The following is a 57,671-nucleotide window of genomic DNA, read 5'->3' on the forward strand; positions in this document are numbered from 1 at the left end:
TCCTACTCCTCTTGACGCTGTCCATGGTAGTTTTCATAGGCATTGGACTGTTTATTAAATCACTGCCCTTATTAAAAGACCAGAACCTATTCACCATCCTAAGCGGAAGCACCTGGTCTCCACTGAAAGGACAGTTTGGTTTCCTACCCTTTATCACCGGCACAGTATCGGTTACATTGATAGCCCTGGTTATCGCAGCCCCACTATGCCTCCTATCTTCGATTTACCTGGTTGAATATGCATCCGCTCTCTTAAAAAAAACAGTACTCCCTTTAATAAATGTACTGGCAGCTATCCCCCCCGTACTGTATGGCGTATGGGGAATTCTATTCGTCGTACCCCTGATATCAAACTATATAGGGCCTGTTTTTGGGAGCACGAACGCGGGGTACTCTATTCTCTCCGGTGGAATAGTACTCGCTGTTATGATATTTCCGATTATGATCAGCATCATGGTAGAAGTACTACAGACTATACCTCCGGATCTAAAAGCAGCATCACTATCACTCGGCGCTACACGATGGGAAACCATACAAAAAGTCATTTTAAAAAAAGCTCGCCCTGGAATAATCGCTGCCATAGTACTGGCAACATCACGTGCTTTTGGAGAAACAATAGCAGTACTCATGGTCTGCGGCAACATACCCCAAGTCCCAAAGTCTCTATTCGATGCCGGATATCCTATCCCCGCACTCATAGCCAACAACTTTGGAGAGATGATGTCCATACCACATTATGATGCTGCATTAATGTTCGCGGCTCTACTATTGCTGACGATCATCTTTCTATTCAATCTTATTTCGCGACTAATACTAAATAAACTGGAGGAAAAAGCATAATGTCAACCATTAAATCAAGACTGCGACGGGAAAAAATCGCAAAAATATTAATGCAACTCGCGGGTATAGGAATTACAGGTTCCCTTTTTCTAATTATAGGGATTATCCTTTTCAAAGGGCTCCCCCACCTCACCTGGGACATGATCAGCCAGACACCTCAAGGCGGTTTCTATATCGGTAAAGAAGGAGGGATACTCAATGCAATTTTGGGCTCCTTTTATCTAGCGGGCCTATCGACAATACTAGCCTGCTTAATAGGGCTACCTATCGCCATCTACCTCAATGCCTACGTCGATCAGACTTCTACCCTGTCCCGGGTATCAAAACTCTTGTTTGATATACTATTTGGCATACCATCAATTGTATATGGAGCCATTGCCTTCAGTATTATGATTACATTAGGAATCCGTGCTTCCCTATTGGGTGGTGTCATTACGATCACACTCCTCACCATCCCTATAGTGGTACGTACGCTGGATGAACTTTTAAAAACCATTCCTTTAGACCTCAAAAACACCACTACCTCATTGGGGGCTACACGATGGCAGACCGCCCAGATACTATTGAAGTATATCAAACCAGGGCTATTCACAGCCCTTCTACTCGCCTTTGGAAGAGCAATCGGAGATGTAGCAGGGGTATTGCTAACTACAGGGTTCAGCGATAATCTTCCCTTATATCTCGACGAACCAGCGGCAACATTGCCACTAGCCATTTTTTTTCAGCTTAGCAGCCCGATCCCCGAAGTACAGGGAAGAGCCTATGCCTCCGCGCTTATATTAACATTTATCATTCTAATCATTGTCATATGCACACATATACTAGCCTCGCGACAAAAGAAACACAGACTGTAACGCAGATGCAACTGCCACACATACAAATCAAGGATCTGAATGTACATATCGAAGGGAAACACATTCTTAAAAACATAAATTTAGCAATCCCCAATAACTCGATCACATCCATTATAGGACCGTCAGGTTGTGGAAAAACAACACTACTGAAAACACTGAATAGATTGATGGATGACAGCAAAAACGTAAAAATAAATGGCTCCGTACTGGTTAATGGGGAAGACATTTACGCTAAAGACGCCGAAGTCACACACATCAGAAAAAAAATGGGGTTACTCTCCCAACGCCCCTTCCCATTACCTATGTCTATTTTTGAAAATATCACCTATGGACCGCGCATACATGGTCAACGGGACAAAACAGTCTTAAAAGAAATTGTAGAAACCCAATTAAAAAACGTAGGACTATGGGAGGAGGTGAAAGACAGACTACACCATTCTGCGACGACACTGTCTATAGGCCAGCAGCAACGTCTTTGTCTAGCCCGTGGCCTAGCTGTGCAGCCTGAGATTATACTCGGTGACGAAAGCACCTCAGCCTTGGATCCTATATCTACACAGACTATCGAAAATCTATTGATAGACCTGAAAAGCGAATACACCATCGTATTAGTAACTCATATACTTCGTCAGGCACGAAGAGTCTCTGACTACATCATCTTTGTATACAATGGCGAAATAATAGAGTTTGGAAAAACAGAAGACATCCTCCTGAATCCTCAAAATGAGATCACCAAACAGTATGTCAAGGGATTTATAAGCTAAAAAAGGAGCGACCTAGACTGGTCGCTCCTTTTATATATCTTAGCTCTTAAGATAGCAATAGTAATCAATTAAATGACTCCAGCCTTGATAAGCTCCAATTCCATTTCTTTCTGTAACTTTTGTGCCTCTTCTCTAGCCCGCTCCGCAAAGTCCTTACCACTCGAAGCATAGATAATACCGCGGGTACTATTCACCAACAAACCACAATCTTTGTTCATCCCATACTGACATACATCTTGAAGCGATCCTCCCTGAGCTCCCACTCCGGGAACAAGTAAAAAATGATCTGGCGCATGCTCACGAATCTTCAAAAAAGCTTCCCCACGCGTAGCTCCCACCACATACATCAGATTCTCTACAGTACCCCAAGTATTGACTTTATCGATTACCTCTTCAAACAACTGCTTACCATCTGTATTGGAAAAATTCTGGAAATCCTTGCTTCCGGAATTGGAAGTCAGCGCAAGCACTATCGCCCATTTCCCTTCAAAATCTAAAAACGGCGTTACAGAATCCTTACCCATATAAGGTGCTATCGTAATCGAATCGAATCCCATCCCCGACACAGCCTCGTCAAAAAAAGCCTGCGCATACATATTAGATGTATTACCGATATCTCCACGTTTGGCATCTGCTATACTAAAACAGCTCTTGGGAATTGCTTGCCATGTTTTTTGCAAGGAATGCCAGCCACGAACACCATAACTTTCATAAAACGCAATATTAGGCTTATACGCAACACAGAGATCTTCAGTAGCTTCTATGATAGCTTTATTAAAAGCAAAAATAGGATCCTCTTCATCAAGAAGATGAGCCGGTATCTTAGTAATGTCCGTATCTAAACCAACACAAAGAAAAGATTGCTTCTCTTTAATCTGTTCTATTAACTCCTGTCTATTCATTTAACTTTTATTGATCAATAAGATTCTGCACGAATGCTTCAACCTCTTTAGTCGAGTAATCATACATACCTTCTTCTTTTGCAGCAATCTTCCCATTCTTATCCAATATCACAGTAGTAGGAATGGCTCCTCCCAACCAATTGGAAGGAATTTCACCGTTAGGATATACGATAGGTAGTTTCAATTTTTGGTCTGTTAAAAACTTCGCCGTCCCTTCTACATCTCCTTCAATCTCCACAATCAAAAACTCGATGTTATCGTTACCCTTAAATTTATCATACAATTTCTGGATTGACGGCATTTCTGCTCGACAAGGTGGGCACCATGTCGCCCAAAAATTGATAAACAGCACCTTACCTTTGAGCTGTTCCGTATCATAGACAATATTATCTGCACTAGAGAATGATGCTTTGTCACCGATGGAATCGGGATCACTCTCCTTATCACCGGCCTGGGCCTCAACAGGCTTTTCCAATTTTGGCTTAAAAAAACCGATTTTCATCAGCTGCTGCTGTATAAAAATTCGACTCGGCGACCATAGGACCAAGCCCATGAGCACCACGAAAACAATCCAACTGACAATATTTTTAATTTTCTTCTTTTCTGCCATCATTTCCAGAAATTAGGTGTCAAATTTTTCCAATTGCTTAAGTAAAGTAGCAAAATCCTTCGGATACTCCGCATCAAAAGCATAACTCTTTCCATCAATAGTAAAGGCTACACTTTTTGAATGAAGTGCAAAACGCTTCATTATTGGTAATTCTTCCTCATCTTTGGACATCGTAAAACCACGCTTTTTTATCTGCGATAGAAAAACAGGCTTACCCCGATACATCGAATCCCCTACGATAGCAGCATGTTGTGTTGCCAAATGTATACGGATCTGGTGCATCCGCCCTGTAATAGGCCGACATTCCACCAGTGTAAAATGTTTAAAATAACGTATACTGTTAAAAATCGTTTCTGCCTGCTTACCATTTGCCCGATCAATACTCACATTCTTATTTCCCTGGTTCAAGATAGGCAAATCAACGGTAAGGTTATCAAAAGTATGGGTCCCCTGTATAATAGCATGATACACTTTATTCACCCTTCTCTTTTCAAACTCAATAGAAACCAAACGATAAGTCTCTGGATTCTTTGCTATAAGAAGCACTCCAGAAGTATCCTTGTCCAATCGGTGACAAATCTGCGCATCACCATAATAACGTTTTGCTAAACGAAGGATGTTAACTTCTCCCCCCTCACGTTCATCTAAAGAAGCGACAAAAGGTGGTTTATTGATAACAATAAGATTATCATCTTCGTAAATGATAAGATCGTTGAATTTCGGAAATTTAAATAAACGGTTGTCGTTTTGAATCATAGTGCAAAAATATAAAAACTAGGCGACTATTTAGCAACATAAGGTTTTTACATTAATATGCAGACAGCACCTTTATTATTTATAATTTTGCAACAAAACAATTATATCATGTCCGTAAATAAAATCATTAAGCGCGTCACTACTTCTAGCATCAAGGAAATGAAACTTCGTGGCGAAAAAATAAGTATGCTGACTGGCTATGACTATACTATGGCGAAAGCTTTAGATGAATCAGGAGTAGACGTTATTCTAGTAGGCGACTCTGCAGCAAATGTGTTTGCCGGGTACGAAACCACTCTCCCAATTACGCTCGACAATATGATCTATCATACATCAGCGGTAGCCAGAGGATGCCAACGCGCACTCGTTTTAGCCGATCTTCCCTTTGGTGAGTATCAGGGATCGACTGACAAAGCATACGAAGCTGCAGTAAGAATGATGAAAGAATCAGGAGCACATGCACTTAAACTAGAAGGTGGTGAAGAAATAATTGATAACATCAAAAAAATAATAAACGCTGGTATCCCCGTATGTGGTCACCTCGGACTAACACCACAGTCCATCAATAAATTTGGAACATTTGGTGTCCGTGCAAAAGACGAGGCTGAAGCAGAAAAACTAAAAACCGATGCACTCGCTCTACAGGAAGCAGGCTGTTTTGCTATCGTACTAGAGAAAATACCAGCGCAACTGGCAGAAGAGGTTTCAAAATCCTTACACATCCCTACAATAGGTATCGGGGCCGGCAATGGTTGTGATGGACAAGTTTTGGTTGTTAATGATATGCTCGGAATGACTAAAGATTTTAAACCTAAATTTTTACGTCAATACCTCAACCTCTATCAAGAGATTACCAATGCAGCAGCACAATATGTAGCTGATGTCAAGGCGTTAGATTATCCAAATGAGAATGAACAGTATTAACCCATTATATTAAGACCATACTTTGGGAAAAATAATCATCATAGGTATTTTGCTGGCGGTGTTGATATACTTCACACTCCGCCGGCTTAATTTTTTCAACTTCAATAAACCATCGCAGCGAATAAACTCTTCCCGAGTTATTGAAGTCACAGCTCCAACACAGCTCCTAAAAAGAGGGTTAAAACGCACCTTATATACGGTAGGTTCTGGATTAGTACTATTGATTCTCATAGTAGCTCTAGCTGCAAAATTCAAGATTGCATTAATTATGCTACCTATAAGCATATACCTAATCGCTCAGTTCTTTGTACTCAATAATCACGTCAAAACAATACGGGACCAACAGATACATTATGACTCAGAAACCCAAGATGTACATATAGAATGGATTAATGGCAAATCTCTCGAATTCAACTTACTAAAAGATGTAACAGAACTAAAAGAAGTTCGTGCCGTACAAAAAAACAATGGTCTACATATGGGCTATTACCAACTTTTAATAAACACCAAGGTAATCTACCTACCATATCTTTTACAGGAAAACCCGGTCAATAAACCGTTTTTCGACAAGTTACAGCTGTTCAATAGGTCAATCGAGACCAAACTATTCCCTATTATCTAGGATCGTCCAATACCCAATCAAAAACACGTCATTGTTGCCAAAAAGCCTCTAGAAATCTCCTTGCTACACACCAGCTAAACACTACCTATAACGGACTTGAGCGGACTTTAACGGACTTATGGGGACTTGAGCGGACTTATCATACATGCCACAATCTTTTAACTAGCTGAAACCAGCGATTTTTCAAACGAAAACCCTAATAAAAAGACGTTCAATCATTTTTGGTACAAACGTTGCTATACTCTTTTTAATTATTTAAGATTAACCCTTATATGAAATATTCACGTAGCATAAGCCGCGCATACAGTTTTATGGTTTTCGCCATTGCGCTCACATTTTTTTATTCCTGTGACCGCAAGGCATCACCTCAAACAGTAGATAAGGAAAAAATAAAAGCCGATAGCATTGCTCAAGCAAAAAAAGCAGAAGAGGAAAAAGAGAGAATGCGTCCGCGGACGGCAGCGGACATTACACTCAGCAAAGAACTGATCTTCGAAAAATATACACTAGAAGACAAGTATAAGTATAAAGATACTTTTCGTGTATTTCAATGGGATAAAATTAAAGAAAAGTTGGCCTATATCGAAAACTTCCAACGGGAACACAACAATTATGGGTTAGTCGCAAACTACAAACATAAAAATGGAGAGGCTCCAACAGTAGCAAATTTCAAGCGAAATGCCTATAAAAGGGTGTCGGACACACTCGGAACGGAACGCTATCAGTCTGCCCCTCTTTATAAAATCGGTGAGACCAAAGTACCAACAATATACGGTCGGGATGGTTCACTCGTCAAATTGCTATCAAGCGACACCTTAAACATGGTCCGTATTAAAGGTCTTACGAACATCGAAGGCGAATGGGATATCCCAAAACGCTATATTAAAGCCATAGGGGATACAGCTTCCTTTAAACATATTGTCGTTGTAGACGTGACTAATCAAAACATATGTGCATTGGAACATAAAAACGACAGCTGGATTATACGAAGCATGAACCCCTCTACAACAGGAAGACACAATCCTCCCTATGGCATGGAGACACCTGTGGGCATTTATCTACTCCAAGAACAAAAACCAAAAATGTTCTATTATGCAGATGGAACGACCAATATAGCAGGTTATGCTCCTTGGGCAAGTCGGTTTACTAACGGAGCCTATATACACGGAGTCCCTACAAATGACCCCAAAGCGAAGATCATCGAATACAGCTGGACACTCGGCACGACGCCACGTTCGCATATGTGTGTAAGAAATGCCTCATCTCACGCGAAGTTCGTTTATGACTGGATAAAGCCGTTTTCATCGCTTGTAATTGTCATAGATTAATCCTATCGAAAAGAATTAACATTTCTTAACATTTTTATAACACATTGGTAACGACCTTTGTATGTGGAAGGAAAATGTGTGTATATGAAAAAGACAATAGCTATTATAGGATTGACATCACTGGCGGGATTTTACGCCATATTCAGCAAACCTAATCAACTTAAACCTGAAACTATCCCCACAGCGCAACAAGTGGACTCGCTACAAGAAAAAGAAGATGAGTCTTTCATCGCAAAACTGTACAAGGAAATAGCCTTAAAAGGCAAGCTTAAGTTTGAAGCATTCGAAATGGCCATGAAAGGCTATCAAAATATGTCCTTTAAAAATAAGGATATCATCACCGTAATCGACTTTTCGCTACCCTCTACGGAAAAACGTATGGCCGTAATTGATTTAAAAAACAAGAAAATACTTTTTCATACCATTGTATCTCACGGAAGAAACAGTGGAGAGAAGTATGCCACATCTTTTTCTAACAGTCATGGTTCCCACCAGAGTTCCCTTGGTTTTTACAAAACCGTAAATACCTATCAAGGAGGCAACGGGTACTCTTTAGTACTGGACGGACTGGAAAAAGGAATCAATGACCAGGCCAAACCTAGAGCCGTAGTGGTACACGGAGCTGATTACTGTAGCCAGTCAATAATCAATTCTACAGGCAGACTGGGACGCAGTTATGGATGCCCAGCTCTACCAAGGGATTTGGCTAAGCCGATCATAAATACAATTAAAGACGGGACAATGCTTTTTATTTATGCAGAAAATAAGACTTATTTAGCGCAATCAAAAGTATTGAAAGCAAAACCACCTACGTTAATCGCACAAAAAGAAACTGTAGAAGAAACACAAGCAGGTCAAGGGGTGATGAATTAGCCCTTCCTTGCTTTTCCATAACTAATTCGCTATTTTTAGACTCAAGCAACAAGAAAAAATGAAGCGAATACTTTCCATTGATGGCGGCGGAATACGGGGTATTATCCCTGGTATGCTGATAGTCGCCCTTGAGGACAGACTAAAAGAAATCAGTGGAAATCCCCAAACCCATATTTCCGAATACTTCGACTTTTTCTCAGGGACCAGTACCGGTGGCATATTAACATCGATTCTACTATTTCCCTCCGAACAAGATCCCTCTAAACCAAAATACTCTGCGAGAGAAGCTTTAGATATCTACCTCGAACACGGAGAAAGTATATTTTCAGCCAGCAAGTGGAGAAAATTCTTAAGCAAGTTTGGTTTAGTGAGTGAGATCTATAATGAAGAGGTTATCGAAAAAATACTCGCTGATTATTTTGGAGACACCAAGCTGAGTGAACTCATCAAACCCTGTATCATAACAGCATACAATATTGAGCTTCGCAAAAACCACCTTTTCAGACAACAAAAAGCCATAAGTCATGGTGACTCACGAGACTTTTACCTGCGAGACGTATGTAGGGCCACCTCCGCTGCACCAACCTTTTTTTCAGTGGCCGAGATATTCTCCCTCGCCAATACTCGTTACGTACTCGTCGATGGAGGACTATTCGCGCACAACCCTGCGATATCAGCCCTTATTGAAGTTTTAAAAAACTTTAATACTTTTAGCATAAACGACATACACATACTTTCACTAGGTACAGGAATCACAAAAAACGCCTACAATTACGAAGATTTCAAGAAAAAATGGGCCATCTCTATTGGCCCCGCTTTAGTGGATATTATGACCTCTAGCTCCTCAGAGAGTAATGATTATTTTATTAAACAACTATTTCGCTCTGTAAACCATGCAGGCAATTACATCCGCATAGAACCAAGCAACCTGTCCTCTATTGATCCTGGAATGGATGCCGCCAGTAAATCAAATATTCAAAAGATAGTAGCCCTATCCGATAAAGTGATCAGTGAAAACGAATTGGTCATCGACAAACTCGCGCATGAGCTCATACATGACAGAAAAGAAGTGGAACGGAGAAAAAAATCTGTTTGGAACTTCTTATATAAATAGAAAGTTACGTTATCCCATAAAACCGTACAGCATTTCGCCCCCAAAAATCAGCCTGCTCGACTTCGTCAAACCCTTCCACACATCTTTCTGCAATCGAAAGTACTTCTTCATATGTAGCCGCCACTAAGCTTTTCGGCCAATCTGACCCAAAACAAACGCGACGCTGTCCAAAACAAGATATAACATGTTTTACATAAGGCACACAATCATTAAAGGACCAATTCTCCCAACCAACCTGAGTGACAAGTCCTGAAATTTTACAGTATACATTGGGGAATACAGATAGGCTATCTATAAAAGATGCCCATGCATCAAATTCTCCTGCCACAATCGCTGGTTTAGCCATATGGTCCAACATAAATGCCTGTTCAGGGTTACTGGCCACACATTGTAATGTACTAGTATAATGTCGTGGATGTATTAACAGATCGTAGGTATAATGATGTTGTGTAAGCGCTCTAATTCCTCGCTGAATAGAATCTTGCATCAAAAAATCGACATCCATCTCTGCTTTCACATTATGCCGAAAGCCTTTCACAATTGGAATTCCGGAAAACTTCAAAAGCTGTTCCTCTATATCTTCTGCCCTTAGATCGATCCACCCGATGACGGCTTTGACCATCTTATAAGCATCTGCCAACTCGATCAGAAAATCGGTCTCTCTTAGAGACTGATGAGCTTGTACTAAAACTGCTCCATCTAAACGATGATCTTTAAGCGTCTTCGAAATGTCGTTGGGCAGAAAATTACGTTGGATTACCTTCATTTCTTCAGTAATCCAAGTATCCGTCAACGGATCAAATAACCAAAAATGTTGGTGGGCATCTATACGCATATCTTACTTTATAAAAAACACTTCATATTACACTATTTCAACACTTACTCCTGCCAAGCGACAACATCTTGTCTTTGCTCCCCTAAATATTCAGCCCCAAGCTCAATTACATCCCCTGCTTTTAGATAAATCGGAGGATTAAACCCCAAGCCTACACCTGCCGGCGTTCCAGTCGAAATTACATCTCCGGGCAGTAAAGTCATAAACTGGGAAACATAGGCCACGACATGTTCCACCGAGAAAATCAAGTTTTTTGTGTTTCCTTCTTGGCACTTCTTACCATTGACTTTTAACCACAACCGAAGATTATTGATATCGGGAATTTCTTCTTTCGTAGTTAACACTGGCCCCATAGGAGCAAAAGTATCACAGCCTTTTCCTTTGTCCCAAGTTCCGCCTCGCTCCAACTGAAAATCACGCTCCGAGATATCATTATGTAATACATAACCTGCTACATAGTCCAATGCTTCAGATTCTTTCACGTAGGTAGCTTTCTTTCCGATCACAATACCAAACTCAACTTCCCAATCTGTTTTTACGGAATTTTTAGGAATAATAACATTATCATTTGGGCCAATAAGTGCCGTTGTAGATTTCATGAATATAATAGGTTCTGCAGGAATATTTGCTCCGGTTTCCTCCGCATGATCCCTATAATTTAACCCAATACAAACAATTTTGGAAGGACGGGCAAAAGGCACAGCGATACGGCTATCTTTTGGTATTTCAATAAGTTGCTCTAGGTTATCCTTCACGAATTGAGCCAACCTCGCTAGCCCATTTTCTTCGAAAAACCGCTCATCATAGTCACTTCCAAAAGCAGTAGTATCATAATTTACACCATCAATCTGAACACCTATCTTCTCTCTACCGAATGTACCGTAACGTATTAATTTCATACTGTTTTTAATTAAAGTGTAAAGATTCTAAAACACCGCTAAGGAAGATATAAAAATTTCCATCCGTGCGATGCCATGTTAATATCCCAACAAATTACTGAACATAATTGAAATAAAACACCAACAAATTTACCATTTAAGAACACTATCTTACCATAATTAACACCAACGAACAATACATCTACTAATACTTTCAACCAACGGTAGAAAAGTATTAGTAGATGTATTATATAATAGGTTTAATTTATATTTTTCAAAACAGAAAGTCAAGTCTTATCTACTCAAGGAAAAAGGTAAATCTTCTAGATCAACACCCCGCTTCTTATTCGGCACACTGTCCATGGAAAAAACAATTTTCCCTCCCCTAGTTAGACTACTATGATAAAGATAGTTTTTGGTAGATATTTTCCCATTGACCGTCATCGATTTAATATACCGATTCGTCAGACTATTGTTCTCCGAATGGATATGCAGTTTCTTCCCATTATCGAAATGCAATGTCACCTTATCAAAAAGTGGCGAACCAACAATATATTCATCGGTAGCTGGAGTTACCGGATAGAAGCCCAACGCAGAAAACACATACCAAGCCGAAGTCTGTCCGTTATCCTCATCTCCACAATATCCGTCCGGATTAGAGGTGTACATCCTATTCATCGTCTCCCTCACCCAATACTGTGATTTCCAAGGAGCTCCAACGTAATTATACACATAAGGCATATGTTGTATCGGCTGGTTACCGTGTGCATACTGTCCCATATTAGCAATCTGCATCTCCCTGATTTCATGAATTGGAAAACCATAATAGGAATCATCAAAAATAGGGGGTAATATAAAAACAGAGTCCAACTTTGCTTCCAAAGCTTTATGTCCACCTGATAACCGAGCTAACCCTTCAAAATCCTGGAAAACAGACCAACTGTAATGCCAACTATTACCTTCCGTAAAGGCATCTCCCCATTTGAAAGGATTGAAAGGACGTTGAAAATTACCATCCTGATTCTTTCCGCGCATCAACCCAGATTCAGGATCGAAAAGATGTTTGTAGTTAAAAGATCGCTTCTTATAAAAATCAATCTCTTCTTTCCCCTTATTTAGCGATTTCGCCAATTGGTAAATCGAAAAATCATCGTAAGCATACTCCAAACTACGTGCTACATTTTCATGAATCTTTACATCATAAGGAACATAGCCCAACGTATTGTAGTAATCTGCACCTGCACGCCCCACAGCAGTGATAGGCCCTGCATGCATCGAACCTTTCTTTACCGCTTCAAATAGTACCTCTATATCTTTGGAACGCACTCCTTTTATCCAAGCATCTGCCACCACTGAAGCGGAATTATTACCGACCATAATATCACGATAACCTGGACTAGCCCATTCTGGCAACCAACCTCCTTCACGGTATGCATTTGCAAGCCCTTCCTGCATCTTTAGACTCATCTCAGGATACATCAGGTTAAGAAAAGGAAATAAAGCTCTGAAAGTATCCCAAAAACCTGTATCTGTAAACAGGTAACCGGGTAATACCTCTCCATTATACGGGGAATAATGCATCACTTTACCTGTGGCATCATACTCGTAGAACATTCTTGGAAAAAGCAAAGAGCGATATAGACAAGAATAAAAAGTCCGTATCTGATCGATTGTCCCTCCCTCTATCTCTAGCTTTCCTAATTCCTTATTCCACACCGAAGCTCCTTTTTCAACAGCTTGATCAAAGCTAAGTCCATCCAATTCTTTCAGATTCAGACTAGCCTGATCATGTGAAATAAAAGAAGACGCCACCTTAACCAAAACCTGATCTGCCCTACCCTTAGCCTGCAAACCGATGATAGCACCGACATGCTCCGCTTTAACTTTAATCCGCCCATTTTGTAAAACAGAATCTGCAAATGTAGAGATATTAGTAAACGAACGGTCGAATTCTAGGACAAAGTAATTTTTGAAATTATCCGGTACTCCACCACTGTTTTTCGTAGAGTAGCCAATAATCTTTCGCTGGTCCGGTATGACCTCCACAAAAGAGCCTTTGTCAAAAGCATCGACCAATATAAATGCAGAATCCGTCTTGGGAAAGGTAAATCGGAAATAAGCGGCACGAGCTGTAGGAGTAATTTCCACCTGTGTATCGTAATCGGCTAAATACACCGAATAATAATGAGGCTTTGCGACTTCAGCTTTATGAGAAAAATAACTTGCCCTTTTATTTTCATCAAAAGTAGGCTTTCCTACCATAGCCATAAGGCTAAATTGCCCGTAATCATTCATCCAAGGTGAAGGTTGATGTGTCTGCTTAAATCCTCTGATTTTTTCAGCAGTATAGGTATACATCCATCCATCTCCCATTTTCCCTGTCTGAGGACTCCAAAAGTTCATTCCCCAAGGCATTGCAATTGCTGGATAGGTGTTACCACTGGAAAGAAAATAGGTAGATTGTGTACCGACCAAAGTACTTACGTACTCAAGAGGAGCTCCAGTTTTAACAATTTTTTGGCTAAAACTACTTTGGATAAATAGTAAAAGAAATATCGATAATACAAAATTCAGTTTCATGCTGGTTATATTTTGAAAACATAAATATCTAAAAATATTCCAACAAAGCAAAGTGCTAAATTATTTTAGCAACACTAAAAAGCTAAAATTATCTTTCCATTGAAGGCACGGCTTTCCATCAATTCATGAGCATAACCAGCATCTTTGTAAGAAAAGACCTCCGCAATAGGAGTCTTGTAAGTCCCTGTCTCTATCAATGGAAGCACGTTCTGGCATATGGCTTCTGTTAATTGCCTCTTAAATTCAAGTGATCGATTACGTAGGGTACTACCCGTTAAATGGATACGCTTATGCATCATCTTAATCAAATTCAACTCTACTTTAGCCCCCTGCATCGCATTGATAATAATAAGCCTCCCTTCTTCTGACAATAGATTAACATTCTTTTCAAAATAGCTACCACCAATACTGTCCAAAATGACATCTATACCAATTCCACTCCATACATCTTCGAAATCACACTCTTTATAATTAACAATATGGGATGCACCCAGCTCTTGCACGAAAGATATTTTTTCTGATGAGCCAACAGTAGTAAAAACGTCCGCTCCTAAAAGATTAGCCAACTGAATTGCCGTACTTCCGATTCCACCAGCACCACCATGAATTAAAAAACGTTCGCCTTTGATTAATCTTCCTCGTTCAAAAACATTATGCCATACCGTAAAAAGTGTTTCTGGCATCCCTGCGGCTTCAATAAAAGATAAATTATCAGGCAGCACAATACAAAGTCTAAAATCAACAGCCACATATTGCGCATAGCCTCCCCCTGCGATCAATGCCATCACCCTATCTCCTATTCTAATTCCGCAACAAGCACTTCCCACTTTAACAATTATGCCTGCAACTTCTAGTCCAGGAATATCTGCAACAACACCAGTTGGAGCAGGATAATTCCCTTTACGTTGGAACACATCCGGTCTATTCACACCTGCAGCTCTAACTTCGACCAAGACTTCGTAATCCCCAATCGTCGGAATCATCCTTTTCCGTACCTGCAACACATCGGGTCCACCACTTTTAGTTATAACAACAGCATCCATCATCGTTTTTTAGGAAATTTTTGTAAGCGGACATTAAGTGAAAGCATGAAATAACGCCCTAATCTACTATTTTTTGCTTCATACACATCATTACCAATATATTCAGAAACAATACCCATAGTTTTATTTTGGTCAAACAAATCATAGCCTTGTAATCTTAATAAAGCAGATTTATTCCGAAAAAAAGTCAACTCTACAAAACCATTCATTATTGTCTGATTTTTATTCATAAAATCATTGGCATATCCATTGTTATAACGTTGGGACATCTCTAGGCCTAATGACAGATTATCATTTAAATATCCTCGGGCTCCTAATCCCCAGAACATCGTTTCCACATTGATATTTGTTCTGAATGGGATATCATAACGCGTATTATTCCACATATAATTGGCATTGAAAACGGATTCAATGTAATCACTCCACAGATACTTCAATTGTAAGGATTGGTTCATTACCAATTGTTTGGTCGTACGCTTTTTCTCATCGATAAAGGAAAGATTATTAAAGTAATCTGTATTTCCTGTTAAATCCAATTGAAAATCGTCATTAATAAAAGGTGTATTGAACATATAATACCACCTACAATCATAGTAACCTGTAGTATTCTTAAATGTCGTCTCTTGAATAGTGGAGTTAACACTGGAGCGCTTATCACTTACAATTTTGTTAAGTATAAAATTATAAGCAAAGTTAGTCTCAAAGTACTGCATACTCGATGTAAAGCTTTTCCTCAAAGTTGTTGCAATTCGGTGAGCAGATTCGGCCTTTAATTCTGGATTTCCGATAATTACATTTCGAGAATTAGTATTATCCACGACAGGGGCTATTTGACTAAAAGAAGGTTGATTATTTTTGCCTTTATAGTCCATTTGCCAATCCATCTCCTTCGAAAATCGATAAATAATCTTTGCCGTTGGCATTAGATTGATATTATCATACCTATAAACCATAGTATCATTCGTCAACTTCCCTTCCATATAAAGCGGTTGGACGGCAAAACCGGCAATCATTTTAAATTTCTTATTGGGTTCGTACTGATAGGTTATTCCCGTCTTATTATTCTTGAAAAAGTAGTCATAATCAACAGTTAAAGAATCTACGTATCTTTGCTCCAAAGACGGTAATTGATCTTTAACTAGTCTAACTGCCTCAATTCGTGTGACGTCAAACTCATAGCTAAACTCAAACAAGCTATGCTCTAAAAACGGCTCTACATATGACAAGGAGGCTCTGGTTGAGTTGGTATAGTTATTTTGCTCGATGAACTGATCTTTACGAAAGCCTTTCACAACCTCCCTATCGGTCTCATCATATTCTTCAAAGACACTCTCCCGCTTCTCCACATTATTTGAATTAAGAACAGCATGACCGACCAACTTACGGCCATTCTTCTTAAAAGCTTTAGAATAAGTAGCCTCTAGATCTCCATTTGGACTAATTTGATCAGCAAGATCTCGATATACTCCCTGGTTTTTTGTACTCGAATTAGTCAATCTAGTCAATTTATTATTAGCTCCTCGAAGCTTATTGAATGTTAGATTTCCATCAATTTTCAAGAGATCGGAATTAACAAACTTAGTATCGAACCCGAATTTCAGTTTATGACTTTGATCTACATTATTTATCTTATACGATTCTTCGCGTTCAATTTTATTACCGATATATGTCGATGTCAATTTGGATATACCTTCTGTTTCATTCTTTTGTCGTACAAAACTGTAACTAGCATTAAAAGTTGTATTCTTTCGCCATCGGTCGGAAAAGTTAATTCCTGCCGAACTGACCTCATTAAGTCCATCAATAGGATCAGCATAATCTCCAATATCAAGTGAATTTCGATTACGATTTCCACCTTCTGGGTTGCCAAAACTAAAAAGATTCGTATTCGTATTGTTAAACGACCCTAAAATAGAAAGCTCCCTTCCATCATCAAATTTATTAGCGCCAAAGCTACCTAAATAGCGGGAGTTAGTTCCTCCTCCACCAGTTACCTGTCCAAAGTAAATCTTCTTATGATCATCTTTCAAAGTGATATTAAGAATTTTCTCTGGATCACCTTGTTTAACCCCTGTTTCCTCCTCTTTATCCCCATAAAAATCAATGGCCTGAACATTTTTTATAAAGTCAACCGGCAAATTTCGGGTTGCTGTCAATAAATCACCACCAAAAAACACCTTATTATCTACCTTAACTTTTTTTATAGGTTGCCCATTGAAAGTGACCGACCCGTCCCTACCCACTTGGAAACCAGGAAGACTTTTCAACGCATCTTCCAACAATGAATTCTCCCGAAACTTGTACGCATTGAAATTAAATTGAACAGTATCTCCATTTACAACAACGGGAATAACTTTCAAAATATTGACATCAGCTATTTCAACAGAGAATGGTTCGAGATGAGTGGCAGGAGCTTCTATTTTCCCTTCATTACCAGGCATAAAAAAAGATCTATTATCACTTTTATAACCCAACATAGAGTAGCTAAGAGATACACGTCGTCCTTTAAAATTGGAAAAAGAGAAATGACCCAAAAAATCAGTCATTTGATTCAATGTGTCTGATTCACTAGTCAACTTTACACTAGCAGACTTTAAAGGATTTCCCTGTACATCGAGTACACGACCATATATACTGTATTGGGCTAAAACAGGATTTACTAGTATTTGACAAGCAAATACAATAAAAACAACTCCTATTTTACACCATGAGAACTTCACGAATCGGCTTGCAAAATCTAATTAGTTCAATATACTAAAATATTGCTATCCAAAAAAAAGATAGAAAAGTTTATACTATAAAACGATAAATATTGGTTTATCGTATATAGAAAAAGGCTATCTGAATAGATAGCCTTTTTCTATATGTCTCATCAAAAAGATTACTCGCCGTCATAAGCTACTTTAACCAAGTGCTTATCAATTTCCCAACGACCAGTACCTTCTTCGCCAATAACATCAAACAATTCAAGGATACGTCTAGCTACATACTCTTCTTCTACTTGCTCCGCTAAGAACCATTGTAAGAAATTGAAAGTAACATAGTCTTTCGCTTTCATACATTTGTCAGCCATATTATTAAACTGCTCTGTAACGAACATTTCTTGCTCCAAAGTTTGCTCAAAAACTCCACGGAATGATTCAAAATCAACAGGGATATTTGTAATCTCAGGAGAGATCGCTCTGCCACCACGATCATTGATATAGTTAAAAAGCTTTAACATGTGCTCACGCTCCTCATCCGACTGCTTTGCAAAGAACTTAGAAGAATTGTCTAAGCCCTGGTCATCACACCAAGCTGACATAGCCAAGTATAATGCGGATGAATGAGCTTCAATTTTTACTTGGGCGTTTAATATATTTTCTATCTCTTCGGCTAGTGATGATCTTAATTTTAATAAATCTTTCATATCGTTATTTTTTATTTTTTACACTTTATTTAAACAAAACAAATGACAGTAATCCTTTGTTTTGTTAATACAAAGATAAAGGCTAGGCAAACGATATCGATAAAAAATATGCAATACAAATTCAGTCTAAATTACAACCTAAAAAAGATAAGTTGTTTAGAATCAATATGATTTAAAATAATTACACTTAGATTGCTAATACAGCGTCGCGTCTTAAGATAGAGCGAATCTGACCATTTAATTCAAGCATGAATTTCGCACCGGCCAATAAATCTCGCAAGTTAAGGACATCTTCTACGGAGAGTAGAAAACAGCGTTCTGTACGAAAAGGCATAATTAATTCAAAATCAAAAGAGCGGGAGGAGTTATTCAGCATAGCTTCAATATCAATTTGATCAACACTTCGCTTGAATACAAAAAAATCGCTGACCTTAAACGCCGTAGTGTTACCTTGAAATTCTAACCAATAACAGTTTTTTCGACTGCACTGATAAACCGCCCCCTGTGAGGTTGTAAACACCTCTTCTACACTCGCTAATGGACAAATCATTTCTTACTACCTTATTTTGTTTAGACCGCTATTTTTAAATGATGAGCAAATATAAACTTAATCAAGAATTAATCCAAATAAAACAAAAGATAGCGAAACATAAAAAAAAGGCAGCTTAATCATTAAGCCGCCTTATTATACATTCTGTGAGATTCACTCCCAATTAAAATTCTTCTTCTTCTGTGGAGATTATCTCTTTATGATTACTAGCATTCGTTCTAGTTTTCGTTTTATGCTTATTAATCTGACGTCTCAAAGACTCTACCGCGATATCCGTCGCTTCCTCAAAACTTTTTGCTTGTGCTTTTGCAAAAAGCTGACTACCTGGAATATTAAACTTCAATTCTACCACCTTATTCTCTTCGCCTTCTACATTTTCCAAACGAAGATAACATACTCCTTCAATGATATTGTCCAAATACTGCTCCAATTTGCCAGTTTTCCTTTTGATAAAGTCTACCAATTTTTGATCTGCATCGAATTTGATTGATTGCACGTTAATGTTCATTTTTCCTCCTTTTTTAAGCCTTTGGATGTGCTTGTTTGTAAATTGATTTTAACCGCTCCGCCGAATTGTGCGTATACACCTGAGTGGCCGCCAATCCAGCATGACCTAGTAACTCTTTGATTGCATTGAGGTCCGCACCATTGTCTAATAAAGATGTAGCAAAGCTATGCCGAAGTACATGTGGGCTTCTTTTTTTCTGTGAAGTAATCATACTTAGATATTTTTTCACTACTCTATAAATCAACAGTCGATACGCTCTCTTTCCTTCTTTAGTAACGACTAAATATTCGGAAATGTTTTCTAAATTTTGAAGTTTTTTCTTTTCTAAATACTCTTTTAGTTCTTCGATTAAGGTTAAATGTAGTGGAACAAAACGTTCCTTATTCCTTTTCCCTAATATAAGGATTTTTTTATTGTAAAAGTCAATATCACTCTCTTTTATTTGTAAAAGTTCAGAAAGCCGAATACCTGTTCCAAAAAGCAGTTCCATAATAATAAAATCACGCAATGACTCAAAGTCATCCACCACTGCATCCATATGATCCAGCAATTGATTCATCTTATCCTTCTCCACCACAACCGGTAATTTCTTAGGTGTCTTCAACGCTTGGATCAGACGCACTGGATTTTTCTCCACCAATTGCTCCCGCTGCAAGAACTTATAAAAAGAACGTAAAGTAGAAATTGCCCGATTGACAGAGCTTGCTTCTTTGCCCTTCTCCCGTAGTAAAGAAAAGTAATACCGCATCAGTTTATGATCGACCTCCTCAAAAGGTGTATTTTCAGCTTCTAAAAAGTCTAAAAATCCCTTCACCTCCATTTCATACGCTTTTATCGTATGTGGTGAATAACGTTTCTCAAACGTCAAAAAACTAATAAACCGATCTTTAAACATAGTATTCTAGTACCCCTCTCCTACCCAAACTTAAGTAAAATGATTTGTATTCGCCAACATCAGATCAGAAAAAACAAATCGCTGGAAATCTATATCATTTCTTTAAAATTATATAACACCTGGGCTAACATTAACCCGAAATTAGTGTTATCATTATTATAAGAACATTATATACCGATATCTATTATGCATAAACACACCTATTATATCAGTGGCATGACCTGTGATGGTTGCCGTACACAAATAGAAAACAAGCTCCATGAAATACCTGGCATAAATGCTCGTATCTCATTAGAAGAAGGAAAAGCAGAAATAGAGAGCGAAGGCCACTTGGAGCTTGCTACACTTCAAGAGAAAATCAACGAAATAGGCAGTAGCTATCAAATCCATGAGCATGCACACAGTCACCATCAGAATCCCCCAAAACAAGTCAATGATTCGCCAAGTGGACAATACATCTGTCCAATGTTTTGTGAGGGGCATGACAAGATATATACCGAAAAAGGTCGCTGTCCTGTATGTAACATGTTCTTACAACCAACAGAACAGGTCCACCAGACACCTGTACCTCAACAGCACGCCAAATCACCAGAAAGTGATAAGTCTAATGCGGGGAAATATTACTGTCCTATGCATTGTGAAGGTGACAAAATATATGATAAAGCTGGCACATGTCCGGTATGCTGTATGAATCTCGAAAAAATCCCTGAGACAAACCTGAAGGTCACATTCAGCTGCCCGATGCATCCGGAAGTCCAACAGGATACACCGGGTGCCTGTCCTATCTGTGGTATGGACCTCGTCCCTAACCAGCAAACAGAAGCTGAAGATGACGCCTATCAAGACTGGAAAAAAAAGCTAATAATCAGCACCATCTTTACCTTACCGGTTTTCATTCTCTCTATGGGTGATATGCTTCCAGGAAAACCGGTAAGCCAACTGATTCCGGCCCATATCAACGGTTGGATACAATTCGTTCTTACTTTACCCGTTATCTTTTATACAGGCTGGACTTTCTTTCAACGAGGCTGGACATCTTTCAGAACATGGAACCTCAATATGTTCAGTCTTATTGCCCTGGGTACTGCAGCAGCTTTTATTTTCAGTATAGTCGCTTTACTATTCCCTCAGGTTCTCCCAGCAGAGATGCTTGAGCACAACGCCCATCCACATCTATACTTTGAATCTGTGGTTGTAATCATCACGCTGGTCATACTGGGGCAACTTATGGAAGCTAAAGCACATTCCAAAACCAATTCGGCTATCAAGGCGCTCGTCAAACTCACCCCTGCAGAAGCGATATGGCTACATGATGGTAATGAACAGCGGATAGCAGTGACAGACATACACAAAGGTTATATGTTACGCGTGCGTCCAGGCGACAAAGTACCTATAGATGGCATTATTACAGAGGGAAGTTCTTCTGTAGACGAATCCATGATCACAGGGGAATCTATTCCTGTAGAGAAAAACAAGGGCGACAATGTTATTGGAGGAACTATAAACGGCAATCAGAGCTTCGTCATGCAGGCAACCCACATTGGATCCGAGACGCTATTATCCCAAATCATACAACTGGTCAACGATGCCAGCCGAAGTCAGGCCCCTATACAAAAACTAACTGATCGAATATCACGAATATTTGTTCCTATTGTCATACTCATAGCCATAGCCACCTTCATCATTTGGCTACTCAGCGGAGTAGAAGATAGTCTAGCCTATGCCATCACCAATGCGCTTGCAATCCTTATCGTAGCCTGTCCTTGTGCGCTAGGTCTGGCCACGCCCATGTCCGTCATGGTGAGTATAGGTAAAGGGGCAAAAAACGGAATATTGGTAAAAAAAGCCGAAGCTCTCGAACAACTTCGTAAAATAGACTACCTTATTCTCGACAAGACAGGTACTATCACAGAAGGTAAACCCGAGGTAACCACTTATGAAGGAGTGGACAATATCGATGCTAACAATATCCTCCAGATAGCAGCATCAATCAACAAACAAAGCTCCCACCCATTGGCAGAAGCCATGGTCAATAAAGCGGCAGAGAATTCCATCTCCCTATCAACGATTGAAGATTTCCTCAACATCACTGGAAAAGGAGTTGCTGCCCGTATCGGATACCGTCATGCATACTTAGGTAATGAAGCCCTACTCCACGACAATCACATCAGTATTCCAACCTCTATAAAAGATAAGGTGAATCAATTACAAGCCAGTGGATCCAGCGTCTCTTATTTAGCTATAGACCAACAGTATGCCGGCTTTATTGCCGTAAAAGATAAAATAAAGGTCAATGCCAAAGAAATCATATCCCATGTACAGAGCCTCGGTATTCAGGTTGTGATGCTCACAGGCGACAATGAGTTGACAGCACAAGCTGTAGCCAATGAAACAGGGATAAACTCTTTCAGGGCCAAACTCCTTCCCCAGGACAAGTTAAATGAAATCAACAGATTGCAAGGAGAAGGTAAAATCGTAGCAATGACAGGTGACGGAATTAATGATGCCCCAGCTTTGACACAAGCCGATGTAGGTATCGCCATGGGATCAGGAACTGATGTTGCCATACAAAGCTCAGATATCACACTCTTAAAAGGTGAGTTGACAGGTGTTTCCAAAGCTATAGACCTAAGCCGGATGATGATGCGCAATATCAAAGAGAATCTACTCTTTGCCTTTTTATATAATGTAATCGGAATACCGATAGCAGCGGGACTATTATTCCCATCTTTTGGCATATTGATGTCACCAATGATTGCTGCTGCAGCTATGAGTTTAAGCTCAGTATCAGTAATACTGAACTCCTTGCGTCTCAATCTCAAAAAACTATAAGCAACTTTGAAGCTTCACCTCTTGTCGTTAACTTATGACATCAACGACAAGAGGTCAGGCCTCAATATGGATCCGGCCCATGCCTCAAAACAGCACCCCTCCCATCGCCAATGAAACCGTTAGCGTATTTAGTTCCAAAAAAACTATCCCGAAATAAAATACATATTGGGATTCTCCAACAAAACTGACTATTTTTACCACAGATTATAGATAATCTACTATTTTATTACAAATCGTTGCATTACACAAATCATTGCAACGTTGCATATATACCAATAAATAGTACATATGTAATTTGAACATTTCATGTAACCATTAAAAGACAAACCGATCCATCAACTGAAGGATCACGAAATAAATGCGAAGCATTCATGAGTTCCATTAAGAAAACAATTAAATGCACGAAATAATTATATATCTATGAAATTTGGACAGGTAGCAGATCCTTCGACGATTGACTTCACAATACCCCAAACACCGCAACAATCCCTTGATCTATTACAAAAAAGCAAACAGGATCAGCCCTTGGAAGTATATGTAGGCTGTGCCAAATGGAATAAAAATGACCTTAAGGGGTTCTATCCCCGTGGCACAAAGGATGAATTAGCCTATTATTCTACGCAATTCAACGCTATTGAATTGAATGCTACATTCTACAACTCGCCTTCCAAAAGTCAGGTAGAAACCTGGAAGAACAAAACTCCGGAAGAGTTTAAATTTTTTCCTAAGATCCCACAGTCCATCAGTCATTTCGGAAGATTGTTAAATACAGACGAAAAGGTGAATGCCTTTGTAGATTCTACTGTACTATTTGAGGAGAAGTTAGGTATGGCTTTTCTTCAATTAATCGACAATTTCAAACCAAAGGATTTTGACCGACTAGAATCTTTTTTAAGGAATTTCCCAAAAGGATATCCGTTAGCTGTTGAGGTCCGCAATGAAGAATGGTTCTCCCCGTCCGTAGCCGAACGCTTTTATGCCCTGTTAGAAGAAACAAACAAGACCAATATCATTGTCGATACAGCAGGAAGAAGAGACATGATGCACATGCGTTTTACCACACCGACTGCTTTTATCCGCTATGTAGGTGCCAACCATCCATCAGATTATACGAGACTGGACGAATGGGTCAAAACAATAGTACAATGGAAAGAGGCTGGCTTGCAACAGCTTTACTTTTTCATCCATCAAAACATAGAAGTAGAGTCTCCCTTACTAGCAGCACATTTTATAGAAAAGCTGAACAAAGCGATCGGCACCAATCTGAATATCCCCCAAAAACCTGGAGACGTCTCAAATAATACTGCACCTACATTATTCTAACATGCACCTAGAAGGTATTCATCACATCGCTATCATTGTAAGCGACTATACACGTTCAAAGGAGTTTTACACCCAATTGCTAGGACTGGAGATTCTTAATGAAGTCTATAGAAAAGAGCGGGATTCATATAAGCTGGATCTCGCTATTGGCAATCATTACGTTATTGAGCTTTTTTCATTTCCAACTTATGTACCCCGTCCATCCTACCCGGAGGCACTTGGCCTACGTCACCTTGCCTTTGCAGTAGATAATATTGAACAATGGATAGACAAGTTGCAAAACAACAAAATACCAGTAGAACCAATCCGTATAGACGAATACTCCGGTAAAAAATTCACCTTTTTTCAAGATCCCGATGGGCTCCCCTTAGAGCTGTACGAATATCAATAGAAAAAACGCCTAAAGGCCACAAACCTTTTCCAGATAATGCTTATCAATACCAAAATAAGCTTTAGTGCTTTGGAGTTTATTTAAGATTTCTTGCTTCTTTGATGACGAAATTTCTTTTTTCTCTGCAACGATCATCACATTTTTAGGAGTATGTGCATCAGAGATAAATTGCATTACCTTAGTCTGATAACCATAATACTCCAGGATTAATGCTCGTATACTATCGGTTAACATCTCGGCGTGTCTTTCTAAAAAAACACCATGCCTGATCATAAAATCAAGATCATTCTTTTTCTTTACCCGTTCAAGTTCCCTTCGCACTTGTTTATGACAGCAGGGAGCTACCACGATAAGCTTTGCATTGTACTGTATTCCCTTAAATATCGCATCATCTGTCGCCGTATCACACGCGTGTAGAGCAATCAAAATATCTAGTTCATCGTTAGACGCATAAGCATCGATGGTTCCCTGTGAAAAATGCAACGAGTCGAACCCTGTATCCTTAGCAATTCCATTACATAATTCAACCAAATCCTGTCTATACTCGATACCTTCAACGCTACTTTTTTTCTTTAATTCATTCGTTAAGTAATCGTATAATGCAAAGGTCAAGTATCCCTTACCCGCTCCCATATCCACTACCTTTAGTACATGATCGGACGGTAGCGTATTTAAAGACGAACTGAGAAGCTCAATATAATGGTTAATCTGCTTCCATTTATCCTGAGCAGCTTTATACACTTCTCCCTTTTCATCAGTCAGACGTAGGGCATGAAGGTAACCTTTGGTAGACTCACCTATTTTCCGTTGCTTTTGTACATCATGACTTCGCTCTTCTGGTTTCTTAGCTGTTGGCTTCTCCTTCCGTTCCGCCCATACACCTTTCTTATTTTGTTGGCAAATGAAGTTAGCCTCTACAGTAAATAAAGTAACGACTTTAAACTCTCCAGCATTTAAAAAATCTACTATACGTTGTATCCCTTCTTTGATAGTATAATTTTTGGTAATATCCCTAGTCTTATACCTAAAGGTAAATGACAAATTGATTTCCCGCTTTATAGACACTATCTTAACATAAACCTGTTTCAACTCCTTTTCAGGGCCATGATAATCTCCCAATGACAACTTTATAAAATGATCTTGTTCTATACAGTTATTTAGCTTTTCGAAAAAAGAAGATAGTACCATATTGCAAATTCTGATTTTAGGCAACAAAGATACGAAATCCATTATAGGTCCCCCTACTTAATATCCAACGTTCCTTCAATATTTAGATCTTTAACAGAAATTTCATCCGTGATATTCGTCAATCCGGAGCATTTTATTTAAGTTTGGAATAGACTCAGATTTACTATGCAGAACCCAGAAATTGAAGCCGTATTCTTTGACATCGACGGCACTTTACTAAGTTTCAAAACACACGAAGTATCTCCATCCACAGAAGAAGCCCTTGCACAGCTTCAGGCCAAAGGAATCAAAATCATACTATCTACAGGACGATCTATCAATAGTATAGATCACGTTAGATACTTAGATTTTGACGGTTATATCACTTTCAATGGAGGCTACTGTGTATCTAAAGAAGGTCATATTCTCTTCAAAAAATCTATTGATTCAAAGGATATCGAAAGTCTCCTAAAACATGCAAAAGAGAAACCTCTAAGTTTTTCATTCATGTCTGAGAAAGAAGTGACTATACATGATGTTACCCCAGAGATTGCAGGTATGTATGCCCATCTTAACCTTCCTGTACCTCCACTAGTAGATATGGATAATGTAAATACGGACGAAATACTACAGACCAATATTTTCCTAGGACCAGATGAAGAGGAACAGTTTATGCAAGAAATAATGCCCAACTCCATAGCTTCACGCTGGACTCCTCTATTTGCGGACGTGAATCCTAAAGGACAGAGTAAAAAAGTAGGTATAGATATTTTTTGTAAACATTACGGAATAGACATTACCAAGACCATGGCCTTTGGAGACGGAGGAAACGACATCACTATGCTTCAACATGTAGGCATAGGAGTCGCTATGGGAAATGCCAATCCAGAAGTAAAAGAAATAGCAGATTACATCACAGACGATGTTGATAGTGACGGTATTTGGAATGCTTTAAAGCATTTTAACGTATTATAATCCATAAAAAAAGGTAAAGTGAAAACTTTACCTTTTTTTATTAAATAGCTTATTAGCTTCATTTCAGCAATTGATACAAAGCATGTATCCCGTAATCACTCAATTTTATTTCGGCATTAAAGCTATTGGATACTTCTCCTCCTCTTCCACTTATTTCCACTTTTTCAACTCTGTCAAATTGAGATAACCAGGACAGATGTCTTTGAGCGGCCGCATTACGTGTATAAGATAAAAGAAAAGCATGATCTGTTGACAGATAAGGAAATTCATTTTTTCCATTCGCATCGGTACTTAGTCCGATCTGTTTACCTTCTATCCGCTTATAGAATTTATAGAACATTTTCTCTGGAAGATAGCTTGCCAAATGGGGCGATGCATTAAATGTAAATAAAATATTAGGTACGGCTTCCTCCCTTATTTCTTTTTTCTCTATCGGATTAAAATTCTCATCGTAATCGTATGCAATGATGCTATCCGTCTGTAGCACATCATCGGCCCGCCATTGTATATCCATATAACCACCATAGTAGTTTTTTAAGGTATCAACGGGGATATTATAGCGTTGCAATCGGCCTTCATACCGATCCAGAAAAGGTCGGATATCCGCTTGACAATATACATTTAACACATTAGACGGAGGCAACTCCCGTACGTTAGCCTGTAGTGGCAATCGTAAAATATCATTAGACAAAGACCAATTTGCAGTTATCATTCCCTTCTTAAAGGACAGATTTGCGCCCGCATCATTTGCCTTTTGCTTCCATTCGATATCCGCAGTATTTTCAAAACTAAAGTCCGTTAGTGTTTTAATCGGCACCATTGCAGTAGTTCGCCCTTCCCAAATTTTCAACATTGCCTCTTTCTTTTCCTTCTTATCAAAGCTAAGAGCTACTAAGACATTTTTGGAATCACCAAGAAGTACTACTCTATTATCTTTTCCATTAATCCACCAAAAATCATTTTCTTTTTCTACCCCGATGCTGTCGATACTGAGCTCGGCCTGCACAAAAGCCTGTAACTGTTCTTGATTCTCGACATTAAGCCATGCATACCAGGTCTCCTCCTCATCTTTCAACGCAAACATATACACGTTAGCTGGAATTGATATCCCTAGGTTACGGCTCGATTTACTATCACTTGTCGTATCGGTACTATCCCCACCAAAATAAGTCCCAGGATTTGAAACCGCGTTCCACGCAATATCTGTTAGTATTTTATCTACCGCGACCTTAGTCACATATTCACTGTCTTGATGTACCAAGCCTCCCTTCGAACGAGACTCTCGTACCGCCAAGAATAGATAGAGGCCTATTGCGATTACCGCAATAAGCCCCACTACTATAAATACTATCTTTTTCAATAGCTTCATTATTCTTTTAGTTTCAATGACCAACGATCCAAAACATCAAACAAAAATGCTAATGCGTTACCATTTCTATTCGGAAATTCCACAGCAATTTCTCCTGTCACTTTATTTCCTTTGACCCCTGTAGAAGTCATATAGAAATCACCGTACTGTTGTAATTCAGCAACGGTTTCCTCTATAGAACGCTCAACAGGAATATCCAACTCCTCCAATAAAACAGGTATACGTTTTGTATTGAACAATAAACTCAAATTATTTTTCTTAGCCATTGCTACATAAGGAGCATGTCCTTTTCCAGAGTAATGATTTGATTTTATCATCTCCATTTTAGCCATGTCATTACCAATAAATACCATCCCCTGCTTGATCAATAAATAAACAGTAATACCAGATCCCTTATTTTCCTTAACCTCGTAGATACCATCATGATCAACCAATTCATTCTCCTGTACACCGATCTGGATTATCTTTTCGAAAATACGTGTGTCATCCGAAGAAAACATCCATAAAAACTGAGGAATAGTCTCCGTTTTAGTTTTCTCTACCTCTGTATAGTTGTAATCGTCATCGTATTCATAATCAGTATACGTTACGTCTACCTTAGTCACGCCATTTAGTACAAAGAGGTTATCTCCTTTTATAACCTTTGCAATCGCTTTTTGATCCAAAGCAATGTCAAACAACATCGCTCCCAAGCTAACCATGTTAGAATATCTCGGCATAAACGAACCATAATAACTTTCCATAATTTTCGGAAGGTTCTTTAAGTAGGCTTCCGTATTCACATTAAAAGAGAAAAAGCCCAACACATCTTTATCCAAAAAAGGATAGAACTTTGGATTTAGCTTCTTATTATAGATTTCCTTGTAGTAAGAAGCCATCTCTTTGTCCAATGTTGCAGATCCAACGAATTTCAGCTTATTACCATCGACAACAATACTAGCATCGATTCCGTCAATACCATAGTCAAACTTGGGCTTCACGCCGAACAACTCGCTAAGTGCCTCCTCAGGATAAAGATACTTGTAATAAGAAAACACATCTGTAGCATGGATATGTGCGATTGTATTGGCACTCAACTTTGGTAATTTTTTAGCATCAAATGACTTATACCCACCGGCCAACATAAGTTCCATCTCCGCATTGACCCATTGTTTCACCAAATCATTTTTAATCGAATCGTTATGTCTCGTAATACTATCATAGCGATTATAATAATCATCGGAATATTCGTCCTGTGCTAAAATAGAATCGACGATCGCATACTCGTCTTCATCTGTTGTATCTACCGGTGCAAGAATTGGCGGTGCTGCCAATTCATATTCTTCTTCTTCCTCACTGACCGCTGTGGCCGCACGCGCGGCATCCGCTGCAGCTGAGTCCGCGGCAGCGTCAAAATCATAGGCATCCCAAGTCGTCGCTGCCGAATCCACAACAGCTTCTGCATACTCTGCTTCATATGCATCGTACGCATTTGCGATCAAACCATAGCGATTGATAACATCCTCTTTTCTGAAATAATAGTCCATAGCTAGGCCACCTAACACATATACCGTATTCTCATCCCAGCTAAGACGTAGAGACCGATCAGCAGAATAGATTGTAGGAAGAGAATTCACAATCTCTACTTTCTTATGTTTTGGGATAATAGATTCAAACTGACTTTTGTTAGACAATGGGATCAGAGCGCCAATATACTGTACACTATCTGTACTACGCACATAAGCATAAGCTTTAGCTTTAAGGTCGACTCCCAGCTCTTCTATCTTTGAAGGTCTCAGTTTACTATCGCTGTTCATTTTATCAAAAAGCCCCAAGCGGGTCAATGTAAGGTTCAGATCAGCGATATTCAAATGATCAAATACAGCTTTATTATTGAAAGATACGACCACTTTAGCGTCGTGGGGTACTTTTCGGATTAAATCTTGTGCATTTGATGTTAAAGTCATCAATATGCCCAATGCTAGTGCAGCAAATTTGTGTAGATACATATTTAAATTATAAAATTTTAAACTTTTTATTTTAACGATATTTGGTTTGACAAGCTAACATTCCCGTTCACAAGGTCTAATACCCCAACCCGCATCATGACAGCTTTTTTATTATCCGATATTTTTCCAACTTTATTATCCTGTTTTAGGACATTATCCTGAAATCTATAGATACTAGTAAAATAAGCATCGGAAAATGATTTCTGGTTCTCCGGTTTCAATTTGGCTAACCCTTTCTTTGCTTCATCACTGTAGGTATAGCTTCGCGCAAAGACCTTTGTTTTTGCATCATACGAATAACTAGAATAACTCGAGACTTTAGCTTTAAAATGTGTAGACAAAGTCTTCGTGAAAGCATTCAATGCCCCTACATTGGTAAAGTCACACGATAGAGTACCTATAAAGTTATTGAAATCCAGACTATGCTGTACATTAGAAATCCCTGGTGTTTGTCTCAAAAGCTTCACAACGTCATTTAACTCCGTCTGTATCTCTGATTTTGAAGGCACTTTCACGCCATCAACTTTGTCAAGCTTCATTAAAGAAGCAACTTTCACCTTGCTCTTACTCAAATTGACAGTTGCTTTTATACTACCTGAACCATTTGATTTTAGATTTACATCTTCTACCACATCAAAACAACTTGTCAAACTAAGGGTAGTGATAAAAACAAGTAGACCAACAAACCATCGATGCATTTTAACAACTTGATTAACCATATATAATTTTCAAATTTCCCAATGTCACAAAGGTAACAAGTACCTTCAAAAAATAATGAATGCATAAGTACAAAAGCTATTCCAAATCATATTCTAAAGCAAAAAAAGTACAATATTCACTGTTTTCGGGGATAATACAACTGCCACTAACGCTGCTATTTGGCACCATCTACTGTCAATCGCATAGTAAATATTACATAAAGTTAATTTGTTCCTAACCACATTCTTCTTAGCTTCGCATATTATAATTTAATGCTATGCGCACTTTCAAAACACTATCTTTAGTTATAGTAACTGCATGGACATTAGCCGGTTGTAGAACTACCTACGTCCCAAGAGTAAGCGAACCGACTACATATTCCATAAACTCATCCCTACCGGAGGACAGTACTATTATTCAATACTACACTCCTTTTAAAATACAGATGGATCAGGAAATGAATAGACAAATTGGTTATTCAACACATTTTCTAAATAAAAGTAGAGCTGATGCAGAAAGTCTTGCAGGCAACTTCTTCGCTGATGCACTACTTGCCATGGGCAAAAACATAGATCCTGATGCACAGATGGCTATTGCCACCAAGGGGGGAATCCGCTCAGAAGTAAAACAAGGTCCCATCACCGTAGGTTCCATGTTCGAGCTTATGCCTTTTGAGAACACAGTCACTATACTGGAACTATCGGCCCAAGACATTACAGTCCTTGCCGATTTTATAGCCAAAACTGGAGGTCAACCTATAGCAGGCTTCACCTTAAAAATTAAGGGAGACAAAGCCTCAGACATCCGTATTAATGGCAAAGAAATTGAACCCCAGCAATCATACAAACTGGTTACCTATGATTATCTGGCCAATGGAGGAGATTATATAGAAGGAATTACAAGCCCCATCCACCGGACAAATAGCAGTTTGCGCGTTCGTGAAGGGTTAATACAGTATGTAGAAAAAATAACTAAAGAAGGTAAGAACATAAACACCGAGCTAGATGGAAGAGTTACAGTCATTAAATAGAAGATTATTTCTAAAAAAAGCGGCCACTTTAGGTCTTTTAGCTTCTCTAGCCCCTTTCGATAGTTTTGCTAAAAGTTCGTCGAAATCAAAAGATGTTAAAATAACCATATTACATAGTAATGATGTACATAGTCGTATTGAACCATTTCCTATGGACGGCTCAAGAATGCAAGGCCTAGGCGGGGTCGCACGCCGTAGTACTTTGATTCAAAAAATAAGAGCTGAAGAGAAGAATGTACTGTTGTTTGATGCAGGTGACATGTTTCAGGGCACCCCCTATTTCAATTTATTCGATGGACAAGTTGAACTAGAGTTGATGTCAAAACTGAAATATGATGCTGGGACATTCGGCAACCATGAGTTTGATAATGGCCTCCAAGGTATTTTAAAACACTTTGATAAAGCTAACTTCCCCTTCATCACCTCCAATTATGATTTTTCCGAAACTATTCTTGCAGGAAAGACCAAAGAATATCTCTTATTTGAGAGAGATGGCGTAAAAATCGGCGTATTTGCACTTGGAGTCAATGTAGAAGGACTGGTTGATCCCAATGGCTATAAAGGCATGAAATATCTTGATCCTATGGAAGTAACCAATCGCATTGTTCCTAAGTTAAAAAAAGACCTTAAGTGCGATCTGGTAATATGTCTTTCCCACATGGGCTATTCGTACAAAGAAGATACCATCTCTGATTTAAAACTTGCAGCCAATAGCAGGGATATCGATTTAATCATAGGTGGACATACCCATACATTTTTAGAAAAGCCTACAGAGGTTAAGAATCTCGACGGCAAAATCACATTGGTAAATCAAGTTGGTTTTGGAGGGGCAAGCTTTGGACGAATTGATTTTATCCTTAACCCTAAGACAAAACGCAAACAGATATTACTAAGCAGTAATTACACAATTGACAAAAGTTTAGAACAATCACTTGCCTAGATTTTCATAACAACATTGAAAGCCCTCGTACGTCTCTATATAAACTCTTATAAAGGATTATCTCCTGCGGCCTGGCTACTGGCCTTGGTAATGCTCATCAACCGTACCGGTTCTATGGTTATTCCATTTTTAGGGATATACATGTCGTCAGAACTCAATTTTTCCAAAACGCAGATTGGCTTGGTGTTGGGCTGTTTTGGACTCGGCTCAGTAGCGGGTTCTTGGCTTGGGGGCTGGCTTACCGATAAATTTGGTAACTTCAAGGTACAGACCTGGAGTCTTATTCTTGTAATTCCACTATTTCTCATACTACCTCTTTTTCGGACTTTTGAGACTTTAGCAGTAATGATCTTTATACTGACACTCGTAGCGGACACTTTCAGGCCTGCCAACTCCGTGTCAGTAGCGCGATATGCTAAACCGGAGAACATCACCCGAGCCTACTCTTTAAACCGTATGGCTGTCAATCTGGGCTTCTCCATAGGCCCTGCCTTAGGTGGTTTCTTGGCAACTTTTTCCTACAACTGGATTTTCTACGGCAACGCTATTGCCGCCAGTATTGCGGCCATTGTCTTTATGTACTTTTTCAGGAACAAAAAAGGAAATAGCAAATACAGTCACCCTCAGCCCCAAGAAGCTCCAACAAACAGCAGTACACCAGAGAAAAATGCCTACCGAGATGGTTTATTTATAGGATTCAATATTTTCTGTTTTCTCTTCTCTATGGCATTTTTTCAGTTGATAACTACCCTACCTCTATTCTACAGGGATGTCCATCATCTCGATGCCAGTCAGATTGGTCTACTACTGGGATTCAGTGGCTTTGTTATCGTTCTATTCGAAATGGTTTTGATACACCTTATCGAAAACCGTATGACGGTCAGACAGATTATGCTGATCGGTACAGCTATTGCGGCGGCCTCTTACTACATGCTCAACTTTGATTTTGGAATGATATGGCTATTCCTCGCCATGTTGGTGCTTTCTACCGGCGAAATGCTTACCCTGCCCTATACCGCCACTATTTCGATACAACGGGCTGGGAAAAACAATCAGGGCGCGTATATGGGTTTTAATTCCCTGGCATTTGCTGCAGCCAATATTTTCTCCCCATATCTAGGTACTTATATTGCGGAACACTTTGGCTACAACATATTATGGACAACTACAGGGACCACCTTATTAGCGGTAAGCATAGCATTCTATTGGATTATTTCCAAGATGAAAGCAAACTAACCTACATTTCGTTCATAAGGCACACGAGTTAGGATAGAACGTCCCAATGTTATCTCATCAACATATTCCAATTCTCCACCAAAGGCAATACCACGAGCAATCGTACTTACCTCTACATCGAACTCACGAAGCTTACGATACAGATAGAATATAGTCGTATCACCTTCCATCGTTGCACTGAGAGCCAATATAACTTCTTTCACCTCTCCTTTACGCATGCGTTCCAAAAGACCTTCTATTTTTAAATCAGAAGGTCCTATACCATCCATTGGCGATATCAATCCACCCAAAACATGGTACACCCCTTGGTATTGATTTGTATTTTCAATAGCCATTACATCCCGAGTATCTTCTACCACACATATCGTAGACTTGTCCCGCTTTATCGACCGGCAGATTTCACAGGTAGGCTCATCAGAAATATTATAACATTCCTGACAATATTGGATTTTTTCCTTCAACTGGTCAATAGCTTGGGTAAATCGGCCTACCTCTTGATCCGACTGTTTCAACAGGTGCAATACCAAACGTAATGCTGTCTTGTTGCCGATTCCAGGCAGGCGACCAAACTCTTCGACTGCATGCTGCAATAATTTGGAGGAGAAATTCATTACACAAAAGTAAAAAGTAATTTCCTATTTTCAGCATTGACGAACTCTTTTCAATTCGAGTATTGCATACTCTTTCCTGTTTCGCTATATTGTGGCATATTGTTCACGATATCATAAGTATATATGACAGGAGAGACTAGAATCAGAAATTCATTTGCCAATAAGACATGGCAAGAAATAAAAGTGAAAGACTCATGGCAGATTTTCAAAATTATGTCTGAGTTTGTAGATGGTTTTGAAAAACTGGCCAAGATAGGTCCTTGTGTATCTATATTTGGTTCGGCACGCACACCCGAAACACACCATTACTATGAAATGGCTGTAGAAATAGCAAAACTGCTCGCTGAAAAAGGCTACGGTGTAATCTCTGGTGGAGGCCCTGGCATCATGGAAGCTGCTAATAAAGGTGCTTATCTAGCCGGTGGTAAATCAGTAGGTTTGAATATTGAGCTGCCATTCGAGCAATTTCATAACAAATACATCGACAGGGACAAGATCATGGAGTTCAACTACTTCTTCGTCCGTAAAGTAATGTTTATGAAATACTCGCAAGGATATATTGTCATGCCTGGAGGATTCGGTACCATGGACGAGTTGTTTGAAGCAATAACACTCATCCAGACTGGAAAAATTGCTCGATTCCCTATTATTTTAGTAGGATCAGACTATTGGGGAGGATTAATAGAATGGGTAGAAAAAACAATGCTCTCCAATGCTTATATCGCCTCAGAAGATCTAAAATTATTCCGTTTGGTAGATACTGCAGAAGAAGCTGTGGAACATATCTTCCGCTTCTATGACAAATATCTGTTGAAACCGAATTTTTAGAAACTAAAAAAGCCACCAATACGGTGGCTTTTCCATTATATCAAGTTGAATGACTAATTAAAGATATATCGGACACCAAATTGTCCTTGCCATCTAGATGCTATTGATGATACAGTATATGGCTGATTATCTTTTGGAGCTGCAAAATTGAATCCTTTTTCATTACTGTTGTAAGAAACTAGTTGATAAGCTCCATTACTCACAGAATAACTACGCCCCCAATCTTTATTCAACAAATTTCCTACATTAAAAATGTCAAATGTCAGCTGCAATCTGTTTTTCGAACCATTAAAGACGCCACCGATATCTTGCGCGATACGCAAATCAAACTGATGTTCCCATGGCATGAAAGCACCATTACGCTCAGCATACTGTCCTCTTCTTGTTTTCAAATATTCATCTCCCTCGATGAAAGCATTGTAAGCTTCCCATTGTTGTTGAGGTGTAGCAATAACTTTTTTATCCTTGTCTTTTAAATCAACAAATTTGATTTCGTTGGCATTATTGGGCACATACAATAAATCGTTACCATTTGCTCCATCCCCATTGAGATCTCCATTGTAAAGATAGGTGAACGCTCCTCCAGATCTACCCGCATAAAACAAGTTGATTGATGTGCCAAACATTTTGTCCTTACCATAACTGATACTATACCCTAAGTTACCAACAATACGGTGCCTTAAATCAAAATTAGAATTAGATAATGATGGATTATTGGGATCGTCAACAATCTGCACAAACTGCCAGTTCGAACGGGCTGTACTACTAGAACCGTCGTTAACAGCTTTTGAATGTCCATATGTATAAGCAACCATAGCATTAAAACCACTATTAAAGCTTTTCTGCAACTGACCTGTCAGACTATACGTATATCCCTTATTCGTGTTATCTATTAAAATAACGTTAGTAAAATCCTTGCTATTAACACGCTTACCTCCATAATTAGGTCTTAAGTCAACTCCTCCTGACAGATCTTTGTCAATTGTTCCATTGGCACCAGCGATATTAATATCAGAGTATACAATATTATTAATTGTCTTTGAATAGATACCTTCAACTGTTGCCAAAATACCATAAGGAAGCTTGAAATCACCAGCAAGATTAAAACGTCCGACCTGAGGTATTTTAAAATCTTCACTAACTAAGTTAACCTCAGCTCGCGTAGACCCCGCCCCCATATTTTTTTGGTTTTCTATAATAGGATCAAAACCATTCCCTCCATTGATGTCATTCCCTCTAGCAAACACTGTCCCAAAATCAACACCGTTGTTGCTAAACTGATTCGATAACCACACAAATGGTACTCGTCCAGTAAATATGCCCGCGCCACCTCGGATCACAATAGAGCGATCTCCTTGTACATCATAATTAAAACCAATACGAGGAGAGAATAACAGTTTACCACTTGGAGTACGGTCGGTGCGATAGCCAGGGAAAGACTCCTCAATTTTTTCGTTACGCAATGGCTTATCATTGAAAACTGGAACATCTACACGTAAACCGTAAGTAAACTTTAAATTAGAATTCAATAATGATTCCCCTTGAGCATAAAACCCTAATTGAGCTGCATTAAATTTTGCTTCGGGTTGAATGCCATCGTCATTTAATGCATAAGTTACTTCAACCTGATTTGGCTTGTTATTTATATAATCTTGCACAGAATTGAATTGCCAATACCCATTCGCGTTATTAATAAACAAATTTCTGAATTTGAAAAACTCATTATGCGTACCAAAAGTAAAAGTATGATTTCCAACATTCCATTTAAAATTATTGGTAAATTCAAACACATTTTGGTCTAAACTATTAGCCGTTGAACTCCTTTGTGAGCCAAAATCGACAGAGTTACCAGAAATATTATCTATGTTTCGGATAGTAATCTGAGGGAACAAACTTCCTGAAATATCACGACTATCTTTTACAGAGGTATAACCTACAATTAGATTATTAGAAAACCTACTATTAAAATTACTTCTTAACTCTGCAACAAAACCATGTTGTTTGTTAGAGAACTTATACGCATTATTACCAAAACGTAAATAAGAAGAGCCTCGTCCTATATTATCGTCAAAAGCATCAATGAAATTATATCGCACCGCAAGCTGATGTTTATCTGAAATATTATAATCAATTTTGGCAAAAATCTTATTGTTTTCTGTTCGGGCGTCCATAGGACCATAAGAACCTACGTCATATCCGTATTTATCTAACGTATGTTTCGCTATAAGATCAGCTGTTTCTACAGAAATAGCAGCGCCTGGTTCTCCCGCCGCATAAGATAATGGAGCTGTACGCCGTCCCATCTCTCCATTTAGGAAGAAAAACAATTTATCTTTTATAATTGGTCCTCCAACACGAAAACCAAACTGATTGTCTGTAAATTTATCAGACTTCTGTCTAGTTAACACGTCCTTACCTATAGTATTTTGATTTCTCCCGAAAAAGTATACCGATCCTTCTACCGTATTCGTTCCTGATCGTGTAACAGCATTGACACCACCACCAGTGAAGTTACCAAATGTCACATCATAAGGTGCTAATACAACCTGAATCTCCTGAATTGCATCAAGTGATATAGGTTGTGTACTAGCTTGTCCTCCGGGTGTACCAGAGCCTGCTAAACCAAATACATCATTATTAACGGCACCATCAATGGTAATGTTATTATAACGATTATTTGCTCCTCCAAAAGAGTTACCATTAGCTTGAGGTGTTAACCTGGTAAAATCCTGGAGACTACGACTAAGAGTAGGCATAGTTTCCAACTGACGTTTAGACACTGTAGTAGATGCTCCTGTTTTCGTTCCTCTCATCACAGTAGCATTAACCATAACTTCTTCTAAGGCAGTTGATGAAGCTCCGAATATAGGATTCAGCACAAAAGGCTGCCCCAATTGAAGATATACATCTTCATAAACTATCGGACTCTGTCCAACATAAGTGATCTCTACACGGTAGGGACCGCCAACCCGCATATTAGCAAGATTAAAGCGTCCTGCTGAGTTAGCAGAACCAGAATAAGCTGTTCCCGAGGGCATGTGGACAGCTTTAATAGTTGCACCAACAGTCACCTGCCCTGAGGACCCCGTTACGACCCCACTGATGCTACTTGTTGTTACTTGGGCTTGGATAGTACCATAGCTGGCCAAAACCAAAGCGAAAAAAAGTAAAGATTTTTTCATATTACTTATTAGATAGTTAAATCGACAACAAAACTAACAACACAAATAACAATTAAAACCTATTAACAAAACCTTAATACACAGGTAATCAAGAGATAACAAGACCAATAAAATTCTTTCAATAAAAAGTTGCTTTTCTTTCAATTTTTATATTTTATGAATCAAAGAACACCTTTCAAAGTTTATATTTTTAAAAACCAGCTATATTTTTTTCAAAAAATCAAAATACACTGCGTTTGTAGCTGAAATGCCACAATGTAACTTATCGACTAGACTTACCATGCCCTTTAGTAAAAAAACTGATGCTACTTATGCAAACTTTAATAAAAACCACATATATCTTGTATATGATTTATTTTCAAAGTTTTATTAAAAAAACTATCTTTGCGCCATATTTATAAGTTAATCTAATAATGCAAAAAAAATCCACCTTCTTGTATGCTACCTTAGCATGCATGCTCACTGGTAATATTGCTTTAGCCCAACAAGTAATAACCGGTAAAATCACGGACGGGAAACACCCTATCGCAGGCGCAACCATTTTAGTTTCCGGGAGTAAAATTGGAACTTCGTCAGATGCGAATGGCAATTTCACTTTAAAAACGGAGCAGAACACTGGACAGTTGGAGATCAAATACATTGGTCACACAACACAATCACTCAATTTTTCGAACAATGCCACTATTGGAACAATCATCCTTATTCCGACTGCAGATCAATCTCTTGATGAAATCGTTATCGTCGGAAAGGGTGTGATCGACATCGCGGAAGGCAGACAAACTCCAATTGCTGTATCGACTATCCGCCAACAAGAAATTGAAGAAAAGGTCGGAGCACAAGACATCACTGCCGTGTTGGCCAATACACCATCTGTTTATATTACAAGTCAAGCCCGCGGCTTTGGAGAATCATCCATGACTACGCGTGGTTTTGACCAGTCTAATACTGCATTCTTATTAAATGGTCAACCCATCAACGGTATGGACAACGGTCGTGTTTATTGGTCTAACTGGAACGGTTTAAGTGACATCGCATCGGTGGTACAGATCCAGCGTGGATTAGGTTCCTCCAAGTTAGCCATCTCATCTGTCGGCGGTACAACAAACTTTGTGACCAAATCCACAGACATGAGAGAAGGCGGATTCTTCAAGCGTTCGGTAGCTAACGATATGTATCGTAAATCTACTTTAGCGTATAATACAGGACTATTAAAAAGTGGGTTTGCAGTATCCGTAATGTTCACAGATTGGCGAGGTGACGGGTACATGGATAAAACAGAAGGAGCAGGTCAAAACTATTTCTTATCTGTAGGATACAAGGTCAATGAGAAGCACAATTTAAATCTAATGGTAACAGGTGCCCCACAATGGCATAATACCGGATATACCTCTAAATTAAGTAACTTTTTAAAAGAAGGACGTAAATACAACGATAACATACAAACTTTAAATGGTATCGAAATGAATCCACGTAAGAACTTCTACCATAAGCCCGTTTCTAATTTTAACTGGGATTGGAAAATCTCTGACAAATCATCTTTAGCTACAGTAGTATACGCTTCTATGGCAAGAGGTGGAGGTCAATCTTACCAGAAAGTGGACAAAACATATCTAGACCCTCTTTTAGTTGCAGATGTAAACAATCATCAATGGTATGGTATCGTTTCTAACTACAACCGTCAGCTAAACGAAAATCTGAACTTCAACTTTGGTTTTGACTTACGCGATTACAAAGGTGAGCATTATAGACAAGCTACCGATTTATTGGGAAAATCCAGTATTAAGCATCAAGGGAATGTGAACCTTCCCGGTGCTACGGAAACAAGCCATATCTACACCACTAATCCTTGGAAAACATGGGGGGATCGTCCCAAAAATGCAGAAGATCGTCTAGGCTGGGATTATAATCAGATTGTACGCTATGGAGGAGTATTTGGACAAATTGAGTATGCTAAAAATGGTTTTACTGCATTCTTCCAAGGTTCTGCTTCTCAGCAGCATAATGTTCGTAAAGATTATTACACCTATAAACCAGGAGAAGAAAAGTCGGACGATGTTAATAATTTTGGCTACAACGTAAAAGGAGGAGTGAGCTACACATTGAACCAACATACGTTATTTGGTAATGCCGGTATTTATTCAAGACAGCCTTACCAGAACAACATCTTCATGAATTACAGGAATGACATCAATGAATATGCTGAAAACGAAGAAATCATTGGTCTAGAATTGGGTTATAAGTTTACCTCAAAATACTTCGAAGCCAACCTAAATGCCTACCGTACGACCTGGGACAATCGTGTGACAGGAAGTACAGGTACAGCCAGTGATAAAGACGTCAAAGAATTCAACCCTAATAACGATCCTAACGGATTACAAAAAGGGGATTACACATACCTCTCTAACTATGGCGTAAAACAAATACACCAAGGTCTAGAACTAGACTTTGTATTGCATCCTTTTAAAGACTTCCAATTAAAAGGGTTTGGATCGTTGGGCGATTGGAAATATGACGGCAACGCAGTTACCATTGTACGCAACGAGAGTCGTGAAGAGCTGGGACGCAGAAATCGTGATTTGAGCAATGTACATGTAGGTGACGCTGCACAGACTTCGTATGGTGCAGGGGTTAAATACAGCTTCCTTAAAGGATTATCTGTGGATGCGGATTACAGAAGGTTTGAAAGACTATATGGCGCATTACCAAAAGACAAACCGACACTAAAACTACCTGATTATGATTTAGTAGACGCGGGTATTTCCTATAAACTACAAATCAGTCACAAGAATACACTAAGCTTACGTGCTAATATCAATAATTTATTCAATAAATTATATATTACAGACGCTACTTCTAATGCAGATGCAACAGCTACATCAGAATACTGGAACGGTATAGAGACGTCCAACTATGTATTGATGGGATGGGGCCGTACTTGGAATGGATCAATTAAAATGACTTTCTAATCATTTTCAATAACGTAAGAAGGGAGGGGATCTAGATCAGATTCCTCCTTCTTACGATATATTACTGAAGGAATCCACATACTGCAGAGAGATAATCTTTTCATTCATCATACGAACGCGCTGTCGACGACTGGAAATATCATATACAACAGTCAATTTTTCTCCATTCTTTTCAATTCCCTTACGTATTGCATCGACTCCCTGGTCTATCAAAAATCTCTCGAACTCGTATAGGCGCCCGACCCTATTATCAATAAAAGTCACATAAATCGTCCTAGAAAAGTACACATTGGACAAGAACGTTTCCATCTTCTGGAATAACGAAAGAACGACCACCATCAGCACAGCTAGAGAAATACCCAATATAAACTGGCCAAACCCCACCAACATTCCTACCGCAGCCACAGTCCATATTACTGCTGCTGTAGTCAATCCCTGAACGGAAAATTTACCTCTAAAAATCACGCCAGCTCCCAAGAATCCAATTCCTGTAACGATATTCGCAGCAATTCGATCATCTGAAAGATTTCCTAAACGAGACGCCATAGTAAATATTGTGGCACCTAGACAAATCAAGATCACCGTTCGGAATCCAGCAGACTTATTTCTATACTCTCGCTCCATCCCCACAATAGAACCACATAGAAGAGACACCAAAACCGTTTGTAAATTCTCATTGGAGAAAAAAACTTCTAACATAACGCTCGAAAAATAAAATTCACTACTATTTATATAGGTCCTATTCAAGCACCGCTACACGTGTCTGGAAAGTTATCCATAAACAGATAAAAAAACAAGAAGATTATTGTGCCTTATCAAACTAAAGTTTACATTTATAACAACTTTAATATCGAACCTTATGATCTTACAAGGACGTCTACCCAAAATGACAGGAATTGTGCTTACCCTCTTATTATTAAATTCTTGCGCATCCTATAATTATTCTTCTTTTTCGTCCCAATTGAGACACAGTAACTGTAACCAACAAAATGTATACAATTATCACGCAAGCGATCTCCCAATCCCACTGCATCAGTTAAAAATAGACACGATATTAAGTTCTAAGATATCAAAGAAAAGTCTGAACATAGCGAATGCAATAGGCATCTTAGATCAACTGACTCAATACACTCACGCTAAAAACAGTGTAAAAACCGCATCCGTCGAACACAAATTAGACATGATGAGTCTGAGGCTTGATATCTTTCAGAAAATAAACAACGCATCCCTTATCGTATCTGCAGTTTCTTCAGAACTAGACTGCGAAGAAGAACGAACCAGCCAAATCGCAAATTTTTTGGAAGGCAAGCAAAGTGATCTAGAGTCTAAACTTACCATTAGCGCCATCGTTATAGGGGCCAGTGGAGCCATTGCTACGGGAGGAACTATCAGTAATGAACGTGTGAGCAATACTATTGGCATCGGGACAGGTATTGCCGAGGCTTCTATTGGTCTATTTATGTTGTTCAATAAACGTAAAATAGAGTTCTATCATGAGAGAAATGCATTAAGAGACGTATGGTTCGGGAGCGAGACATCCACCAACTTCCCTCCTTTTATCTGGTACTATCTAAACTATGCTGATCCCAACGAAGCGGATACCAAATCAGTCAGAAAACAGATTATCGAAAAGTGGAAAAATTTCGGACAAATAGACGAAGAAGATGAAGAGCTGGTACTGGATAAACTCTATTTTGGTAAAGGTGGCAGATACAAAGCCGAAGAACTCAATAACCGTGCAGATATGTATGACCAAGTCGAATCACACATCAACTTACTCAAACAAGAGCTTATGGCCTTATCGCTAGAGATCGAAAAAATTTAATAGGATTAACTGATCCGCCTAATGTAATAATTCTGTCGAAAAATATCAGAAATCTTAAATCTTAATCGTTAATTAACACGGATATTGGTAATATTGAGTATAATTAAAACTAAAAACTCATGAAACTAGTTAAAACAGCATTATTTGCAGCGGCATTATTTTCCGCACAGTTTACATTCGCACAGTTTAAGCAGACCCCTTTACCATATGGATATAATGCATTCGAAAATGCGATTGATGCCAAAACTATGGAGATACACTACGCTAAACACGCAGCTGCTTATACGGCTAATCTGAACAAAGCGATTACAGGAACTGCTGCTGAAAAAGGAAGTATTGAGCAACTGTTATCAAAAATATCAGGACAAAGTGCAGCAGTCAGAAATAATGGTGGTGGTCACTACAACCATGAGCTTTTTTGGACGATCCTGACTCCAGAGAAAAACACAAAACCTTCAGATAAATTAGCAAAAGCTATCAACGAAACTTTCGGTTCTGTAGATGCTATGAAAGAAAAAGTAAATGCTGCCGGAGCTTCCCGTTTCGGCTCAGGCTGGGCTTGGCTATCTGTTGACAAAAATGGTAAGTTGTTCGTTAGTTCGACACCTAACCAAGACAACCCATTAATGGATGTGGTTGAAGAAAAAGGAACACCAATCTTGGGTCTTGACGTTTGGGAACATGCCTATTACCTAAAATATCAGAACAAACGTCCTGACTATTTAGCAGCTATCTGGAGCATCATCAACTGGAAAGAAGTAAGCAACAGATACGAACAAGCATTAAAGAAATAACAACTCATAAAAATAAAATAAGCATCCCTAGGGATGCTTATTTTATTTTTACAATGCTTTAAATTCCTTACATAGCAAGAAGAGATATGCTGCCGACCAGACTATCCCCTATAATGTCAACATCAGCAATATGGAATTAGGATTAGAAATCTGGTATTTATAAATGACATGAGTACGATTTTCCCTATAAGCTATACACATTTTATTTTCAACAGTTTTAACCGACAACTGAAGTTCCTCGACTACAAGCTTATACGATTTTGAGCATCCTTACAACATTGGTATATCACTCTGCATTTCCCAGGTAATGCATCTACAGCCTCATTATATAAGAGTGAAATTCTTCCATACTAACGTATTCCTAAGCATAGGCAGGATTCAGCTCCTCTGTTATCCATACTTCCTCCCTAATCAACCTATTATTCTGAGCGCGTAATATATTAAGCGTTCTATTTCGTAAAGATTTATAAAGATAGGTCTTAATATGGAAAATATTCAGTGAAGTCCGGTCTTTCCATAATTTGACGAAAATATCTTGAAGACAATCTTCAATTAGTCCAGTATCTCGTGTGTAATATCCTAAAAAACGACACGAGTCATCTAAGCAGAGATTACGGTCTCCCTCTACCAACTATTCATTAAGAAAAAACTCTTTCAGAATGGATTGCCATTACACCAAAGCTTCTATTGTCTTTTCCAAATCTTCGAGATCAAAAGGCTTTGGCAAATAAGCTTCGGCTCCAGCTTGCGCCGCTAAGGATGCGATATCACTATTTGCAGAACAATAGACTACTGGTATTTCCTTGAATTTGGCATTGCTTTTCACTAACTTTGTCGCTTCAATCCCCCCTATATCGGGAATCCAATTGTCCATAATAATAACATCAGGCATCGCTTCCTCCAAACGTTCTATAATATCATGGGATGTTTCAGAAATCTCAACAATATAACCAGAAGACTCCAAGACAATAGAGAAGATACTTAGGATCGTCTTATCATCGTCAAAAATCATTACTTTTTTAGCCATACGTAGATCAAAATAAGACTTTATAATTTATCGTTCAATTTATTTATGTAGCATGCCATATCTTTTGGAGCCAATACATGTTCAATTTTCAATTTATTCAAGGCCTGTCTCGGCATAAAATCAACTTCTGCTGTACTTGGATCCTGCACACAGATCGTTCCTCCATATTGGGCGATATGTGCCAACCCCTCCACTCCATCACTATTAGCCCCAGACAACAAAAGTCCGACCGTATTTTCTCCAAAAACTTGCGCCGCAGAGTAAAAGGCTACATCTATAGAAGGCCTAGAAAAATTCACCTTTTCCGAAACATCCAAGGACATACATCCATCTTTTTCAAACAACAGATGGTAATCTGCTGGTGCTAGATAAGCTTTACCTTTTTCCAAAAACATCTTATCTACAACCTCCAACACCGGTACTTTACTATATGCATTTAACAACGTACTTAATGTACTTTCGGGATGGGCCTTGCGATGCAGCACAATCACTATGCTCGACAAAGAGTCTGGGTTAAGATAAGGCAAAACTTCTATCAAAACATGGATACTTCCTGCCGACCCACCTATTACCACAACTTTCGTTCCGTTGAACATAACATTTAATGCTTTCTCCATATTTTTTCACCCTCCACTTGCCGGTAGTGTCCTTCGATAGCTGAAAAACGGAGTGTTTCTTTTGTTCCTAACGCTAGATAACCTAGGTTATGAAGACTCTCGTCAAATACTTTGAATACCCGTTCCTGTAAATCTTTATCAAAATAAATCAATACATTTCGGCATAGAATTAACTGAAACTCGTTGAAGGATGTGTCAGAAACCAAATTATGCGTTGAAAAAATCATCCTCTCGCTCAGTGTAGAGTCAAACCTTGCATAATCATATCCCGTGATATAATAGCTTGAAAAATCCTTACTACCACCGGAGCGTATATAGTTTTCCGAATAGGCTTTCATATGGTTCAAAGGAAATATACCTGTCACAGCTTTTTCAAGCACTGTAGGATTAATATCCGTTGCATACATGAGAGACTTGTGATAGAGATTAGCTTCTTTCAACAATATCGCGATAGAATAAGCTTCTTCTCCTGTAGAACAACCTGCAATCCAAATACGAATCAACGGATAGGTTCCCAACCGAGGCATTACCTCTTGTCTCAATACCTTATAAAAACTTGGATCGCGAAACATTTCAGTAACATTCACCGTAATCTCTTCAACAAAGTGTTGCAGATAAGAAGCATCATTGACTACCCGATAGCGGAGTTCAGCAAAGCTAGAAAACCGATCGACTAAACAGATCCTGTTCAATCTCCGTTTCAAAGATGCTCTGCTATACTGCCTAAAATCATACCCATAAATTGTCGCCACGTCATTTAGCAATAGCGTAATCTCCTCGTCCTTCAGTATATCCGGTTCTAACATCACACCCACTGTTTTACCACTTCCATAAGGATATCCACTTGAATAGGCTTCGATATATAATCGTTTGCACCTGCCTTAATACATTTCTCTCTATCACCGGCCATTGCCTGAGCGGTAACAGCGACTATGGGGATATCCTTTGTATTTTCATTTTTTCTAATCAGTCGGATAGTTTCATAGCCATCCATTTCAGGCATCATCATATCCATTAATACCAAACCGACCTGTTTATCACCAAAAAGTAACTCCAATGCTTCCTTACCACTTTGACAAGTAATAACTTTATAGCCTTTCGCTTTAAGAGTCAATGCTAATGCAAAAATATTACGTGCATCATCATCGACTATCATTATCAGGTTTTTGATTTCCATCTTCTAAAAATCATACTTTAGATTCATATAACCATACTCGCAATAAAGACAATAATTGGTCCTTATCTACAGGCTTTGAAATGTAATCCGACGCACCAGCCTGAATACATTTCTCCCGATCTCCCACCATAGCTTTTGCCGTGACCGCTATTATTGGCAAACGGGAAAATTTTGGTATACTTCTTATTTCCCTTGTTGTCGCATAACCGTCCATTTCAGGCATCATCATATCCATCAATACTACCGAAATCTTCGGATTCTCCTTTACAATTTCCAATGCTTCCTTGCCATTAGTCGCAGAAAGCACCTCCATCTGATAAGGCTCTAATGTCTTTGTCAAAGAAAATATATTACGGACATCGTCATCAGCAACTAATACAGTCTTCCCTATTAAAACCTCACTTAAAGATCCTAGTTTATTCACTTTCTTTTTATCTACATATCCACTATTTTCTTCAACCAAATGCAAAAATAATCCAACCTCATCTAAAATACGTTGAAACGAATGTGCCGTTTTTACGACGATAGAATCTGCAAATTGTTTAATTTTCAACTCTTCAATCTGCGACAATTGTTTACCTGTAAATATTATAATAGGAAGATTCTCTAGTCCCTTATTAGACTTAATTGCTTCTAAGGTCTGATAGCCGATTTCATCAGGTACTCCCATATCTAAGATTACACAATTCACATCTTCCGACTGGAGTGCATCCACCGTATCAGACACATTCTCTTTGATTTCAGTCTGTATATTGAAATTACTCAAAAAATAAGAAAGCGCAGTCGCATGTTTTGCATTCTCTTCGACGATAAGCACCTTCTTCGGATTATGCGTCAAGGCATCCTCAATACGCTCAAAAATACGCCCCATTTCCTCTATCGCTATAGGTTTATTGATAAAGTCAATCGCTCCTTTCATCAAGCTTTCCCGCTTCATTTTAAGAGAGGACATCATATGTACGGGGATATGTCTGGTCTTCGGATTATTTTTAAGATCATCCATCACCTGCCAACCATCCTTCACAGGTAACTGTATATCTAATAACACCGCCAACGGTTGATACCTCTCCGCAAACTCCATTACTAAATCTCCTCTAACCAACACAATACCTTTATATTTTTGTTTCCGTGTATACTTTAAGAGCGCCTTTGCAAAATGAGTATCATCTTCAACTATTAAGATCAACTTATCTCCCTGTTGAATATCCGCCCTATCATCAGCGACATCCTCAGGAATTTCTATCATCTGATACGATGGTTGTATCTCAAGCGTAGTTTCCACATCTACTACCGACGGCTTCGTTTCTACCCTAGGCGTAACCGATATCTGTTCGGCGACTGCAACTCTATCCATAGGTATTGCAATTGTGAATGTACTTCCCTCATTAAGCTGACTCTGTAGATCAATATACCCTCCGAGCAGACGCATAATCTCCCGACTAATTGATAGTCCTAAGCCAGTACCTCCAAATTTTCTTCTTGTTGATCCATCAGCTTGTTGAAAAGCCTCGAAGATCAGTTTTTGATTTTCATCGCTAATACCTATCCCAGAATCCTTTACCGAAAAACGCACGAAATTCGTATCCTTATCACATCGACTAATACAAAGACTCACCTCTCCCTCCATCGTAAACTTAATAGCATTAGACAGGAGATTACGAAGCACCTGTTCCAATCTCAGCTTATCAGTTTCAATAAAATCAGGGACAGACTCATCGATATTTACGTTAAATGCTATACCTTTTTCCTTAACTATAGGTAAGAACAATCCTTCTAGTTCTCTACAAATTGTGGATAAACTGACCTCTTCATATTCCAACTTCATCTTACCCGCCTCAATCTTAGAAAGGTCAAGAATCTCATCAATCAATGTGAGCAGCCCCGTACCAGAACTCTGAATCACATTAGCCGATTCTACCTGTTCATCAGTTAGATTGTCTTCCACATTTTCTGCTAGCAAACGGGAAAGCAAAAGAATAGAGTTTAAAGGTGTGCGCAATTCGTGAGACATATTCGCTAGAAACTCTGATTTATATTTAGTCGTCAAGGCCAATTCTTCTGCCTTTTTTTGAATTTCCAAATTACGGCTCGCAATCATGTCATTTCTTTCCTCCAACTGCTTCGATCGTTCCTCAAGTTCTTGGTTACTCTGTAATAGTTCTTCTTGTTGCACACGCAGTTCCTCTTCAGAAGCCTGAAGTTTTTGAGCCTGTGCCTCTAGTTCTGTATTAAGATTCTCCAGTTCACTATGTTGGGTCTGGAGCTCTTCCGATTGTGCTTGTGTTTCTTCCAACAGACTTTGTATATAACTCCTACCCTTTGCTGCTAAAAGCTCTAGAGCGACAATCCTAGCAGCTTCTTCCAAAAAAGAAATATCCAATACTTCAAATCTGTCCATAGCTCCCAGCTCTACCACCCCATAACACTGTCCATCTAATACAAGAGGCAGCCATAAAACGTGTTTCAATTTTAATTGTCCATTCGTAAAACTAACGACGAAGCCTGTTTCATCTATGTTTTCCAACAACTTGACACGTTTATCTAGAAACACCTGCCCTATGGCCCCCTCTCCTAGATCATAGGCTTCGCGCATTTGTCCTTCTAGACCATAGTAACTTCGTAGTACCAGTTTTTCCTTATCTAATAGATAAAGCGCCCCGTTAATGCACTCGGCATAATTGATCAGGTGGGCTAACACATCCTCTGCGATCAGTTTATCATTCTTATTACCTCCTAGCACATCATTCAATAATGCCAATCCCGTTTGCTTCCACTCGTTATCATGTATTTCAGCAAATGATTTTTCTAGGGAAGCTGTCATCCGATTCAATGAATTAGCTAGATTACCAAGATCATCTTCGCTTGAATCTGTAACACGTACCGAATAATCTCCCGCCGATACCTTCTTTGCGACCTGCTCAATCATCCTCACACGAGCACGCATATCACTTTCCTTCTTCGAAAGGATTGCCTGCAACTTTTCTCGTTTTTTAAACTCTCCACGAATCTGCACATAAAAGAATACTGTTACTCCCAGTGACAATATAGCAGCTATGACAATAAAAATTGAGGTTATCTGAGAAGATTCATCCAAGTCTGCATTTTGCGTATTTAATACCACCCTTTCCTTGTCAAGAAAGCGGTTGATCAAATTACGGCAACTATCCATATACACTTTACCTTCTACCAGCTGCTCGGTACTTACTGCTTTTCCTTCCTTTTTTTCTCTTTCCCACTTCTCCAAAATCCCCATTCGCGTCTCTACCAGCAGAGATAGGCTATCCACCAGATTTGTCTGCTCTACGTTTTCCTTCACCAAAGCCCGAGTTTCTCGAAAGGATTCTGGCAAAGATACTTGGCTTTTAAAAAATGGTTCTAAAAAAGCTTCGTTATTGGTGAGGTAAAATCCGCGCTGTCCCGTTTCCGCATTTTGAAGGTCAATAAGAATATGGTTTACTGCTTCGATCAATTGTTGTGTACGTACAACTTGCTTTCGATTATCGATTTGCTTTTTTATACTTATATAAGATGCTATGGAGCTCGCAAGAAGTATCAATAAAGATAAACCAAAACCAAATTGCAGCTTTCTAATGACTTGTTTAGGCATCATTGATTAATTTAATGGTATGCTAAAATAAAATGTAGTTCCTTTCCCTTCCTCACTCTCTACCCCATAAGTTCCGTGGTGCTGTTTAATTATCTCCGCACATATATACAATCCTATTCCCAATCCTTGAAACTTAACTGAAGACTCTTCTACTCGATAAAATTTAGAAAAGACATACTCCTGCTTATTCTTTGGAATCCCTATTCCAAAATCTTTCACTTTAATAAATGCCTGACCATCATTTATCCCCGTCTGAACGATTACTTTTTCAGAACCAGGAGAATATTTAATCGCATTGGTAAGAAAATTGATCAACACTTGTTCAATACGGATAGCATCAGCATTCACTTCAACACTTAACGGCTCACCTTCACGTTCTATTACCATATCCAGATGCTCGTGGGTATGTAAAATGGTATCTATAGCATTCCCAATGAGATTTTCTAAATCGAATGAGACAAAGTTCACCTTTAACTTTCCATTCTCTATTTTTGAAATATCCAGGAGATCTGCGATGAGACTTTCCAATTTGATTACCTGGTCCTGAGCACGATGAATATATGTTGAAACATTTCCTTCTTGCTTAACCAGTCGCTCTAGTAGCTGTATATAAGCCTTAATACTCGTTAATGGAGTTTTAAGCTCATGACTAGCAATACTTAAAAATTCATCTTTTTTATTCTCTACCTGTTTTTGATCTTCAATATCAGTAAAAGTTCCTACCCAACTACTTACCATGTCTCCTTCTTTCAGTGGAATAATCCGTAACAAGTGAAAATGATAGGTCTTATCAATAACATTTCTTATACGGATTTCAGCCTCAAAAGGTTCTCCCGATTCAATATGCGTTTCAAAAAGAATATTAATGAGTGTATCTTCAGGATGAACTTCCGGAAAGTCAACGGGTGATTTAGAATATTTAAACCAGTTTTCGTTAACAAAAGTAATTTGTCCATTCGAATCCACAGTAAATGCTATTTGTGGAATTGTTTCCAGGACCATATGTAGAAAATCTACTTTAATCTTTAATTCTTCCTGCGCTTGTTTTCTGCTTTCTACTTCTTGCTGCAGTCTCTTTTTCACTTCATTGAGTGCCAGTGTCTGTTCGTATAATCGATAAAAAGTTTTCACTTTAAGCATCAAGATATCGGGATCTACAGGCTTCGTTATATAATCTATACCGCCAGAGGCATACCCTTTAGTTATAAATTTCTTATCCGTATTAACAGCAGATAAGAAAATAATCGGTATTTCTTTAGTTTTACTATAGCCTGCCAATGTCTCTGCTACTTCAAAACCATCCATTCCAGGCATCTGCACATCCAATATAATGAGCGCATAATCCTTTTTAAGAACATTCTTTAGCGCTTCCTCTCCGGACAATGCAGTATCTACTTGAAAACCTTTAGATTCCAACAAACTCCGAAGCGAAAATATATTCTCAGGCTTGTCATCTACAATCAAAATCATGGATAAACAATTAGTTGTTTTTTCAATTAATGGCCATATATCTTCATTTTCTAGGTGACCACTACCAAAATAAATAAAAAAAACAGAAAAAAGGATACTACTCCCCCTTTATGAGATATTTTCGAGGATAAAACTCTGCCTGTTAAACTCCACATGCTCATTCACCTTCTTAGTCAACAACAGCTTTCCAATAGGTGATTGTGGGGATATTACATATACATTAGGATAAGTAGAAAGCTTTCCAATACTTACCGCAACAAAATACCAATTCTGCTTATCCGTCCTTATTAAACTCCCCAATGAGACAACCGGAGTTGATTTCGTCTGTGTAATCCGTTCTAAGATGTTCAGGTCTTCCTTTGCTAAAGTCAATTGTTGTTGAAACCGGTTTAAATCCTGTTGAATCATCTCTCTTCCTGTTTCGTATTTATCACCAGCACTACTTTTTGTATCTTCTCTTAACGAATTGTCTGCCGACTCTATTGCCAACGTTGTCTCCTTTATTCTATTGTGGACAAATTCAAAACAAGCCTGTAATATCTCTTCTTTGTTCATAAGTATAGCACTCGTATAAAATAATAAACGCCCGTTTCTACCGGGCGTTTACATACGTATTAATTCTTAAAATTTAGTTTTTCAAAGCTTCTTTCAAATTTTTCGCCTTTTTATCAGCTTCATTGGCTACATCTTTTATAGCACCTTCGGCCTTATCTCCAGCATCTTTCAATTTTTCTCCGGCTTTATCTGCTGTATTTTCGATAGCTTCACCGGTTTTCTTGGCTGCATCTTTAGTCGCGTCCACGGCGTCATTAACACCTGACTCTACTTTATCACCAGCTTCTTTTACCGCTTCTTTAGTTTTATTCCAAGCAGCTTCAGCCTCTGACAGTGTCTTACGGGCTGTTTCTTCAGCTTGCTTATCTCCTTTTGCTACGGCTGCGTCCAAATCAGCCTTTGCTTTATTGTATTCAGCTTCTGCTTTTGCTACAGCATCTTTAGATACCTCATCCATCTTATCTAACGAATGATCTAGTTGTTCACCTGCCGTAACCTCACCGTCCGCATTCTTGTCCTTCGAAGGAGAATTGTTGCACGATGCAAATGTGATTGCTCCCGCTACTACTGCTAATAATGCAATTTTTTTCATTGGAATATAATTTTTAAAATGGCGATGAATCTACCACAGGTATAACCTTTATTTTATCAGCAGTATACCTATGATGGTTCATACAAATGAATTTAGTTAACCTTAGATTACAATCAATTTGTATGCCAAAACAAAATTTAACCTTTAGCGTAAATAGTACCCTTCGCAGCCTCCAGTGTATTCTTCAGAAGTCCAACAATAGTCATCAGGCCTACGCCCCCTGGTACAGGAGTGATCCATGATGCTTTTGGTGCGACATTATCAAAATCTACATCACCGTACAACTTAAATCCCGATTTGGTCTCCGTAGAGTTTTCTCTATTAATGCCCACATCTATGACAATCGCTCCATCTTTCACCATATCCGCTGTCACAAAATTCTTCTTACCAATAGCGGCTACAATGATATCTCCACGCAACACTTCTGTTTTGAGATCTTTTGTCTTACTATGTGTCAATGTCACGGTACAATTCCCTGGATTGCTGTTTCTCGCCAATAAAATACTCATTGGAGAGCCGACAATATTACTCCGACCTACGACTACTGCGTGTTTTCCAGCTGTATCAATACCATAATGCGCAAGCATCAACATGATACCATAGGGCGTAGCCGGAATAAAACAAGGCAGATTACGCTGCATACGTCCCAAATTAATGGGGTGAAAACCATCCACATCTTTTCGATGATCGATAGCTTCCGTTACTTTATCTGGATCGATATGCGCTGGCAACGGCAATTGCACGATCAATCCATCGATATTAGGATCTTTGTTTATTTCTTGAATCTTAGCAATCAGTTCTGCTTCAGACACCTCTACATCATACCGTATATTAGTAGACTCAAACCCAACCAGCTCACAATTTCTCATCTTGCTAGCTACATAAGTTTCGCTTCCACCGTCATTTCCTACCAAAATAGCAACAAGGTGAGGTTTTCTTCCTGAAGCAGCAGTAAAAGCTGCAGTTTCGACTTTTATATCTTCTTTAATCTTCGTAGATACTTCTTTACCGTCTAGTATATTCATAGTTTTTAGTATTCACTAGTTAGTTGTCAATTAACCTTCTAACTCCCTAACTTTTAGTCTAATTTTAACACCGCCATAAATGCCGATTGTGGTATCTCCACATTACCAACCTGACGCATACGTTTTTTACCTTTTTTCTGTTTTTCCAATAATTTACGCTTACGGGAGATATCACCTCCGTAACACTTCGCCGTGACATCTTTACGCAAAGCGGAGATTGTTTCACGTGCGATGATCTTAGCGCCTATAGAAGCCTGAATACGAATTTCGAATTGTTGTCTAGGTAATAATTCTTTCAATTTTTCACAGATCTTCTTACCAAAATCATAAGCATTACTTCTGTGAATCAATGATGACAATGCATCCACCGGCTCGTCATTAAGACGGATATCCAATTTGACTAAGTCGGATTGGCGGTATCCAATCTGATGGTAATCAAAAGAAGCATAGCCCTTAGATATTGTTTTTAATTTATCATAAAAGTCAAATACAATCTCACCCATCGGCATCTCAAACACCAATTCTACGCGATCCGAGGTCAGATAAGACTGATTGATTATCGTTCCTCTCTTCTGAATACAAAGAGACATCACAGGGCCTACAAATTCAGCTTTGGTAATAATATTAGCTTTGATATAAGGTTCTTCGATAAAGTCCAATTTACTCGGATCAGGCAAATCAGATGGGTTGTGAACCACAATTTCCTCTTTATCCTTACTTAAGAAAGCACGGTACGACACGTTGGGCACGGTAGTAATTACCGTCATATCAAATTCCCGTTCGAGACGTTCTTGGATGATTTCCATGTGGAGCATTCCTAGGAATCCACAACGGAATCCAAATCCTAAAGCTGCAGAAGATTCTGGTTCGAATACTAACGAAGCATCATTCAACTGAAGCCGGTGCATAGACTCACGCAACTCCTCATAATCCTCTGTATCGACCGGATATATCCCAGCAAAGACCATCGGCTTTACCTCTTCAAATCCTTTGATAGCTTCCAGACAAGGGCGTTCTTTATGCGTAATCGTATCTCCCACTTTTACCTCACGGGCTTCTTTAATCCCCGATATGATATAACCTACATCTCCGGTTTTGATGACATTTTTAGCAACCTGATTTAATTTCAACGTACCAACCTCATCCGCATAATATTCTTTGCCCGTTGCAACGAACTTAACCTTATCCCCCTTCTTGATCTCTCCATTCTCAACTTTAAAGTAAGCCATAATCCCCCTAAAGGAGTTAAAGACAGAGTCAAAAATCAAAGCCTGTAATGGCGCGTCAGGATCACCTACAGGGGCCGGCACACGTTCAACAATCGCACGCAAGATATCGGGTATTCCTAGTCCAGTCTTTCCGGATGCGGGTATGATTTCTTCCCTTTTACCACCTATTAGATCTATGATCTGATCTTTCACCTCTTCAGGCATAGCTCCCGGAAGATCCATCTTATTTAAGATAGGAATAATTTCCAAGTCATGCTCCATGGCTAGATACAGATTTGAGATCGTCTGTGCCTGTATCCCTTGAGATGCATCTACAATCAGCAACGCCCCTTCACAAGCCGCAATAGATCGTGATACCTCATAAGAAAAATCCACGTGTCCAGGTGTATCTATTAGGTTAAGAATATATTGCTGCCCATCCTGAGTATACTCCATCTGAATAGCATGGCTCTTAATCGTGATACCTCTTTCTCTTTCCAAATCCATACTATCCAACAACTGGGCTTGGGCCTCACGCTGTGAGATGGTATTTGTATATTCCAATAATCTATCTGCCAAGGTACTTTTACCATGGTCGATATGTGCTATTATACAAAAATTACGTATATGCTTCATATAGGGTTTATGCCTTCTTTTATAAACGGCAAATATACTGTATTTAAGTGAATTTTTTTTTCGAAAACGCTTGTTTTTTTAGCGATTCTTTTTTAACTGTGTCTCCAATCAAGAACAGACCTTAGCAGGTACCGAAAAGATATTCCTTTACATCAAAGAGGCCGCTCATTGATAGGGAGCAGCCTCTTATTTAAAATCATACAGCGTAGTGTGAATTACAACTTACTATTCACGTCTATTGCATTCAATTCTTCAAAAGCCTGTTTCAAACGGGTAACGAAAGCTTCTTCACCTTTACGTAACCAGACACGTGGGTCATAGTATTTTTTGTTCGGAGAATCTGCTCCTTCTGGGTTACCAATCTGTCCCTGTAGGTAGTCATGGTTCTTCGCTTCGTAACCCCGAACACCGTCCCAGAACGCCCACTGCATATCAGTATCGATATTCATCTTAATAGCACCATAAGAGATTGCTTCAGCGATTTCTTCCGGTGAAGACCCTGAACCACCATGGAACACAAAGTTCACTGGTTTCTCGGCAGCCAACTTATATTTTTCACGGATATGCTCCTGTGAATTATGTAGAATAACCGGTTGTAACTTCACATTTCCGGGTTTATAAACACCATGCACATTACCAAAAGCAGCTGCTACTGTGAATTTATCGGAAACTTTGGACAGCTCTTCATAAGCATAAGCCACTTCTTCCGGCTGTGTATATAGCTTAGAGCTGTCTACATCTGTATTATCAACTCCATCTTCTTCACCTCCGGTAACCCCCAACTCGATCTCTACCGTCATACCAAGAGGTTTCATCCGCTCCAAATAACGTTTAGATATTTCTATATTTTCTTCAATAGGTTCTTCCGAAAGATCTAACATATGCGAAGAGAATAAAGGTTTACCATGGGCTGCAAAAAACTTCTCTCCTGCATCCAAAAGACCATCGATCCAAGGTAACAATTTCTTTGCTGCGTGATCTGTATGCAAAATAACCGCAACTCCATAGTGTTCTGCCAACAAATGTACGTGCTGAGCGGCCGAAACAGCGCCCAGAACACAGGCTTTTAGTCCATCATTATTCAATGTCTTGCCCGCATAAAACTGAGCACCCCCATTTGACAATTGAATGATTACCGGAGAGTTTACTGCTTTCGCAGTCTCCATCACCGCATTGATAGAATTAGTACCTATCACATTTACAGCTGGAAGCGCAAATTTGTGCGTCTTAGCAATCTCAAACAATTCTTGAACTTGACCACCAGTAAGTACACCTTTATAATCTTTTAGGCTCATTTTTTTTTATTTTAGTTTTACT

At 38.9% G+C, this 57,671-nt stretch carries 50 protein-coding genes (1 of these 50 cut by a window edge); 19 read left to right on the plus strand and 31 right to left on the minus strand.

What is annotated here, in order from left to right; all coding sequences use genetic code 11:
• The 3 genes in view from pstC to JKG61_RS06340 are tightly spaced (each overlapping or abutting the next) and all read left to right on the plus strand, a layout consistent with a single transcriptional unit that may run on beyond the window.
• Nucleotides 1-839, plus strand: partial view of a phosphate ABC transporter permease subunit PstC gene (gene pstC / locus JKG61_RS06330; RefSeq protein ID WP_202102137.1) — the 3' portion only. Its footprint begins 49 nt before the window's first position; 839 of the gene's 888 nt are visible here — the last part of the coding sequence; the start codon falls outside the window, past its left edge; the stop codon is at nucleotides 837-839.
• On the plus strand, nucleotides 839-1,693 hold the full coding sequence (locus JKG61_RS06335) for a PstA family ABC transporter permease (protein ID WP_202102138.1): 855 nt from the start codon (nucleotides 839-841) through the stop codon (nucleotides 1,691-1,693). Before pstC ends, JKG61_RS06335 begins: the two co-directional genes overlap by 1 nt.
• Nucleotides 1,648-2,457 (plus strand): phosphate ABC transporter ATP-binding protein, encoded by an 810-nt coding sequence (locus JKG61_RS06340; protein ID WP_021072282.1) that lies wholly within the window; start codon nucleotides 1,648-1,650, stop codon nucleotides 2,455-2,457. The genes JKG61_RS06335 and JKG61_RS06340 overlap by 46 nt, the downstream gene beginning before the upstream one ends.
• A gap of 68 nt (nucleotides 2,458-2,525) precedes the next feature.
• Here JKG61_RS06340 and pyrF read toward each other — a convergent pair whose 3' ends face one another.
• From pyrF to JKG61_RS06355, 3 genes are read right to left on the minus strand one after another with little or no spacing between them, the layout of a single operon-like run.
• Nucleotides 2,526-3,359, minus strand: coding sequence for an orotidine-5'-phosphate decarboxylase (pyrF, locus tag JKG61_RS06345; RefSeq protein ID WP_021072283.1), 834 nt, complete (start codon nucleotides 3,357-3,359; stop codon nucleotides 2,526-2,528).
• Nucleotides 3,360-3,366: 7 nt separating this feature from the next.
• Nucleotides 3,367-3,972, minus strand: a complete 606-nt coding sequence (locus JKG61_RS06350; protein ID WP_237249393.1) for a TlpA family protein disulfide reductase — start codon at nucleotides 3,970-3,972, stop codon at nucleotides 3,367-3,369.
• A gap of 9 nt (nucleotides 3,973-3,981) precedes the next feature.
• Nucleotides 3,982-4,725 carry an RluA family pseudouridine synthase gene (locus tag JKG61_RS06355; RefSeq protein ID WP_202102139.1) on the minus strand — a complete coding sequence of 248 codons (744 nt, stop codon included), beginning with the start codon at nucleotides 4,723-4,725 and terminating at the stop codon, nucleotides 3,982-3,984.
• Nucleotides 4,726-4,833: 108 nt separating this feature from the next.
• Here JKG61_RS06355 and panB point away from each other — a divergent pair, with 108 nt between their 5' ends.
• From panB to JKG61_RS06380, 5 genes are all read left to right on the plus strand, one after another.
• A complete protein-coding gene (gene panB / locus JKG61_RS06360; RefSeq protein ID WP_202102140.1) occupies nucleotides 4,834-5,649 on the plus strand; it encodes a 3-methyl-2-oxobutanoate hydroxymethyltransferase in 816 nt (271 codons plus the stop codon).
• A 22-nt stretch (nucleotides 5,650-5,671) separates the two neighbouring features.
• Entirely contained in the window at nucleotides 5,672-6,271 is a 600-nt protein-coding gene (locus JKG61_RS06365) for a hypothetical protein (RefSeq protein WP_202102141.1), read from the plus strand.
• 272 nt (nucleotides 6,272-6,543) lie between these two features.
• Nucleotides 6,544-7,599 (plus strand): L,D-transpeptidase, encoded by a 1,056-nt coding sequence (locus JKG61_RS06370; RefSeq protein ID WP_237249394.1) that lies wholly within the window; start codon nucleotides 6,544-6,546, stop codon nucleotides 7,597-7,599.
• Between the two features lie 84 nt (nucleotides 7,600-7,683).
• The gene (locus JKG61_RS06375) at nucleotides 7,684-8,472 is read left to right on the plus strand and encodes a murein L,D-transpeptidase catalytic domain family protein (RefSeq protein ID WP_202102142.1); all 789 of its coding nucleotides are present in this window, start codon (nucleotides 7,684-7,686) and stop codon (nucleotides 8,470-8,472) included.
• Nucleotides 8,473-8,530: 58 nt separating this feature from the next.
• Nucleotides 8,531-9,586 (plus strand): patatin-like phospholipase family protein, encoded by a 1,056-nt coding sequence (locus JKG61_RS06380; protein WP_202102143.1) that lies wholly within the window; start codon nucleotides 8,531-8,533, stop codon nucleotides 9,584-9,586.
• Between the two features lie 4 nt (nucleotides 9,587-9,590).
• On the opposite strand, the gene JKG61_RS06385 is transcribed toward JKG61_RS06380, so the two are convergent.
• The 9 genes from JKG61_RS06385 to JKG61_RS06425 form a co-directional block, all read right to left on the minus strand.
• Entirely contained in the window at nucleotides 9,591-10,421 is an 831-nt protein-coding gene (locus JKG61_RS06385) for an amidohydrolase family protein (protein WP_202102144.1), read from the minus strand.
• A 44-nt stretch (nucleotides 10,422-10,465) separates the two neighbouring features.
• A complete protein-coding gene (locus tag JKG61_RS06390) occupies nucleotides 10,466-11,320 on the minus strand; it encodes a fumarylacetoacetate hydrolase family protein (RefSeq protein ID WP_202102145.1) in 855 nt (284 codons plus the stop codon).
• Between the two features lie 273 nt (nucleotides 11,321-11,593).
• Nucleotides 11,594-13,879, minus strand: a complete 2,286-nt coding sequence (locus JKG61_RS06395; protein ID WP_202102146.1) for a GH92 family glycosyl hydrolase — start codon at nucleotides 13,877-13,879, stop codon at nucleotides 11,594-11,596.
• 74 nt (nucleotides 13,880-13,953) lie between these two features.
• Nucleotides 13,954-14,925, minus strand: a complete 972-nt coding sequence (locus JKG61_RS06400; protein ID WP_317192396.1) for an NAD(P)H-quinone oxidoreductase — start codon at nucleotides 14,923-14,925, stop codon at nucleotides 13,954-13,956.
• On the minus strand, nucleotides 14,922-17,468 hold the full coding sequence (locus JKG61_RS06405; protein ID WP_202102147.1) for an outer membrane beta-barrel protein: 2,547 nt from the start codon (nucleotides 17,466-17,468) through the stop codon (nucleotides 14,922-14,924). Before JKG61_RS06405 ends, JKG61_RS06400 begins: the two co-directional genes overlap by 4 nt.
• Before the next feature lie 335 nt (nucleotides 17,469-17,803).
• Nucleotides 17,804-18,331: a ferritin gene (locus tag JKG61_RS06410; protein WP_133585037.1), complete on the minus strand. Its 528-nt coding sequence runs from the start codon at nucleotides 18,329-18,331 to the stop codon at nucleotides 17,804-17,806.
• 187 nt (nucleotides 18,332-18,518) lie between these two features.
• The gene (locus JKG61_RS06415; RefSeq protein ID WP_202102148.1) at nucleotides 18,519-18,881 is read right to left on the minus strand and encodes a DUF6686 family protein; all 363 of its coding nucleotides are present in this window, start codon (nucleotides 18,879-18,881) and stop codon (nucleotides 18,519-18,521) included.
• A 163-nt stretch (nucleotides 18,882-19,044) separates the two neighbouring features.
• Nucleotides 19,045-19,389 carry a ribosome hibernation-promoting factor, HPF/YfiA family gene (gene hpf / locus JKG61_RS06420; protein ID WP_202102149.1) on the minus strand — a complete coding sequence of 115 codons (345 nt, stop codon included), beginning with the start codon at nucleotides 19,387-19,389 and terminating at the stop codon, nucleotides 19,045-19,047.
• A gap of 13 nt (nucleotides 19,390-19,402) precedes the next feature.
• Nucleotides 19,403-20,284, minus strand: coding sequence for a tyrosine-type recombinase/integrase (locus JKG61_RS06425; protein ID WP_202102150.1), 882 nt, complete (start codon nucleotides 20,282-20,284; stop codon nucleotides 19,403-19,405).
• A gap of 186 nt (nucleotides 20,285-20,470) precedes the next feature.
• On the opposite strand from JKG61_RS06425, the gene JKG61_RS06430 reads away from it, so the two are divergent.
• The 3 genes from JKG61_RS06430 (at nucleotide 20,471) to gloA2 (ending at nucleotide 24,830) form a co-directional block, all read left to right on the plus strand.
• Nucleotides 20,471-23,116: a heavy metal translocating P-type ATPase gene (locus JKG61_RS06430; protein WP_202102151.1), complete on the plus strand. Its 2,646-nt coding sequence runs from the start codon at nucleotides 20,471-20,473 to the stop codon at nucleotides 23,114-23,116.
• A 420-nt stretch (nucleotides 23,117-23,536) separates the two neighbouring features.
• Complete coding sequence (locus JKG61_RS06435; protein ID WP_202102152.1) at nucleotides 23,537-24,439, plus strand: DUF72 domain-containing protein; 903 nt, start codon at nucleotides 23,537-23,539, stop codon at nucleotides 24,437-24,439.
• Between the two features lies 1 nt (nucleotide 24,440).
• Nucleotides 24,441-24,830: an SMU1112c/YaeR family gloxylase I-like metalloprotein gene (gene gloA2 / locus JKG61_RS06440; RefSeq protein WP_202102153.1), complete on the plus strand. Its 390-nt coding sequence runs from the start codon at nucleotides 24,441-24,443 to the stop codon at nucleotides 24,828-24,830.
• Nucleotides 24,831-24,839: 9 nt separating this feature from the next.
• Here the strand turns inward: gloA2 and JKG61_RS06445 are convergent, their stop codons facing one another.
• The gene (locus JKG61_RS06445) at nucleotides 24,840-26,018 is read right to left on the minus strand and encodes a class I SAM-dependent methyltransferase (protein WP_202102154.1); all 1,179 of its coding nucleotides are present in this window, start codon (nucleotides 26,016-26,018) and stop codon (nucleotides 24,840-24,842) included.
• A gap of 165 nt (nucleotides 26,019-26,183) precedes the next feature.
• Here JKG61_RS06445 and JKG61_RS06450 point away from each other — a divergent pair, with 165 nt between their 5' ends.
• Entirely contained in the window at nucleotides 26,184-26,972 is a 789-nt protein-coding gene (locus JKG61_RS06450; protein ID WP_202102155.1) for a Cof-type HAD-IIB family hydrolase, read from the plus strand.
• Nucleotides 26,973-27,030: 58 nt separating this feature from the next.
• Here JKG61_RS06450 and JKG61_RS06455 read toward each other — a convergent pair whose 3' ends face one another.
• Genes JKG61_RS06455 through JKG61_RS06465 form a run of 3 tightly spaced genes read right to left on the minus strand, consistent with a single transcriptional unit; the run spans nucleotide 27,031 to nucleotide 31,048 of the window.
• Nucleotides 27,031-28,341, minus strand: coding sequence for a hypothetical protein (locus JKG61_RS06455; RefSeq protein ID WP_202102156.1), 1,311 nt, complete (start codon nucleotides 28,339-28,341; stop codon nucleotides 27,031-27,033).
• Entirely contained in the window at nucleotides 28,341-30,329 is a 1,989-nt protein-coding gene (locus JKG61_RS06460; RefSeq protein WP_202102157.1) for a hypothetical protein, read from the minus strand. The genes JKG61_RS06455 and JKG61_RS06460 overlap by 1 nt, the downstream gene beginning before the upstream one ends.
• Before the next feature lie 26 nt (nucleotides 30,330-30,355).
• Complete coding sequence (locus JKG61_RS06465) at nucleotides 30,356-31,048, minus strand: hypothetical protein (RefSeq protein ID WP_237249395.1); 693 nt, start codon at nucleotides 31,046-31,048, stop codon at nucleotides 30,356-30,358.
• 257 nt (nucleotides 31,049-31,305) lie between these two features.
• On the opposite strand from JKG61_RS06465, the gene JKG61_RS06470 reads away from it, so the two are divergent.
• The 3 genes from JKG61_RS06470 to JKG61_RS06480 are packed head-to-tail and all read left to right on the plus strand — an operon-like array spanning nucleotide 31,306 to nucleotide 34,234.
• Entirely contained in the window at nucleotides 31,306-32,058 is a 753-nt protein-coding gene (locus tag JKG61_RS06470; protein ID WP_237249396.1) for a 5'-nucleotidase C-terminal domain-containing protein, read from the plus strand.
• Nucleotides 32,033-32,998 (plus strand): bifunctional metallophosphatase/5'-nucleotidase, encoded by a 966-nt coding sequence (locus JKG61_RS06475; protein ID WP_202102158.1) that lies wholly within the window; start codon nucleotides 32,033-32,035, stop codon nucleotides 32,996-32,998. Before JKG61_RS06470 ends, JKG61_RS06475 begins: the two co-directional genes overlap by 26 nt.
• 15 nt (nucleotides 32,999-33,013) lie before the next feature.
• Nucleotides 33,014-34,234: an MDR family MFS transporter gene (locus tag JKG61_RS06480; protein ID WP_202102159.1), complete on the plus strand. Its 1,221-nt coding sequence runs from the start codon at nucleotides 33,014-33,016 to the stop codon at nucleotides 34,232-34,234.
• Here JKG61_RS06480 and recR read toward each other — a convergent pair.
• The gene (gene recR, locus JKG61_RS06485) at nucleotides 34,231-34,845 is read right to left on the minus strand and encodes a recombination mediator RecR (RefSeq protein WP_202102160.1); all 615 of its coding nucleotides are present in this window, start codon (nucleotides 34,843-34,845) and stop codon (nucleotides 34,231-34,233) included. The genes JKG61_RS06480 and recR overlap by 4 nt on opposite strands.
• A 123-nt stretch (nucleotides 34,846-34,968) precedes the next feature.
• Here recR and JKG61_RS06490 point away from each other — a divergent pair, with 123 nt between their 5' ends.
• The gene (locus JKG61_RS06490; protein ID WP_021072312.1) at nucleotides 34,969-35,673 is read left to right on the plus strand and encodes an LOG family protein; all 705 of its coding nucleotides are present in this window, start codon (nucleotides 34,969-34,971) and stop codon (nucleotides 35,671-35,673) included.
• Between the two features lie 53 nt (nucleotides 35,674-35,726).
• Here the strand turns inward: JKG61_RS06490 and JKG61_RS06495 are convergent, their stop codons facing one another.
• Nucleotides 35,727-38,855: a TonB-dependent receptor gene (locus JKG61_RS06495; protein ID WP_202102161.1), complete on the minus strand. Its 3,129-nt coding sequence runs from the start codon at nucleotides 38,853-38,855 to the stop codon at nucleotides 35,727-35,729.
• Nucleotides 38,856-39,268: 413 nt separating this feature from the next.
• On the opposite strand from JKG61_RS06495, the gene JKG61_RS06500 reads away from it, so the two are divergent.
• The gene (locus JKG61_RS06500; RefSeq protein WP_202102162.1) at nucleotides 39,269-41,821 is read left to right on the plus strand and encodes a TonB-dependent receptor; all 2,553 of its coding nucleotides are present in this window, start codon (nucleotides 39,269-39,271) and stop codon (nucleotides 41,819-41,821) included.
• Nucleotides 41,822-41,872: 51 nt separating this feature from the next.
• Here JKG61_RS06500 and JKG61_RS06505 read toward each other — a convergent pair whose 3' ends face one another.
• Nucleotides 41,873-42,520 (minus strand): MgtC/SapB family protein, encoded by a 648-nt coding sequence (locus JKG61_RS06505; protein ID WP_202102163.1) that lies wholly within the window; start codon nucleotides 42,518-42,520, stop codon nucleotides 41,873-41,875.
• A gap of 160 nt (nucleotides 42,521-42,680) precedes the next feature.
• On the opposite strand from JKG61_RS06505, the gene JKG61_RS06510 reads away from it, so the two are divergent.
• Both JKG61_RS06510 and JKG61_RS06515 read left to right on the plus strand, forming a co-directional pair.
• The gene (locus tag JKG61_RS06510; protein ID WP_202102164.1) at nucleotides 42,681-43,646 is read left to right on the plus strand and encodes a hypothetical protein; all 966 of its coding nucleotides are present in this window, start codon (nucleotides 42,681-42,683) and stop codon (nucleotides 43,644-43,646) included.
• Between the two features lie 119 nt (nucleotides 43,647-43,765).
• The gene (locus tag JKG61_RS06515; RefSeq protein ID WP_202102165.1) at nucleotides 43,766-44,440 is read left to right on the plus strand and encodes a superoxide dismutase; all 675 of its coding nucleotides are present in this window, start codon (nucleotides 43,766-43,768) and stop codon (nucleotides 44,438-44,440) included.
• Between the two features lie 361 nt (nucleotides 44,441-44,801).
• On the opposite strand, the gene JKG61_RS23280 is transcribed toward JKG61_RS06515, so the two are convergent.
• From JKG61_RS23280 to fbaA, 12 genes are all read right to left on the minus strand, one after another.
• On the minus strand, nucleotides 44,802-45,071 hold the full coding sequence (locus JKG61_RS23280) for a sigma factor (RefSeq protein WP_202102166.1): 270 nt from the start codon (nucleotides 45,069-45,071) through the stop codon (nucleotides 44,802-44,804).
• A 39-nt stretch (nucleotides 45,072-45,110) separates the two neighbouring features.
• On the minus strand, nucleotides 45,111-45,467 hold the full coding sequence (locus JKG61_RS06525) for a response regulator (RefSeq protein WP_202102167.1): 357 nt from the start codon (nucleotides 45,465-45,467) through the stop codon (nucleotides 45,111-45,113).
• Between the two features lie 20 nt (nucleotides 45,468-45,487).
• Entirely contained in the window at nucleotides 45,488-46,084 is a 597-nt protein-coding gene (locus JKG61_RS06530; protein WP_237249397.1) for a chemotaxis protein CheB, read from the minus strand.
• A complete protein-coding gene (locus tag JKG61_RS06535) occupies nucleotides 46,069-46,890 on the minus strand; it encodes a CheR family methyltransferase (protein ID WP_202102168.1) in 822 nt (273 codons plus the stop codon). Before JKG61_RS06535 ends, JKG61_RS06530 begins: the two co-directional genes overlap by 16 nt.
• The gene (locus JKG61_RS06540; protein WP_202102169.1) at nucleotides 46,890-47,261 is read right to left on the minus strand and encodes a response regulator; all 372 of its coding nucleotides are present in this window, start codon (nucleotides 47,259-47,261) and stop codon (nucleotides 46,890-46,892) included. Before JKG61_RS06540 ends, JKG61_RS06535 begins: the two co-directional genes overlap by 1 nt.
• Nucleotides 47,262-47,271: 10 nt before the next feature.
• Nucleotides 47,272-50,871, minus strand: coding sequence for a response regulator (locus JKG61_RS06545; RefSeq protein WP_317192398.1), 3,600 nt, complete (start codon nucleotides 50,869-50,871; stop codon nucleotides 47,272-47,274).
• Nucleotides 50,872-50,874: 3 nt separating this feature from the next.
• On the minus strand, nucleotides 50,875-52,338 hold the full coding sequence (locus JKG61_RS06550; protein WP_202102170.1) for an ATP-binding protein: 1,464 nt from the start codon (nucleotides 52,336-52,338) through the stop codon (nucleotides 50,875-50,877).
• A gap of 108 nt (nucleotides 52,339-52,446) precedes the next feature.
• Nucleotides 52,447-52,893, minus strand: coding sequence for a GreA/GreB family elongation factor (locus JKG61_RS06555; RefSeq protein WP_202102171.1), 447 nt, complete (start codon nucleotides 52,891-52,893; stop codon nucleotides 52,447-52,449).
• A 73-nt stretch (nucleotides 52,894-52,966) separates the two neighbouring features.
• The gene (locus JKG61_RS06560) at nucleotides 52,967-53,485 is read right to left on the minus strand and encodes a hypothetical protein (protein ID WP_202102172.1); all 519 of its coding nucleotides are present in this window, start codon (nucleotides 53,483-53,485) and stop codon (nucleotides 52,967-52,969) included.
• A gap of 137 nt (nucleotides 53,486-53,622) precedes the next feature.
• Nucleotides 53,623-54,510: a bifunctional 5,10-methylenetetrahydrofolate dehydrogenase/5,10-methenyltetrahydrofolate cyclohydrolase gene (locus JKG61_RS06565; RefSeq protein ID WP_202102173.1), complete on the minus strand. Its 888-nt coding sequence runs from the start codon at nucleotides 54,508-54,510 to the stop codon at nucleotides 53,623-53,625.
• A gap of 53 nt (nucleotides 54,511-54,563) precedes the next feature.
• On the minus strand, nucleotides 54,564-56,354 hold the full coding sequence (lepA, locus tag JKG61_RS06570; RefSeq protein ID WP_202102174.1) for a translation elongation factor 4: 1,791 nt from the start codon (nucleotides 56,352-56,354) through the stop codon (nucleotides 54,564-54,566).
• 215 nt (nucleotides 56,355-56,569) lie between these two features.
• A complete protein-coding gene (fbaA, locus tag JKG61_RS06575) occupies nucleotides 56,570-57,649 on the minus strand; it encodes a class II fructose-bisphosphate aldolase (RefSeq protein WP_202102175.1) in 1,080 nt (359 codons plus the stop codon).
• Nucleotides 57,650-57,671 lie beyond the last annotated feature (22 nt).

It is taken from the genome of Sphingobacterium faecale (assembly GCF_016746095.1).
Classification (GTDB): Bacteria; Bacteroidota; Bacteroidia; order Sphingobacteriales; family Sphingobacteriaceae; genus Sphingobacterium; species Sphingobacterium faecale.

What these genes read in the sequence shown, in the direction of transcription:
- JKG61_RS06400 (WP_317192396.1), bottom strand. Translation starts at nt 14,925, where the DNA reads ATGATGGATGCTGTTGTTATAACTAAAAGTGGTGGACCCGATGTGTTG.
- JKG61_RS06405 (WP_202102147.1), bottom strand. Translation starts at nt 17,468, where the DNA reads ATGACTGATTTTTTGGGTCATTTCTCTTTTTCCAATTTTAAAGGACGA.
- JKG61_RS06375 (WP_202102142.1), top strand. Translation starts at nt 7,684, where the DNA reads ATGAAAAAGACAATAGCTATTATAGGATTGACATCACTGGCGGGATTT.
- recR (WP_202102160.1), bottom strand. Translation starts at nt 34,845, where the DNA reads ATGAATTTCTCCTCCAAATTATTGCAGCATGCAGTCGAAGAGTTTGGT.
- JKG61_RS06505 (WP_202102163.1), bottom strand. Translation starts at nt 42,520, where the DNA reads ATGTTAGAAGTTTTTTTCTCCAATGAGAATTTACAAACGGTTTTGGTG.
- JKG61_RS06525 (WP_202102167.1), bottom strand. Translation starts at nt 45,467, where the DNA reads ATGGCTAAAAAAGTAATGATTTTTGACGATGATAAGACGATCCTAAGT.
- JKG61_RS06370 (WP_237249394.1), top strand. Translation starts at nt 6,544, where the DNA reads ATGAAATATTCACGTAGCATAAGCCGCGCATACAGTTTTATGGTTTTC.
- JKG61_RS06415 (WP_202102148.1), bottom strand. Translation starts at nt 18,881, where the DNA reads ATGATTTGTCCATTAGCGAGTGTAGAAGAGGTGTTTACAACCTCACAG.
- JKG61_RS06500 (WP_202102162.1), top strand. Translation starts at nt 39,269, where the DNA reads ATGCAAAAAAAATCCACCTTCTTGTATGCTACCTTAGCATGCATGCTC.
- JKG61_RS06450 (WP_202102155.1), top strand. Translation starts at nt 26,184, where the DNA reads ATGCAGAACCCAGAAATTGAAGCCGTATTCTTTGACATCGACGGCACT.
- JKG61_RS06560 (WP_202102172.1), bottom strand. Translation starts at nt 53,485, where the DNA reads ATGAAAAAAATTGCATTATTAGCAGTAGTAGCGGGAGCAATCACATTT.
- JKG61_RS06380 (WP_202102143.1), top strand. Translation starts at nt 8,531, where the DNA reads ATGAAGCGAATACTTTCCATTGATGGCGGCGGAATACGGGGTATTATC.
- JKG61_RS06465 (WP_237249395.1), bottom strand. Translation starts at nt 31,048, where the DNA reads ATGGTTAATCAAGTTGTTAAAATGCATCGATGGTTTGTTGGTCTACTT.
- JKG61_RS06545 (WP_317192398.1), bottom strand. Translation starts at nt 50,871, where the DNA reads ATGATGCCTAAACAAGTCATTAGAAAGCTGCAATTTGGTTTTGGTTTA.
- fbaA (WP_202102175.1), bottom strand. Translation starts at nt 57,649, where the DNA reads ATGAGCCTAAAAGATTATAAAGGTGTACTTACTGGTGGTCAAGTTCAA.
- JKG61_RS06460 (WP_202102157.1), bottom strand. Translation starts at nt 30,329, where the DNA reads ATGTATCTACACAAATTTGCTGCACTAGCATTGGGCATATTGATGACT.
- hpf (WP_202102149.1), bottom strand. Translation starts at nt 19,389, where the DNA reads ATGAACATTAACGTGCAATCAATCAAATTCGATGCAGATCAAAAATTG.
- gloA2 (WP_202102153.1), top strand. Translation starts at nt 24,441, where the DNA reads ATGCACCTAGAAGGTATTCATCACATCGCTATCATTGTAAGCGACTAT.
- JKG61_RS06390 (WP_202102145.1), bottom strand. Translation starts at nt 11,320, where the DNA reads ATGAAATTAATACGTTACGGTACATTCGGTAGAGAGAAGATAGGTGTT.
- JKG61_RS06475 (WP_202102158.1), top strand. Translation starts at nt 32,033, where the DNA reads ATGGAAGAGTTACAGTCATTAAATAGAAGATTATTTCTAAAAAAAGCG.
- JKG61_RS06340 (WP_021072282.1), top strand. Translation starts at nt 1,648, where the DNA reads ATGCACACATATACTAGCCTCGCGACAAAAGAAACACAGACTGTAACG.
- JKG61_RS06530 (WP_237249397.1), bottom strand. Translation starts at nt 46,084, where the DNA reads ATGGAGAAAGCATTAAATGTTATGTTCAACGGAACGAAAGTTGTGGTA.
- JKG61_RS06535 (WP_202102168.1), bottom strand. Translation starts at nt 46,890, where the DNA reads ATGTTAGAACCGGATATACTGAAGGACGAGGAGATTACGCTATTGCTA.
- JKG61_RS06510 (WP_202102164.1), top strand. Translation starts at nt 42,681, where the DNA reads ATGATCTTACAAGGACGTCTACCCAAAATGACAGGAATTGTGCTTACC.
- JKG61_RS06550 (WP_202102170.1), bottom strand. Translation starts at nt 52,338, where the DNA reads ATGATTTTGATTGTAGATGACAAGCCTGAGAATATATTTTCGCTTCGG.
- JKG61_RS06470 (WP_237249396.1), top strand. Translation starts at nt 31,306, where the DNA reads ATGCGCACTTTCAAAACACTATCTTTAGTTATAGTAACTGCATGGACA.
- JKG61_RS06445 (WP_202102154.1), bottom strand. Translation starts at nt 26,018, where the DNA reads ATGGTACTATCTTCTTTTTTCGAAAAGCTAAATAACTGTATAGAACAA.
- JKG61_RS06495 (WP_202102161.1), bottom strand. Translation starts at nt 38,855, where the DNA reads ATGAAAAAATCTTTACTTTTTTTCGCTTTGGTTTTGGCCAGCTATGGT.
- JKG61_RS06385 (WP_202102144.1), bottom strand. Translation starts at nt 10,421, where the DNA reads ATGCGTATAGATGCCCACCAACATTTTTGGTTATTTGATCCGTTGACG.
- JKG61_RS06565 (WP_202102173.1), bottom strand. Translation starts at nt 54,510, where the DNA reads ATGAATATACTAGACGGTAAAGAAGTATCTACGAAGATTAAAGAAGAT.
- panB (WP_202102140.1), top strand. Translation starts at nt 4,834, where the DNA reads ATGTCCGTAAATAAAATCATTAAGCGCGTCACTACTTCTAGCATCAAG.
- JKG61_RS06430 (WP_202102151.1), top strand. Translation starts at nt 20,471, where the DNA reads ATGCATAAACACACCTATTATATCAGTGGCATGACCTGTGATGGTTGC.
- pyrF (WP_021072283.1), bottom strand. Translation starts at nt 3,359, where the DNA reads ATGAATAGACAGGAGTTAATAGAACAGATTAAAGAGAAGCAATCTTTT.
- JKG61_RS06515 (WP_202102165.1), top strand. Translation starts at nt 43,766, where the DNA reads ATGAAACTAGTTAAAACAGCATTATTTGCAGCGGCATTATTTTCCGCA.
- JKG61_RS06425 (WP_202102150.1), bottom strand. Translation starts at nt 20,284, where the DNA reads ATGTTTAAAGATCGGTTTATTAGTTTTTTGACGTTTGAGAAACGTTAT.
- JKG61_RS06455 (WP_202102156.1), bottom strand. Translation starts at nt 28,341, where the DNA reads ATGAAGCTATTGAAAAAGATAGTATTTATAGTAGTGGGGCTTATTGCG.
- JKG61_RS06410 (WP_133585037.1), bottom strand. Translation starts at nt 18,331, where the DNA reads ATGAAAGATTTATTAAAATTAAGATCATCACTAGCCGAAGAGATAGAA.
- JKG61_RS06395 (WP_202102146.1), bottom strand. Translation starts at nt 13,879, where the DNA reads ATGAAACTGAATTTTGTATTATCGATATTTCTTTTACTATTTATCCAA.
- JKG61_RS06540 (WP_202102169.1), bottom strand. Translation starts at nt 47,261, where the DNA reads ATGGAAATCAAAAACCTGATAATGATAGTCGATGATGATGCACGTAAT.
- JKG61_RS06435 (WP_202102152.1), top strand. Translation starts at nt 23,537, where the DNA reads ATGAAATTTGGACAGGTAGCAGATCCTTCGACGATTGACTTCACAATA.
- JKG61_RS06355 (WP_202102139.1), bottom strand. Translation starts at nt 4,725, where the DNA reads ATGATTCAAAACGACAACCGTTTATTTAAATTTCCGAAATTCAACGAT.
- JKG61_RS06490 (WP_021072312.1), top strand. Translation starts at nt 34,969, where the DNA reads ATGACAGGAGAGACTAGAATCAGAAATTCATTTGCCAATAAGACATGG.
- lepA (WP_202102174.1), bottom strand. Translation starts at nt 56,354, where the DNA reads ATGAAGCATATACGTAATTTTTGTATAATAGCACATATCGACCATGGT.
- JKG61_RS06555 (WP_202102171.1), bottom strand. Translation starts at nt 52,893, where the DNA reads ATGAACAAAGAAGAGATATTACAGGCTTGTTTTGAATTTGTCCACAAT.
- JKG61_RS06335 (WP_202102138.1), top strand. Translation starts at nt 839, where the DNA reads ATGTCAACCATTAAATCAAGACTGCGACGGGAAAAAATCGCAAAAATA.
- JKG61_RS06350 (WP_237249393.1), bottom strand. Translation starts at nt 3,972, where the DNA reads ATGATGGCAGAAAAGAAGAAAATTAAAAATATTGTCAGTTGGATTGTT.